42 protein-coding genes (1 of these 42 running past the window's edge) are annotated in these 53,843 nt (G+C 66.1%); 22 read left to right on the top strand and 20 right to left on the bottom strand.

Going from position 1 to position 53,843, the window contains the following annotated elements:
* The first annotated feature begins 346 nt into the window (after positions 1-346).
* The 4 genes from UNPF46_RS21975 to UNPF46_RS21960 all read left to right on the top strand — a co-directional run bounded on the left by UNPF46_RS21975 (position 347) and on the right by UNPF46_RS21960 (position 6,672).
* On the top strand, positions 347-1,378 hold the full coding sequence (locus UNPF46_RS21975; RefSeq protein WP_349628175.1) for an NAD(P)H-dependent flavin oxidoreductase: 1,032 nt from the start codon (positions 347-349) through the stop codon (positions 1,376-1,378).
* A 25-nt stretch (positions 1,379-1,403) separates the two neighbouring features.
* On the top strand, positions 1,404-2,372 hold the full coding sequence (locus tag UNPF46_RS21970) for a zinc-binding dehydrogenase (protein WP_142251398.1): 969 nt from the start codon (positions 1,404-1,406) through the stop codon (positions 2,370-2,372).
* A gap of 355 nt (positions 2,373-2,727) precedes the next feature.
* Positions 2,728-4,101 (top strand): cation-efflux pump, encoded by a 1,374-nt coding sequence (locus UNPF46_RS21965; protein ID WP_142251397.1) that lies wholly within the window; start codon positions 2,728-2,730, stop codon positions 4,099-4,101.
* Positions 4,102-4,341: 240 nt separating this feature from the next.
* Positions 4,342-6,672, top strand: a complete 2,331-nt coding sequence (locus tag UNPF46_RS21960) for a PAS domain-containing sensor histidine kinase (protein WP_100177311.1) — start codon at positions 4,342-4,344, stop codon at positions 6,670-6,672.
* A 3-nt stretch (positions 6,673-6,675) separates the two neighbouring features.
* On the opposite strand, the gene UNPF46_RS21955 is transcribed toward UNPF46_RS21960, so the two are convergent.
* Entirely contained in the window at positions 6,676-7,569 is an 894-nt protein-coding gene (locus tag UNPF46_RS21955; protein WP_100177312.1) for a LysR family transcriptional regulator, read from the bottom strand.
* Positions 7,570-7,794: 225 nt separating this feature from the next.
* Here UNPF46_RS21955 and UNPF46_RS21950 point away from each other — a divergent pair, with 225 nt between their 5' ends.
* Genes UNPF46_RS21950 through UNPF46_RS21930 form a run of 5 tightly spaced genes read left to right on the top strand, consistent with a single transcriptional unit; the run spans position 7,795 to position 13,763 of the window.
* The gene (locus tag UNPF46_RS21950; protein WP_142251396.1) at positions 7,795-8,271 is read left to right on the top strand and encodes a formate dehydrogenase subunit gamma; all 477 of its coding nucleotides are present in this window, start codon (positions 7,795-7,797) and stop codon (positions 8,269-8,271) included.
* Positions 8,268-9,824, top strand: a complete 1,557-nt coding sequence (locus tag UNPF46_RS21945) for a formate dehydrogenase beta subunit (RefSeq protein ID WP_142251395.1) — start codon at positions 8,268-8,270, stop codon at positions 9,822-9,824. Before UNPF46_RS21950 ends, UNPF46_RS21945 begins: the two co-directional genes overlap by 4 nt.
* 10 nt (positions 9,825-9,834) lie before the next feature.
* Positions 9,835-12,708 (top strand): formate dehydrogenase subunit alpha, encoded by a 2,874-nt coding sequence (fdhF, locus tag UNPF46_RS21940; RefSeq protein WP_142251394.1) that lies wholly within the window; start codon positions 9,835-9,837, stop codon positions 12,706-12,708.
* Between the two features lie 4 nt (positions 12,709-12,712).
* A complete protein-coding gene (fdhD, locus tag UNPF46_RS21935) occupies positions 12,713-13,540 on the top strand; it encodes a formate dehydrogenase accessory sulfurtransferase FdhD (RefSeq protein WP_142251393.1) in 828 nt (275 codons plus the stop codon).
* Positions 13,530-13,763 (top strand): formate dehydrogenase subunit delta, encoded by a 234-nt coding sequence (locus UNPF46_RS21930; RefSeq protein ID WP_174718931.1) that lies wholly within the window; start codon positions 13,530-13,532, stop codon positions 13,761-13,763. Before fdhD ends, UNPF46_RS21930 begins: the two co-directional genes overlap by 11 nt.
* Here the strand turns inward: UNPF46_RS21930 and UNPF46_RS21925 are convergent.
* The 14 genes from UNPF46_RS21925 to UNPF46_RS37620 all read right to left on the bottom strand — a co-directional run bounded on the left by UNPF46_RS21925 (position 13,738) and on the right by UNPF46_RS37620 (position 31,111).
* A complete protein-coding gene (locus UNPF46_RS21925) occupies positions 13,738-16,707 on the bottom strand; it encodes a bifunctional [glutamine synthetase] adenylyltransferase/[glutamine synthetase]-adenylyl-L-tyrosine phosphorylase (protein WP_142251392.1) in 2,970 nt (989 codons plus the stop codon). The two genes, UNPF46_RS21930 and UNPF46_RS21925, sit on opposite strands and share 26 nt — an antisense overlap.
* Positions 16,704-18,164: a sensor histidine kinase gene (locus UNPF46_RS21920; RefSeq protein ID WP_142251391.1), complete on the bottom strand. Its 1,461-nt coding sequence runs from the start codon at positions 18,162-18,164 to the stop codon at positions 16,704-16,706. Before UNPF46_RS21920 ends, UNPF46_RS21925 begins: the two co-directional genes overlap by 4 nt.
* Entirely contained in the window at positions 18,148-18,828 is a 681-nt protein-coding gene (locus tag UNPF46_RS21915; RefSeq protein ID WP_100181168.1) for a response regulator transcription factor, read from the bottom strand. The genes UNPF46_RS21920 and UNPF46_RS21915 overlap by 17 nt, the downstream gene beginning before the upstream one ends.
* A gap of 272 nt (positions 18,829-19,100) precedes the next feature.
* Entirely contained in the window at positions 19,101-20,678 is a 1,578-nt protein-coding gene (locus tag UNPF46_RS21910; protein WP_142251390.1) for a Do family serine endopeptidase, read from the bottom strand.
* A gap of 222 nt (positions 20,679-20,900) precedes the next feature.
* Positions 20,901-22,244 carry a methyl-accepting chemotaxis protein gene (locus UNPF46_RS21905; protein ID WP_142251389.1) on the bottom strand — a complete coding sequence of 448 codons (1,344 nt, stop codon included), beginning with the start codon at positions 22,242-22,244 and terminating at the stop codon, positions 20,901-20,903.
* A gap of 128 nt (positions 22,245-22,372) precedes the next feature.
* Positions 22,373-22,855, bottom strand: a complete 483-nt coding sequence (locus UNPF46_RS21900) for a cytochrome c-type biogenesis protein (protein WP_142251388.1) — start codon at positions 22,853-22,855, stop codon at positions 22,373-22,375.
* 4 nt (positions 22,856-22,859) lie between these two features.
* Positions 22,860-24,842 (bottom strand): heme lyase CcmF/NrfE family subunit, encoded by a 1,983-nt coding sequence (locus UNPF46_RS21895; RefSeq protein ID WP_142251387.1) that lies wholly within the window; start codon positions 24,840-24,842, stop codon positions 22,860-22,862.
* Positions 24,839-25,384, bottom strand: a complete 546-nt coding sequence (gene ccmE, locus UNPF46_RS21890) for a cytochrome c maturation protein CcmE (RefSeq protein ID WP_100181169.1) — start codon at positions 25,382-25,384, stop codon at positions 24,839-24,841. The genes UNPF46_RS21895 and ccmE overlap by 4 nt, the downstream gene beginning before the upstream one ends.
* Before the next feature lie 37 nt (positions 25,385-25,421).
* Entirely contained in the window at positions 25,422-26,525 is a 1,104-nt protein-coding gene (gene ccmI / locus UNPF46_RS21885; protein ID WP_142251386.1) for a c-type cytochrome biogenesis protein CcmI, read from the bottom strand.
* 131 nt (positions 26,526-26,656) lie between these two features.
* Positions 26,657-26,926, bottom strand: coding sequence for a hypothetical protein (locus UNPF46_RS21880; protein WP_100177324.1), 270 nt, complete (start codon positions 26,924-26,926; stop codon positions 26,657-26,659).
* Positions 26,927-27,025: 99 nt separating this feature from the next.
* Complete coding sequence (locus UNPF46_RS21875; protein WP_100177325.1) at positions 27,026-28,426, bottom strand: hypothetical protein; 1,401 nt, start codon at positions 28,424-28,426, stop codon at positions 27,026-27,028.
* 161 nt (positions 28,427-28,587) lie between these two features.
* Positions 28,588-29,964: an ATP-binding protein gene (locus tag UNPF46_RS21870; RefSeq protein WP_100177326.1), complete on the bottom strand. Its 1,377-nt coding sequence runs from the start codon at positions 29,962-29,964 to the stop codon at positions 28,588-28,590.
* A gap of 94 nt (positions 29,965-30,058) precedes the next feature.
* Complete coding sequence (locus UNPF46_RS21865) at positions 30,059-30,724, bottom strand: response regulator transcription factor (RefSeq protein ID WP_018315821.1); 666 nt, start codon at positions 30,722-30,724, stop codon at positions 30,059-30,061.
* Between the two features lie 231 nt (positions 30,725-30,955).
* Positions 30,956-31,111: a hypothetical protein gene (locus UNPF46_RS37620; RefSeq protein WP_174718932.1), complete on the bottom strand. Its 156-nt coding sequence runs from the start codon at positions 31,109-31,111 to the stop codon at positions 30,956-30,958.
* 246 nt (positions 31,112-31,357) lie between these two features.
* On the opposite strand from UNPF46_RS37620, the gene ku reads away from it, so the two are divergent.
* The 7 genes from ku (at position 31,358) to UNPF46_RS21825 (ending at position 40,598) form a co-directional block, all read left to right on the top strand.
* Positions 31,358-32,335 carry a non-homologous end joining protein Ku gene (gene ku / locus UNPF46_RS21860; RefSeq protein WP_100177327.1) on the top strand — a complete coding sequence of 326 codons (978 nt, stop codon included), beginning with the start codon at positions 31,358-31,360 and terminating at the stop codon, positions 32,333-32,335.
* A gap of 57 nt (positions 32,336-32,392) precedes the next feature.
* Positions 32,393-32,629, top strand: a complete 237-nt coding sequence (locus tag UNPF46_RS21855; protein WP_100177328.1) for a hypothetical protein — start codon at positions 32,393-32,395, stop codon at positions 32,627-32,629.
* A gap of 171 nt (positions 32,630-32,800) precedes the next feature.
* Positions 32,801-32,983, top strand: coding sequence for a hypothetical protein (locus tag UNPF46_RS21850; RefSeq protein ID WP_100177329.1), 183 nt, complete (start codon positions 32,801-32,803; stop codon positions 32,981-32,983).
* 187 nt (positions 32,984-33,170) lie between these two features.
* Complete coding sequence (locus UNPF46_RS21845) at positions 33,171-33,335, top strand: Flp family type IVb pilin (RefSeq protein WP_097662975.1); 165 nt, start codon at positions 33,171-33,173, stop codon at positions 33,333-33,335.
* A 165-nt stretch (positions 33,336-33,500) separates the two neighbouring features.
* Complete coding sequence (locus tag UNPF46_RS21840; RefSeq protein WP_142251385.1) at positions 33,501-35,042, top strand: thymidine phosphorylase family protein; 1,542 nt, start codon at positions 33,501-33,503, stop codon at positions 35,040-35,042.
* 88 nt (positions 35,043-35,130) lie between these two features.
* Complete coding sequence (locus UNPF46_RS21835; protein ID WP_142251384.1) at positions 35,131-36,726, top strand: MBL fold metallo-hydrolase; 1,596 nt, start codon at positions 35,131-35,133, stop codon at positions 36,724-36,726.
* A gap of 1,118 nt (positions 36,727-37,844) precedes the next feature.
* Positions 37,845-40,598, top strand: a complete 2,754-nt coding sequence (locus UNPF46_RS21825) for a beta strand repeat-containing protein (protein WP_142251383.1) — start codon at positions 37,845-37,847, stop codon at positions 40,596-40,598.
* A gap of 753 nt (positions 40,599-41,351) precedes the next feature.
* On the opposite strand, the gene UNPF46_RS21815 is transcribed toward UNPF46_RS21825, so the two are convergent.
* The 5 genes from UNPF46_RS21815 to UNPF46_RS21795 form a co-directional block, all read right to left on the bottom strand.
* A complete protein-coding gene (locus UNPF46_RS21815) occupies positions 41,352-42,023 on the bottom strand; it encodes a type 1 glutamine amidotransferase domain-containing protein (protein WP_142251381.1) in 672 nt (223 codons plus the stop codon).
* A 59-nt stretch (positions 42,024-42,082) separates the two neighbouring features.
* A complete protein-coding gene (locus tag UNPF46_RS21810) occupies positions 42,083-42,718 on the bottom strand; it encodes a hypothetical protein (RefSeq protein ID WP_246668712.1) in 636 nt (211 codons plus the stop codon).
* A gap of 6 nt (positions 42,719-42,724) precedes the next feature.
* Positions 42,725-44,980, bottom strand: coding sequence for a xanthine dehydrogenase family protein molybdopterin-binding subunit (locus tag UNPF46_RS21805; RefSeq protein WP_142251380.1), 2,256 nt, complete (start codon positions 44,978-44,980; stop codon positions 42,725-42,727).
* Position 44,981: 1 nt separating this feature from the next.
* On the bottom strand, positions 44,982-45,446 hold the full coding sequence (locus UNPF46_RS21800) for a (2Fe-2S)-binding protein (protein ID WP_142251379.1): 465 nt from the start codon (positions 45,444-45,446) through the stop codon (positions 44,982-44,984).
* Between the two features lie 82 nt (positions 45,447-45,528).
* Complete coding sequence (locus tag UNPF46_RS21795) at positions 45,529-46,464, bottom strand: helix-turn-helix domain-containing protein (protein WP_100181209.1); 936 nt, start codon at positions 46,462-46,464, stop codon at positions 45,529-45,531.
* A gap of 339 nt (positions 46,465-46,803) precedes the next feature.
* Here UNPF46_RS21795 and UNPF46_RS21790 point away from each other — a divergent pair, with 339 nt between their 5' ends.
* The 6 genes from UNPF46_RS21790 to UNPF46_RS21765 form a co-directional block, all read left to right on the top strand.
* Entirely contained in the window at positions 46,804-47,559 is a 756-nt protein-coding gene (locus UNPF46_RS21790) for an alpha/beta fold hydrolase (protein ID WP_181770047.1), read from the top strand.
* 38 nt (positions 47,560-47,597) lie between these two features.
* Positions 47,598-48,608, top strand: a complete 1,011-nt coding sequence (locus UNPF46_RS21785; protein WP_142251378.1) for an aldo/keto reductase — start codon at positions 47,598-47,600, stop codon at positions 48,606-48,608.
* A gap of 95 nt (positions 48,609-48,703) precedes the next feature.
* Positions 48,704-49,555 (top strand): VOC family protein, encoded by an 852-nt coding sequence (locus UNPF46_RS21780; RefSeq protein ID WP_142251377.1) that lies wholly within the window; start codon positions 48,704-48,706, stop codon positions 49,553-49,555.
* 77 nt (positions 49,556-49,632) lie between these two features.
* Positions 49,633-50,055, top strand: a complete 423-nt coding sequence (locus UNPF46_RS21775; protein ID WP_246668711.1) for a putative quinol monooxygenase — start codon at positions 49,633-49,635, stop codon at positions 50,053-50,055.
* Between the two features lie 142 nt (positions 50,056-50,197).
* Positions 50,198-53,128 carry an ATP-binding protein gene (locus UNPF46_RS21770; RefSeq protein WP_142251375.1) on the top strand — a complete coding sequence of 977 codons (2,931 nt, stop codon included), beginning with the start codon at positions 50,198-50,200 and terminating at the stop codon, positions 53,126-53,128.
* A 76-nt stretch (positions 53,129-53,204) separates the two neighbouring features.
* Positions 53,205-53,843: the 5' end (the start) of a thiamine pyrophosphate-requiring protein gene (locus UNPF46_RS21765; RefSeq protein WP_283811679.1), read on the top strand. The gene runs 1,032 nt beyond the window's last position; 639 of the gene's 1,671 nt are visible here — the first part of the coding sequence; the start codon lies at positions 53,205-53,207; its stop codon lies off the right edge, out of view.

Raw genomic sequence — 53,843 nt, 5'->3', positions numbered from 1 at the left:
GAGGAGAGCACGAAGGACACCGTTAAAACCATTCGCGCAGGGAAGGCCGGGCGACCGGCAACACCTGTGGTCCACCCCGTGTGCATCTTTTCGCGCACGGATCGCGGGTGCCGCCGGCGCCCGGCCTTCCCTGCGCCCTTGTCCCGATAAGGGCGCCGCACCAAGCAAAGCTCGGGCGAAACATGCCGCGAGAGCGAGAAGCTGTGTCCGCGATGGAAATGCGACTGGAAACGCAAATTATCCGCCCTGCGGAATCCCCTCGCCGCCCGCATGACACCCCGCCTCCACCGCACGCCGGCGCAATAGACATTTGCCACCCCCGGCGGCATCCTGCTGCCATCAACTGATAACAGAGCGCCGCAACAGCCGGGGGAAACACATCATGCTGCAGACACGGTTCACAAAACTCGTCGGCGTCGAGCACCCGATCGTCCAGGGCGGCATGCAATGGGTCGGGCGCGCCGAGCTGGTTGCCGCCGTCGCCAATGCCGGCGCGCTCGGCTTCATCACGGCGCTGACGCAGCCGACGCCGGAGGACCTGACCCGCGAGATCGCGCGCTGCCGCGACCTCACCGACAAGCCGTTCGGCGTCAACCTCACCATCCTGCCCGCGATCAAGCCGCCGCCTTACGCCGAGTATCGCGCCGCCATCATCGAGGCCGGCATCAAGGTGGTCGAGACCGCCGGCAACAAGCCGCAGGAGCATGTCGACGAGTTCAAGAAGCACGGCGTCAAGGTCGTGCACAAATGCACCAGCGTGCGCCACGCGCTCTCGGCCGAGCGCATGGGCGTCGACGCCATCTCGATCGACGGATTCGAATGCGCCGGCCACCCCGGCGAGGACGACACGCCCGGCCTGATCCTGATTCCGGCCGCCGCCAACAAGGTCAAGATTCCCATGATCGCCTCGGGCGGCTTCGCCGACGCCCGCGGCCTCGTCGCCGCCCTGGCGCTGGGGGCCGAGGGCATCAACATGGGCACGCGCTTCATGGCGACCAAGGAAAGCCCGATCCACCAGCTCATCAAGGAGAAGATCGTCGCCAATGACGAGCGCGAGACCGAGCTGATCTTCCGCACCATGCGCAACACCTCGCGCGTCGCCAGGAACGAGATCTCGACCAGGGTCGTCGCCATGGAGAAGGAAGGCGCCAAGTTCGACGACATCCGCGAGCTCGTCGCGGGCGCCCGCGGCAAGATGGTGTACGCGACCGGCAATTCCGACGAGGGCATCTGGTCGGCCGGCCAAGTCCAGGGCCTGATCCAGGACATCCCGACCTGCGGCGAGCTGATCTCGCGCATCGTGCGTGAGGCGGAAGCCATCATCCGCAGCCGGCTCGAAGGCATGATCGTTCAACCGAGCGTGCAAGCTGCCGAGTAATCACTGCAAGAAGCGAGAGCAATTCATGAAGGCTTACGTCTACGGTCCTGAGGGCGCTCGGATTTCCGACGTCGCTCAACCAAAACCCAGGGGCACGCAGGTCCTCGTCAAGGTGCGCGCCTGCGGCCTCAACCGCGCCGACACCGGCATGCGCAAGGGCCACGCGCACGGAGCGGCCGGCGGCGTCGGCACCGTGCTCGGCATGGAATGGGCCGGCGAGGTCGCCGAGCTCGGACCGGATGCGAAGGGCGTCAAGATCGGCGACCGCATCATGGGCTCGGGCGGCGCGGCGTTTGCCGAATACACGCTGGCCGATCATGGCCGGCTGTTCCACGCGCCCTCGAACATGAATTTCGAGGAGGCGGCCACCCTGCCCGTCGCACTCGCGACCATGCACAATGCCGTCGTCACCGTCGGCGGCCTCCAGCCCGGCCAGAGCGTGCTGATCCAGGGCGCGAGCTCCGGCGTCGGCCTGATGGCGATGCAGATCGCCAAGCTGAAGGGCGCCAGGCTCGTGATCGGCTCCTCCACCGATGCCTACAGGCGCGGCCGGCTCAAGGAGTACGGCGCCGATCTCGCGGTCGACAGCTCCGATCCCAAATGGGTCGACCAGGTGCTGGCGGCGACGAACGGCGAAGGCGTCGACCTCATCGTCGACCAGGTCTCCGGCAAGGTCGCCAGCCAGAACCTCGCCGCAACGAAGGTCCTGGGCCGCATCGTCAATGTCGGCCGGCTCGGCGGCACCCATGCCGACTTCAACTTCGATCTGCACGCGGCGCGCCGCATCGACTATGTCGGCGTCACCTTCCGCACCCGCACCATCGAGGAGGTCCGCGAGATCTTCGCCGAGGTCCGCAAGGACATCTGGGGCGCGGTGGAATCGCGAAAGCTGCAGCTGCCGATCGACAAGGTCTTTGCATTCGACGACATCGACCAGGCGTTCGCGCACATGGAAGCGAACAAGCACCTCGGCAAGATCGTGGTGACGCTGTAAGGCGCCGCTCTATCGGTCGTCATGGCCGGGCTTGACCCGGCCATCCACGCCTTAGGTCTCGTAGGGTGAGCAAAGCGAAGCGTGCCCACGATCTTTATCCATCACGAAAGATTCGTGGGCACGGCGCTATCGCGCCTTTGCCCACTCTGCGAGACCACGCTTGTGGCAGGGAGCGTGAGGAATAACCGTCATTCCGGGGCGATGCGAAGCATCGAACCCGGAAGCTCGAGATTCCGGGTTCGCCTTCGGCGCCCCGGAATGACTGGTCGAAGAAGCCCCCGCTCCTGCAACTCACTCGCGACTACGGCTGTGGATCATCGCTTGATGTCCTGCGCCGGGCTGCTAAATCCCCGCCATGAGCACCCAGCACAATAAGACATCGGTCGCGGCCATCTCGATCTTCGCCAGCGGCGGCATGGCGGCGGCCAAATTCGCGGTCGGCATCGCGATCGGCTCGCTCGCGCTGATCTCCGAGGCCTTGCACTCCTCGATCGATCTCGTCGCCACCATCATCACCTGGGCGGTGGTGCGGGTGTCGGACAAGCCGGCGGACGACGAGCACCATTACGGCCACGGCAAGCTGGAGAGCATCTCGGCGCTCGGCGTCACCGCCCTGCTCTACGTGCTCGCCGGCGGCATTTTGGTCGAGTCCTACAGCCGGCTGAGCGAGGGAACCCCGCCGCCGACCATCTCGGCCGTGCCCTTCGTCGTGCTGGTGATCGACATCGTCGTCAATCTCTGGCGCGCGCGCGCCCTGCACCGCGCCGCGCGCGCGACGCGGAGCCAGGCGCTGGCGGCCGACGCGCTGCATTTCGCCTCCGACGTGATGGGCTCGTTCGCCGTGATCGTCGGCTTGATCCTCGCCGCCCTCGGCTTCTGGTGGGGCGATGCCGCGGCGGCTGCCGCGGTCGCGGTGATGATCGCAGCTCTCGGCCTGCGCATGGCCGGCTCGACCGTGCAGACGCTGGTCGACCGCGCCCCGGAGGGCGCGCAGGAGAAGGCCACGGCCGCGATCCGCAGCGTGCCCGGGGTGATCGACGTCGAACGCCTGCGCGTGCGCATGGTCGGAGCGACCACGTTCATCGACACCATCGCAAAGGTGCCGCGAACCTATCCGATCGACCGGGTCGAGGAGATCAAGCGCAAGGCGCATGCCGCCGTCGACAAGGCGTTTGGCGATGCCGATCTGACCTTCACCCCGGTACCCGTCGCGCGCGACAACGAGACCGTCCGCGACCGCATCATGGTGATCGCACACAATTCGGGCCTCGCCGTCCACCACGTCACGGTGCATGACCTCGGCAGCAAGCTGATCGTCAGCATCGACCTCGAGGTCGACGGCGGAATGCAGCTCGACGCCGCGCACGACATCGCCAACACGCTGGAGCGCAACATCCAGGAGGAGTTCGGCGAGGACGTCGAGGTCGACGTCCATATCGAGCCATTGGAACCGGAACTTCCGTTCGGGGTCGATGCCACGCCGGACCGGGTGCGGACCATCGCCACCGCGCTGGCGGAATATGCCGCGGGCGGCGAGATCCACGACATCCATAATGTCCGCGTCCGCAACACCGATGCCGGCGAGATCGTCAACTTCCACTGCCGCGCGACCCCATCGATGAGCGTGATCAAGGTGCACGAGCATGTCGACGCGATCGAGCGCGCGCTGCGGCACGCATTCCCGAGCGTGAAGCGCGTGATCAGCCACGCCGAACCGCCGCGCGCGTGACGGAGCAGAAGCGACGAAGAATGTGCGAGGAGTCACACGTTCTCGTTTCGGACTCCTCCTGCCCGTGAGTTTGCGGACGCACACTGCGCAAACTGCGCGTTGGATAAGAATAATTTCGCGTTAACGATTCATTGACTCTCGACACCCCGCGAAAACTGGATTCAAATCGCTGTGATTCGGAAGCGATGTGGGGCTGCTTCCGGACTTCAGTTGCAAGCTGGTTTTCAGGGGGCCGAAGGCATGTCGCGTGCAGACGCCGCGAACGCGTGCGTCCAATCCGATTCGATCAAAGGATTGGCGCAATCGATCGCGAAACCTGCCTATCATCGGCTCTTGATCGCAGAGCCGGCGCTTCGTCGCGCCGTGCCGACGCTCATCATCGCGTTCCTGATCACGATCTGCCTCGGCGCGTTCGTGCAGGTCGTCGATCAGACGCGCCAGAAGCGGCTGGTGATCCGCCACGACATCTCCGCGCTCGCCGATCTGCTCGCCGAACGCGTCGACCGCCTCACCACCTCACGGCAGGAACGGCTCAAGAACATCGAGCGCCTGCCGGCGCTGCTGCCCGACCTGATCCCGTCCTGGGGAACGGCCTCGGGCCGCCACGTCATCGTCACCTCGGCCGGCATCGACCGCAGGGTCCTCGCCCGCATCCCCGTCGACAGCGATCCCTCGGGCAATGACCGCCTGCTCGACGCCATCACGACGGCGCAACTGCTCGCGGCGCCGACGCGCGACGGCAACATCTCCGACATGACGCTGCCGAACGGCAACGCCGCGATGGCGACCTCACGGCAGATCAAGTCGCTGCCGGGCTTCGTCACCGTGATCCAGGAGCGCAACGAGCCGATCTGGGGCTCCGACGCCGCGCTCTCCGTGACGCTGTCGGCAACGACAGGCTTCGTCGTCCTGATCCTCGGCTTCGCCTTCCACTGGCAGTCCACCCGCGCCCGCGAGGGCGACCTCATCAACGACGCCGTGCGCGGCCGGATCGACACCGCGCTCAACCGCGGCCGCTGCGGTCTCTGGGACTGGGACCTGTCGCGCGGCCGGATCTTCTGGTCGCAATCGATGTTCTCGATGCTCGGTCTCGACGGCCGCAACGAGCTCCTCACCTTCGGCGAGGTCAACGCGCTGGTGAAGTCAGACGACATCGACCTGTTCGCGATCGCCGATCAGCTCATCTCCGAGAAGATCGACCACATCGACCGGACCTTCCGCATGCAGCATGTCGACGGCCACTGGATCTGGCTCCGCGTCCGCTGCGAAAAGACCCGCGGGGCGACCGATTCCAGCGTGCATCTGATCGGCATCGCCGTCGACATCACCGAGCAGAAGAGCCTCGCCGAGCGCACCGTCGAAGCCGACCTGCGCCTGCGCGACGCGATCGAAACCATTCCGGAAGCCTTCGTGCTGTGGGATGCGAGCGACCGCCTCGTGCTCTGCAACTCGCACTTCCAGCGCCTGCACAAGCTGCCCGACAGCGCAGTCATCCCCGGCACCTCCTACGAGACCGTGCTCGAGGTCGGCCGCATGCCGGAGGTGCGCACCCGTCACAACGAGACTGCGAGCGTCGGACCCGGCGCGCGCACCTTCGAGGCGCAGCTCGACGACGGCAACTGGCTGCACATCAGCGAGCGCCGCACCAAGGACGGCGGCTACGTCTCGGTCGGCACCGACATCACCCGCATCAAGGAGCACGAGCAGAAGCTGGTCGACAACGATCTGCGCCTGCGCGCCACCGTCATCGACCTGAAGCGGTCGCAGGCCGCGCTGGAGCGCCAGGCGGTCGAGCTCGCCGATCTCGCCGAGAAATATCAGCGCGAGAAGACCCGCGCCGAGGAAGCCAACCAGACCAAGTCGAAATTCCTCGCCAATATGAGCCACGAGCTGCGCACGCCGCTCAACGCCATCATCGGCTTCTCCGAGATCATGGGCTCAGGCATGTTCGGCGAGCTCGGCAGCGAGAAGTACCAGGAATATTGCCAGGACATCCTGACCAGCGGCCACTATCTGCTCGAGGTCATCAACGACATCCTCGACATGTCCAAGATCGAGGCCGGCCGCATGAAGCTCGACATGGAACAGCTCGACCTGTCGCGAACGCTGGCGGAATCCCTGCGCGTCGTCACCGGCCGGGCTCAGGACAAGCACATCACGCTCGATGCCGACATCGCAAAGTCCATCTCCGTCGTCGCCGACCGCCGCGCCGCCAAGCAGATCATCGTCAACCTGCTGTCCAACGCCGTGAAGTTCACGCCCGACGGCGGACGCGTCGTGGTGCGCAGCCGGCAGCTCGACGACAGGATCGTGCTGATGATCGCCGACACCGGCATAGGCATCGCGCCGCATTCGCTGGCGCGGCTCGGCCGTCCGTTCGAGCAGGTCGAGAGCCAGCTCACCAAGACCTATCACGGCTCGGGCCTGGGCCTTGCCATCGCCCGCTCGCTGGCGCAGCTCCACGGCGGCTCGATGCGGCTGCGCTCCAAGCTCGAGGTCGGCACCGTCGTCCGCGTGACCCTGCCGCGCGACGCGATCAAGGCCACGCCCGGAGTCTCGGCCGCGGCATGATCCCTACAGCTGCAGCGTCGGCGCGACTTCGCGCGCGACGTTGACCAGCGCCGCGATCAGCGGCGTCATCGGATCGCGCTGCGGGATCACCATGCCGATGCTGTAATTGACATCGGGATCGGTGATCGGGATCGAGCGGACGGTGTCCGAGAGGCCGAGCGTCTCGGCAAGCTTGGCCGGCATCACGCTCGCCCAGCGCCCCGTCTTCACATGCGTGAACAGCACGAGCAGCGAGTTCGAGGTCAATGTCGGCGTCGCCTCCGCGCCGACCGAGCGCAGCGCGCGGTCGATGATGCGACGGTTCTGCATGTCGGGCGTCAGCAGGCATAGCGGCACCTGCCCGACCTCCTCCCACGTCACCGTCTCGCGGTCGCCGAACATCGCATCCGGCGCGGTCAGGAGACGATAGCTCTCGTTGTAGAGCGGAATGGTGCGCACCTTGCCGATCGGCTCGTTCTCGATATAGGTCAGCCCCGCATCGACCTCGAGATTTTCCAGAAGCCCCAGCACCTCGGACGAGGTGGTGGACTGGATGCGGAAGCGCACGTCGGGATGCCGGGCGCGGAACGGCGTCGTCAGCGCGGCCACCATGCCGAGCACGGTCGGGATCGCCGCAATGCGGATCTCGCCGGAGAGCTGATGCTTCAGCCCGTTGATCTCGTCACGCATCGCGCGGGCATCGCCGACGATCCGCCGCGCCCAGTCCAGTGCCCGCTCCCCTTCGGGGGTAAAACCCTGGAAACGGGACCCGCGCTGAACCAGCATCACGCCGAGAATTTCCTCGAGCTGCTTGAGCCCGGTCGACATCGTCGGCTGCGTCACGCCACAGACTTCCGCCGCGCGTCCGAAATGCCGTTCCTTCGCCAGCGCCAGCAATAGTTCAAGCTTGTCGATCAACCGGTCGTCCCCTCGAATTCTCGCCTGGCATGCAAGCTAGCATGCCGGGCCTGCACCAACACGCAAAAACCGAGCAGCCGATCCAACTTTCATTGCCAATCCATATCGATCCATTGCGGTTGCAAATCGATCGGAATCCGCAATCGCAGCACGGGACAGCTTTATTGATCTTCGAATGATTCCAACTAGTTTGCGCCGAGGGAACGCTCAGGTTGAGAACGAAGAATGACAGCGGCTTTTGAGCCTTGGAACGAGACGCGCGGCGCCGAGATCATCGCCGAACACGCCAACCAGGAGGGCGCGACGCTGGTCATCCTGCACGCGATCCAGGAGGCGTTCGGCTACGTGCCGGAGGCGGCCATTCCCATGGTGGCGCAGGCGCTCAATCTGTCGCGCGCCGAGGTGCATGGCGTCTTCACATTCTACCATGATTTCCGCCACAAGCCGGCCGGCCGCCATGTGCTGAAACTGTGCCGCGCCGAGGCCTGCCAGGCCGCGGGCGGCGATGCGCTGGCGGCGCGTGCAGAAGCAAAGCTCGGCGTGTCGCTCGGCAGCACCACGCCCGATGATCGCGTCACGCTGGAGCCGATCTACTGCCTCGGCCTGTGTGCGACCGCACCGTCCGCAATGCTCGACGGTCGCCTGATCGGCCGGCTCGACCAGAGGCGCCTCGATGCGCTGGTTGCGGAGGCACAGCGATGAGCCTGCGTCTGTTCGTCTCACGTGATGCCGGCGCGATCGCCGTCGGTGCCGACGAAGTTGCTCTGGCGCTGGTGCAGGCAGCAGCCACGCGCGGCGTGGCGATCGAGATCGTCAGGACCGGCTCGCGCGGCATGTACTGGCTGGAGCCGCTGGTCGAGGTGGCGACGCCGCAGGGCCGCATCGCCTTCGGTCCGGTGACCGAAGCCGATGTCCCGTCCCTGCTCGATTCGCTCCAAAACAACACACCGCATCTGCTGCGGCTGGGGGCGACCGACGAGATTCCCTGGCTGAAGCGCCAGACCCGTCTCACCTTCGCCCGCTGCGGCGTGATTGATCCGCGCTCGCTCGACGACTACCGCGCTCATGGCGGCTACAAGGGGTTTGAGCGCGCAGTCTCGCTCGGACCTGACGCGATCCTCAAAGAAGTCACGGCGTCCGGCCTGCGCGGCCGCGGCGGCGCGGGCTTTCCGACCGGCATCAAGTGGAAGACCGTCGCGCAGGCCAAGGCCGACCGCAAGTTCATCGTCTGCAACGCCGACGAGGGCGACAGCGGCACCTTCGCCGACCGCATGATCATGGAAGGCGACCCCTTCCTGGTGATCGAAGGCATGACCATCGCCGGAATCACCGTCGGCGCGACCAAGGGCTACATCTATACCCGCAGCGAATATCCACATGCCATCGAGGCGATGAACGCCGCCATCCTGGCGGCGAGACGCGGCGGCTATCTCGGAAGCCAGATCGGCGGCTCGAGCTACAGCTTCGATCTCGAGGTGCGCGTCGGCGCCGGCGCCTATGTCTGCGGCGAGGAGACCTCGCTGCTGGAGAGCCTCGAAGGCCGCCGCGGCGTCGTGCGTGCAAAACCGCCGCTGCCGGCGCATCATGGTCTGTTCGGCAAGCCCACCGTCATCAACAACGTGCTGTCGTTCGCGGCCGCCCCCTTCATCCTCGCCGAGGGCGCCAAGGCCTATGCCGATTTCGGCATGGGCCGCTCGCGCGGCACGATGCCGATCCAACTCGCCGGCAACATCCGCCATGGCGGGCTGTTCGAGACGGCCTTCGGCGTGACGCTCGGCGAGCTCGTCGACGACATCGGCGGCGGCACGTTCACCGGCCGCCCCGTTCGCGCCGTTCAGGTCGGCGGGCCGCTCGGTGCCTATTTCCCCCGCGCCCTGTTCGACACGCCGTTCGACTATGAGGCCTTCGCCGCGCGCGACGGCCTGATCGGTCATGGCGGCATCGTCGTGTTCGACGATAGCGTCGACATGCGCAAGCAGGCGCGCTTCGCGATGGAGTTCTGCGCGATCGAATCCTGCGGCAAGTGCACGCCGTGCCGCATCGGCTCGACCCGCGGCGTCGAGACCATCGAGAAGATCATCAACGGCGAGCGCGTCCATGAGAACATCGCGCTCGTCGAAGACCTCTGCAACACCATGAAATTCGGCTCGCTCTGTGCACTCGGCGGCTTCACGCCCTACCCGGTGCTCAGCGCATTGAAGCACTTCCGGGAGGATTTCGTCCCGGCCCCGAGCACGCTTCAGGCCGCGGAATAGGAGAACGACGATGTCTCTGATCGAAGAAATCGACTACGGCACGCCGCGCTCGAAATCGGAGACGATGGTGACGCTGACCATCGACGGCAATGAGGTCACCGTGCCCGAGGGCACCTCGATCATGCGCGCCGCGATGGACGCGGGCCACCAGATCCCGAAGCTCTGCGCAACCGACATGGTCGACGCGTTCGGCTCCTGCCGTCTCTGCCTCGTCGAGATCGAGGGCCGCGCCGGCACGCCGGCGTCCTGCACCACCCCCGTGATGCCCGGTCTCGTCGTGCATACCCAGAGCGAGCGGCTGAAGAAGCTGCGCAAGGGCGTGATGGAGCTCTACATCTCCGACCACCCGCTCGACTGCCTCACCTGCGGCGCCAACGGCGATTGCGAATTGCAGGACATGGCCGGCGCCGTGGGCCTGCGCGACGTGCGCTACGGCTATGAGGGCGAGAACCACGTCTTCGCCAAGAGCCACGGCTGCGACAACGACCACTGGATGCCGAAGGACGAGTCCAACCCGTACTTCACCTACGATCCCTCCAAATGCATCGTCTGCTCGCGCTGCGTCCGCGCCTGCGAGGAGGTACAAGGTACTTTCGCGCTGACCATCGCCGGCCGCGGCTTCGACAGCCGCGTCTCGCCCGGCATGAGCGAGAGCTTCCTCGGCTCGGAATGCGTCTCCTGCGGCGCCTGCGTGCAGGCCTGCCCGACCGCGACGCTGACCGAAAAATCCGTGATCGAGATCGGCCAGCCCGAGCATTCGGTCGTCACCACCTGCGCCTATTGCGGCGTCGGCTGCGCCTTCAAGGCCGAGATGCGCGGCGAGGAAGTCGTGCGCATGGTGCCGTACAAGGACGGCAAGGCCAATCGCGGCCATTCCTGCGTCAAGGGCCGCTTCGCCTGGGGTTACACCAACCACAAGGAACGCATTCTCAAGCCGATGATCCGCGATCGGATCGAGGATCCCTGGAAGGAAGTGTCCTGGGATGAGGCGTTCTCGTTTGCCGCCGCGAAGATGCGCGGCATCCAGAAAAAATACGGCCGCGACGCCATCGGCGGCATCACCTCCTCGCGCTGCACCAACGAGGAAACCTATCTGGTGCAAAAGCTGATCCGCGCCGGCTTCGGCAACAACAACGTCGACACCTGCGCCCGCGTCTGCCATTCCCCGACCGGCTACGGCCTTGCCACCACCTTCGGCACCTCCGCAGGCACGCAGGATTTCGACTCGGTCGAGGACACCGATGTCGTCGTGATCATCGGCGCCAATCCGGCTTCGGCCCACCCCGTGTTCGCCTCCCGCCTGAAGAAGCGGCTGCGTCAGGGCGCCAAGCTGATCGTGATCGATCCGCGCCGCACCGAAATGGTGGAGTCGCCGCACGTCAGGGCGCTCCACCTGCCCCTGATGCCCGGCACCAACGTCGCTGTCATGACGGCGATCGCGCATGTCATCGTCACCGAGGGCCTCGTCAACGAAACCTTCGTGCGCGAGCGCTGCGACTGGACCGAGTTCGAGGAATGGGCGGCCTTCGTCGCCCAGCCGAACAACAGCCCGGAAGCCACCGCCATCCTCACCGGCGTCGATCCGAAGGATCTGCGCGAGGCGGCCCGCACCTATGCCACCGGCGGCAACGGCGCGATCTATTACGGCCTGGGCGTCACCGAGCACAGCCAGGGCTCGACCACCGTGATCGCGATCGCAAACCTTGCGATGGCGACAGGCAACATCGGCCGTCCCGGCGTCGGCGTGAACCCGCTGCGCGGGCAGAACAACGTGCAGGGCTCCTGCGACATGGGCTCGTTTCCGCACGAGCTGCCCGGCTATCGCCACATCTCCGGCGATGCCGTGCGCGACCAGTTCGAGGCGCTCTGGAACGTCAAGCTCAATCCCGAGCCAGGCCTGCGCATTCCCAACATGTTCGACGCCGCGGTCGAAGGCACGTTCATGGGCATCTACGTGCAGGGCGAGGACATCCTGCAGTCCGATCCCAACACCAGCCACGTGGTGGCGGCGCTGTCGGCAATGGAATGCGTCATCGTCCACGACCTCTTCCTGAACGAGACCGCGAACTACGCCCACGTCTTCCTGCCCGGCTCGAGCTTCCTCGAGAAGGACGGCACCTTCACCAACGCCGAGCGCCGCATCCAGCGCGTGCGCAAGGTGATGACGCCGAAGAACGGCATGGCCGACTGGGAGGTCACCATCGGCCTCGCCAAGGCGATGGGCTTCGAGATGAACTACAGCCACCCCTCCGAGATCATGGACGAGATCGCGGCGCTGACGCCGACCTTCGCCGGCGTCTCCTATGCCAAGCTCGACGAGCTCGGCTCGGTGCAGTGGCCCTGCAACGACAAGGCGCCCGAAGGCACGCCGGTGATGCATATCGACGGCTTCGTCCGCGGCAAGGGCAAGTTCGTCGTCACCGAATATGTCGCGACCGACGAGCGCACCGGCCCCCGCTATCCGCTGCTGCTCACCACGGGACGCATCCTCAGCCAGTACAATGTCGGCGCGCAGACGCGGCGCACCGAGAACGTGGTCTGGCATGCCGAGGATCGTCTCGAGATCCATCCGCACGATGCCGAGCAGCGCGGCGTGCGCGACGGCGACTGGGTGCGGCTGAAGAGCCGCGCCGGCGAAACCACGCTGCGCGCGGAGATCACCGATCGCGTGGCGCCCGGCGTCGTCTACACCACCTTCCACCATCCGGACACGCAGGCCAACGTCATCACGACCGACTATTCGGACTGGGCGACCAACTGCCCCGAATACAAGGTCACGGCGGTGCAGGTCTCGCCCTCGAACGGCCCGTCCGACTGGCAGAAGGCCTATGACGCGCAGGCGCGGCAATCCCGCCGCATCGTGCCGGCCGAGGCCGCGGAGTAACGGCATGCACGTGCCCGTCCAGGCCATCGACCGCGAGATCTGGCGCGACGGCGCCGCGTCCGAAGGCGTGCGCCTGATCCCGGAGGAGACGCCGCTGGCGCTGACCTATAATGGCGGCACCTACGCCGTCATGATGGGGACGCCGCAGAACCTGGAGGATTTTGCCGTCGGCTTCAGCCTGGACGAAGGCATCATCAAGTCGGTCGACGACATCAAGTCGCTCGACATCGTTCGCCTCGACGACGGCATCGAGCTCAGGATGTGGCTCGCACCGGAAGATGCGGCGCTCATCAGCGAGCGCCGTCGCCACGTCGCAGGTCCCACCGGCTGCGGCATCTGCGGCATCGAGTCCATTGCCGAGGCGGTGCGACCCGCGGCGGTCGTGCCGCAGGGGCAGACCTTCACGCCCGAACAGATCATGACGGCGATGCAGGCGATCGCGCCGCTGCAATCGATCAACCTGCAGACCCGCTCCGTTCACGCCGCAGCGTTCTGGTCCCCATCAGGCAACATCGTCGCGTTGCGCGAGGATGTCGGCCGCCACAACGCGCTCGACAAGCTCGCCGGCGCCCTGGCACGCAGCCGCGCGGATGCGAGCTGCGGCATGGTGCTGCTGACCAGTCGCGTTTCGGTCGAGATGGTGCAGAAGACGGCAGCAATCGGCGCGCCGGTGATGATCGCGGTGTCCGCGCCCACTGCGCTCGCGGTCCGCACCGCGGAAGCCGCCGGCATCACGCTGGTCGCCATTGCCCGCCAGGACGGGTTCGAAGTGTTTTCGCATGGTGACCGGGTCGTCGCCCGCCATGCCACGGAGGTTGCCGATGTCGCCTGACCGCCTGATCTACATGGCCAACCAGATCGGCAAGTTCTTCCAGAGCCAGGGCCACGGCAAGGCCGTGCCGGGGATTGCCGAGCACATCAAGAAGTTCTGGGATCCCCGGATGAAACGCGCGATCTTCGCGCATCTCGACGCCGGCGGGGCGGGCCTCGCGCCCGACGTCCGCGAGGCGCTCACCGCGCTGAAGCAAACTACGACGCTTCCAGCAGCGCCCTGAACACCCGCCGCACCTCGCCCTGCGTCTCCTTCACCCGCGCCTCGAGCGACGAGAAGTCCGGCGCATCGCCGGCGCGCGCCATCACGCGCTGCAGATCCGTGCCGGCGGTTTCCGGCTTGAAACGATCGCTGACGCACAGCCGCAGGATCTGCGTCAGATCGTGATAGAGCCGGGCTGCGGCACGCAGGATCTCGGTCTCCGATTGCGGCAGCACGCCGAGCCTGCACGCATTGTCGAGCACCTGCATGGTGCCGACGTCGAGGATCTCGGGCATCTCGTGCGCGTGCACGAGCTGGAGATATTGCGCGATGAAGTCGATATCGACCATGCCGCCGGCGGCGTATTTGAGATCCCAGCAATCGCCCTCGCCCTTCTCCTGGGCGATCGCGCGCCGCATATCGGCAACGTCATTGGCGGTGATGTCGCGATCGCGGCGGCGGGTCAGGACATCGCGAATGACGTGCTCGATCCGTTCCCGGAATTCGGGCGAGCCGGACACCACGCGCGCACGCGTCAGCGCCATGTGCTCCCAGGTCCAGGCCTCGTTGGCCTGGTAGTCCGCGAATGAGACCAGGCTCGAAGCGACGGGACCGGCGCGGCCCGAGGGACGCAGCCGCATGTCGATCTCGTAGAGCACGCCGTAATTGGTGCGCGTCGTGAACGCGCTGATCAGACGCTGGGTCAGGCGGGCAAAATAATGCGCGCCCTGCAGCGATTTCGGCCCGTCGGAGTCCGGATGGTCGGCGTCGAAATCGTAGAGCAGGATGAGGTCGAGATCGGACGAGGCCGTCATCTCGCGGCTGCCGAGCCGGCCCATCGCGATGATCGCGGTCTCCTGCCCCTTGATCCTTCCGTGCTGGGCGGCGAAGCGGTCGGCGACGAGGCCATGCACGGTGTGGACGATGCCTTCGGCGACATCGGCGAAGGCGGTGCTCGCCTGCTGCGCGGAGACGGTGCCGGAGAGGATCCGCGTGCCGATCAGAAACAGGCTCTCCTGCCCGAACAGACGCAGGCGGTCGAGGAATTCTTCATATGAGCCCGCGTCCTGCACGGTCGCAGCCAGCCGTCCCGACAATTCCTGCCTGTCCGGCATGGCGCCGAAGAAGCGCGGATCGATCAGGCCGTCCATCAGCTGCGGCTGCCGCGCCAGCATCTCGCCCAACCGCGGCGCCGCGCCCAGCACCAGCGCCACCAGCGCGACAAGATCGCGGTTCTGGCCGAGCAGCGTGAACAGCCGGCCGCCGCGCTGCAAGGCCCCGAGGAACTGATCGAACGCCACGACGGCGCGATCCGGCTCCTCGGCATGGGCAAGCCCGTCGATCAGGGCCGGCACGAATTCGATGAAGGCGTTACGCGTCGCCTCATTGCGGAACACGCGATAGTCGCCGGTGACCCAGTCGCGCACGGTCTGCGCCACCGCGGCAGGCTTCTTGAAACCGAGCGTTGCGAGGTGCTGGAGCAGCCGCGGATCGTCGGGACCGGCACCATAGTCGAGCGTGGGCAGCTTGGCGGTGCCGGTCGGATCGTCGCCCTCGAACAGCTTCTCGTAGTGGCCCTGCACGATCTTGAGCTGTCGCAGCAGATCGCCCGCAAAAGCTTCGCGATCCGGATAGCCGAAGAAGCGGGCAAAGCGCTCGACGGCGTCCTTGTCTTCGGGCAGCGCATGGGTCTGCTCGTCGGCGATCATCTGGAGGCGATGCTCGACCCGGCGCAGGAATTCGTACGCAATGGTCAGCTCGTCGCGCGCGGCAACGGTGATCCAGTTGCTGGACGCCAGAATGTCGAGCGCCCTGAGCGTCGGCCGCACCCGCAATTCCGGATGACGGCCGCCGGCGATCAATTGCTGGGTCTGGGCAAAAAACTCGATCTCGCGGATGCCGCCGCGGCCGACCTTGACGTTGTGCCCCTCCACCGCGACCTCGCTCTGGCCGCGATAGGTCTGCATCTGCCGCTTCATGTCGTGGACGTCGGCGAGCGCGGCGAAGTCGAGATGCTTGCGCCAGACGAAGGGCGCGATCTCGGCCAGCAGCGCCTCGCCCGCCTTGGCATCGCCGGCACAGGCGCGCGCCTTGATCATCGCGGCGCGCTCCCAGGTGCGCCCTTCCCGCTCGTAATAGTTCAGCGCGGCGTCCCTGGAGATCGCCACCTGCGTCGAGGACGGATCGGGCCGCAGGCGCAGATCGACGCGGAACACATAGCCGTCATAGGTGCGCTGCTGGAGGATCCGCGCCATCCCCTGCGTGACCCGGACGAAGAATGGCTGCGGCTCGATATCGGGCGCCAGCGTCGTCGCATCGGGATCGAAGAACACGATGAGATCGACGTCGCTGGAATAGTTCAGCTCGCCCGCACCCATCTTGCCCATGGCGAGCACGATCAGGCCGCAGCCCTCTTCGGGCGCCTCGGGATTGGGCGGCAAAATCTTGCCACGTGCGGCTTCCTGCCGCAGCAGGTATTGGAGCGCCGCCTGCACCGAGGACACCGCGACGTCGGTCAGCGCCGCCGTCACCCGCATCACCGGCCAGACCCCGCCGATGTCGCACAAGGCGGTCAGCAGCGCGGCCTCGGCTTTCATGCGGCGTAGCAGCCGCATCACCTCGGCCTCATCAGCCGCCGCGAGCACTGCGCCTCTGGCGTCCGCGATGAGGGCCGCCAGATGCGCATCCGGGTCGCATTCGAGCAGCCGGACCAGACGCAACGCATCGGCGCGCACCAGATCGAACAGATAAGGCGAGAATTCCGCGATACCGGCCAGGACATCCCGCGCGAAAGGATGGACCAGCAGCGCCTCGAGACGGGCCGATTGGGCCGGCTCGAGCTCGCTCAGCCAGCTTTCCAGACGTCGTTCGTCGGTTGTGGAAGCGGCAATATGGGGAGCTTCCGCGAAGCGCGCGGCCAGCCTCTCACCATGCTTGTCCGCGTTTCCCGGCGCGGAGTGGTTCATGCCACCTTCTGTGGCACATCCGGTATTGGCGGAGCAACCCTGTCGCCGGCACGGAGGCGCGCGGGGAGCACCAGCGTGGCGACGAGGCCCGGCTGAGCGTCGCCCAGCCGCAATTCGCCGCCATGCAATGTCGCAACCGCCGAAGCGAGGCTGAGGCCAAGGCCCGAGCCCGGCTGCGTGCGGCTCGCTTCCAGGCGAACGAATCGCTCGACCGCATGCTCGCGGTCGGCCTCGGGTATGCCGGGACCGCGATCGGTGACGCTGAGCAGCACCTGGTCGCCCTCGCGCCTGGCCTCGATCAAGATCGGCCGCGCGTCCATGCTGACCACGGTTCCCCCGGTCTGTGTGACAGGCTTGCCGTATTTGATCGCATTCTCGACCAGATTGGCGAGCGCCTGGCTGATCAGTTCGCGGTTGGCGTGGACCGGCGTCGGATCGGCCTTGACCTTCAAGGTCATGCCGTCGTCCTCGGCCAGCGGCTCATAGAGCTCGTGGATGCCATTGGCCACATCGGCGGCGTCGAAATCATCCATGTTGCCGCGCGCCTGCCCGGACTCGGCACGCGCGATCATCAGAAGCGCGTTGAAGGTGCGGATCAAACCGTCTGATTCCTCGATGGTCCGCTCCAGCGCCGCCCGGTAGTCGGCCTCGCAGCCCGATTTTGCCAACGCTTCCTCGGCGCGGTTGCGCAGCCGTGTCAGCGGGGTCTTGAGATCGTGAGCGATGTTGTCGGAGACCTCCTTCAGCCCCGCCATCAGCGCCTCGATCCGCTCCAGCATGGCGTTGAGGTTTTCCGCGAGGCGGTCGAGCTCGTCGCCGCTGCGCCCGACCGGCAGGCGTTCGCTGAGATCGCCGGTCATGATGCGATGCGCCGTGCCGCTCATCGCATCGATGCGCCTGAGCACCCTGCGCGCCACGAAGATGCCGCCGCCGAGACCGAGCACGACGACGATGAGGACAGACCATTGCGCGGCCTTGGCGACGATGCCGAACAGACGCCGGCGTTCGGCAAGGTCGCGGCCGATCAGGAGACGGAAGCCGTTCTCGAGTTCGGTGACGCGCACCAGCGCGCGATGGTCGCGATCGTCGGCATCCTCGATGCGGCGATAGGCGGTCTCGGACCAGCCGCGCGTCGCCATCACGCCGGGCGCGAGCGAGCCGACATTGCCGGCGATCGCCTGCCCGGTCGGCGTGGTCACGAGATAGAGGTTGGCACCGGGCCGCAACGCGCGGTACTCGATCGCGAGCACCAGGCCGCGCAAGCCGCGCCTGTCGTAGAGATCGGAGATCTCCGAGGTCTCGGCATTGACCGTCTGCGTGATTTCCTCGGTGATCAGCCGCCGCGTATTCCAGGCGAAATAGGCCAGCAGCGAGGCCGCGAACATCGCGAACAGCAGCAGATAGACCAGCGTCAGCCGGAATGCCGTGGTGCGGACGAGTTTACCGAATGCCGTCACGGATCATGTACCCCGCGCCGCGGATCGTGTGCAGCAGCGGCCGCTCGAATCCCTTGTCGATCTTGGAGCGCAGCCGCGAGATGTGCACGTCGATCACGTTGGTCTGCGGATCGAAATGATAGTCCCAGACGTTCTCCAGCAGCATGGTGCGCGTCACCACCTGGCCGGCATGCTTCATGAGATATTCGAGCAGGCGGAATTCGCGCGGCTGCAGCGTCAGCTCGTCCTTGCCGCGGGCGACGCGATGGGAGAGCCGGTCGAGCTCGAGATCGCCGACGCGGTACAGCGTGTCCTCGGCGGGACCGCCGCGGCGGCGCGACAGCACCTCGACCCGGGCCAGCAGCTCGGCGAAGGAATAGGGCTTCGGCAGATAGTCGTCGCCGCCGGCGCGCAGGCCCTTGATGCGGTCGTCGACCTGGCCGAGCGCGGAGAGAATCAGCACCGGCGTGGTGTTGCCCTTGTCGCGCAGCATCCCGATCAGCGACAGGCCGTCGCGCTTGGGCAGCATGCGGTCCACCACCAGCACGTCGTAATCGCCGCTCTCGGCCATGGCGAGGCCCTCCTCGCCGTCGGCGGCGTGGTCGGCGATGTGTCCGACTTCGCGGAACGCCTTCACGAGGTAGTCGGCGGATTCGCGGTCGTCTTCGATGATGAGGAGGCGCATCGTGCGTTCGGCGGCGGTCAAGGAGGTCAACCTTCTCTAAACATGGCGCGAGCGGCTATCGCATGCAAGCCGAGTGGGAGACGCCGGCATGGAGAAAAAGGCGGGCGGTGAAGCTGGGGGGACCTCACCGCCCTAGGCCTTCCGACGGAGGGGGGCGTAATTCCACCGGAAGGTAGACGGGGGAAGCGAACGTTACGCTGCTTCCCCGAAGGGCGCCGGCGGCGGGGGCGACTGATGCCGGCGACACCCTTCATCTCAAGGCTTCCCGAGGCTTACCCCTTGGCGAGGGGCACCGCGACGAAGCGCGACTGGCCGCCGCTCTTCACGCGCATCAGGACGCTGTTCTTGTTGTCGGTCCGCGCCGTGTTGATGGCCTCGCGCACGTCGCCGGCGGTCGCCACGCTCTTGCCGCCGACTTCGAGAATCACGTCGCCTTCCTTGAAGCCGCGTTCGGCCGCGGCGCTCTTCGGATCGACCTCGGTGACCACGACGCCTTCCTTGCCGGCGCCGGCCACGGAGTTTGCGGGCGCAACCGTCATGCCGAGCTTGGGCACGTCGGTGCCCTTGCTCGCACCCTTGCCGCTGTCATTGTCGTTGTCGGCCTTGGCCTCGACCGTGTTCGGCAACTGGCCGAGCGTCATGTTCACGACCTTGTCCTGGCCCTTGTGCAGCACGTTGAGCTTGACGGTCGCGCCGGGCGCCATGCCGCCGATGGTGCGGGCAAGCTCGCGGGCGTCCTTGACGGTCTCGCCGTTGACCGCGGTGATGACGTCGCCGGATTCGATGCCGGCCTTGGCGGCCGGACCGTTGGCCTGCGGCTCCGCGACCAGCGCGCCCTCGGCCTTCTTCATGCCGAGGCTGTCCGCGATGTCGGAGGTGACGGGCTGAATTTGCACGCCGATCCAGCCGCGGCTGACCGAGCCCTTGTCCTTGAGCTGGGCGACCACGCTCTTCACCGTGCTCGCGGGAATCGAGAACGCGATGCCGACGCTGCCGCCGGAGGGCGAGTAGATCGCGGTGTTGACGCCCATCACCTCGCCATTGGTGTCGAAGGCCGGACCGCCGGAATTGCCCTTGTTCACGGGCGCGTCGATCTGGATGAAATCGTCATAGGGACCGTTGCCGATGTCGCGGCCGCTCGCCGAGACGATGCCCGCGGTCACCGTGCCGCCGAGGCCGAAGGGGTTGCCGACCGCGAGCACCCAGTCGCCGATCCGCGGCTTGGCGTCAGCGAGCTTGGCGAACGGGAAGTTCGAGCTGCCCTCGACCTTGATCAGGGCAAGGTCGGTGCGCTGGTCGGTGCCGATCACCTTGGCGGTGTAGGTCTTGCCGTCGTCGGTGGTGACCTCGACCTTGTCGGCACCGTCGACCACGTGGTTGTTGGTCACGGCAAAGCCGTCGGCCGAGATGAAGAAGCCGGAGCCCTGGCCCTGCACCACGCGGCCGCGGCCGCCCTTCATGCCCGGGAAGCCATCCGGACCGCCGAAGCGGCGGAAGAAGCGCTCCATCGGCGAGCCCGGCTGGAACGGCGAGGAGGAATCGTCGCCGTCGTCGTTGCTCGCGGTCTTCTCCTTGATGTTGACCTTCACCGAGATCACCGAGGGCTTCACGCGCTCGACGATATCGGCGAAGCCGATGGGACGTTCGACCTTGCGGACCTCGTTGTTGACCTGCGCATGCGCCGGGCTGGAGAACAGATCTGCCGGCGAAGTGGACGGGCTGAAGCCGTAGACGGCCGCGCCGAGACCGGCGACCACCGAGGCCATCAGCGCGAACCTGCGCGCGGAGAACACCGACCGGCGCGGCTGCCGGTAGGACGGAAGGTTCGAGAGGTCGATACGGTCGGACATGCAGAAATCTCCAGGGCCTTGAAATCCATTTGGTGCCGGATGCCAGCACCTTGCCGACCTGAAGATGGGGGCTCCCGCCTTACCGCGCGCTGGCGGCGGGGTTAAACTTTTGTAATGAAGGGAGGGTCTGGGATGCGGCCGTTCGGCGCAGGCTGAAAATTGCGCTCTCACAGCAACTTAAGCAGGTTCCCGTGACGGCGCGTCAGGCGTGCTTTGACGCGCTCAGCTGGCCCTGACGCTGACGATGAACTCGTCGACTTCGCGCTTCAAGGTTTCGGCCTGCTGCGACAGGTCGACCGCGGAATCCCTGGCCTCGGTGGCCATGCGGCCGGTCTCCGCGGAGGTCGAGGTGATCTGGGTGATGTGGTTGGAGACGTCGAGGGTGCCGTGCGCGGCGTCCTGGGCGCTCCGCGAGATCTCCTGCGTGGCGTTGCGCTGCTGGGCGGTGTCGACCTCGATGCCGGACATGATCGAGGAGATCTCCGACAGCGTCTTTGAGATGCCGTCGATCGCGCCGCGGGTCTCCGCGGTGATGCCCTGGATGCTGGCGACATGGGAGGTGATCTCCTCCGTCGCCTTGCTGGTCTGATGCGCCAGATTCTTCACCTCGGAGGCGACCACGGCAAACCCCTTGCCGGCCTCCCCTGCCCGTGCCGCCTCGATGGTGGCATTCAGCGCCAGGAGATTGGTCTGCGATGCGATCGCCTGCACGAGCTGGACGACCTCGCCGATCTTGTCGGCGGCATCCGACAGCGTGTGGATGGTGTCGCGGCTCTTCTCGGCTTGCGACGCCGCGCCCTCGGCGCGCTGGGTCGCGTCCGTGACGCGGCGGCTGATCGTGACGATCGAGTTCGTCATCTCCTCGGCCGAGCCCGCGACCGTCTGCACGCTGGCGCTGGCCTGGTTCGCAGCGCTCGCGACCGCATTGGCCTTGGTGCTGGTGTCGTTGGCCGTCCGCGACAGCGTCTCGGCGTTGCTCTTCAGATGCACGGCCGACGACGCCACGCTGTCGACGACGCTGGCGACGAGATCGTTGAAGCTCTTGATCCGGTCGTCCAGGAATTTCGATCGCTCGGCCTGGTGCTGCGCTTCGTGCAGCTGCTGCTCGGTGAGGTGGCGCCGCTCGATGCCGTTGGTCTTGAAGACCTCCAGCGCACCGGCCAGCAGGCCGATCTCGTTGGTGCGGCCGAGTCCGGGAACGGGTGTCTCGAACTTCTGGTCGGCGACCTCGCGCATGGCATGCACGATCGCCGCCAGCGGGCTGAGGATGCCGTTGCGCACGGCGAACCAGGTGGTGAGGCAGATTGCGGAGGCGACGACGGCGATCCCGCCGCAGGCGGCCAGGAACCAGGAGAACGCGGCCTGCGCCTGCTGATAGGTCTGCATGGCGTGATCGCGCGCAGGACCGCTCAGCGCGGCAAAGTCCGACGACAGGCTGGTGATCTCGTTATTCAGATAGAGCACCGCAATGAAGCCGGTGCCGCCGCCGATGCCCAGCAGAAACAATAGTGCAGCGACGACGGCACCAACCAGGAAGCGGATCGTCAGATTGCTGTTCGCGAACATCAGAGGGACTCAGAGTCTGGAATCGAAGCTCGCGACAAGCTTCCAGACAAAGGTCAAAATACCATGAACCACGCGGCAGCGGGCCGGCGGGCTACGTAAGACTACGTAACCAGGACGACATCGCGTCGCTACGTCGATTTGGCCTCGTCCGACATCAGGGCCGCAAGCTTCGCCTGTTCGTCGGGCGTGAGCGGAGGTGCTGGTACATCGACACCGCTGCGGGCGCGGCGCCGGATTTGCAGCCACAGCGCCACGCCGCCTCCGATCAGCAGCAGCGGCCCGAGCAGCCACAGCAGCACGGTCTGCCGCTCGAAGCGCGGCTTGAGCAGCACGAACTCGCCATAGCGCGCGACCAGGAAGTCGAGCACCTGCGAATTGCTGTCGCCGGCGCCGATGCGCTCGCGCACCAGCAGCCGCAGGTCGCGCGCCAGCGGCGCATCGGAATCGTCGATCGACTGGTTCTGGCAGACCATGCAGCGCAGCTCGCGCGACAGCTCGCGCGCACGGGCTTCCTTGGCGGGATCTGCCATGATCTCGTCGGGCTGCACCGCGTGAGCCGCGGGCACGGCCAGCAGCATCAGAGCGATGAACGCGACCATCATCCGGAGCATCGGATCACTCCGCCGGCTGGAAGCGCTGCTTGGCCCGCGCCGGCTTCGGCGCGCCAACCCGCAGGCGCCGGTCGGACAGCGACAGCACGCCGCCGAACGCCATCAGCACCGGTCCCCACCAGATCATGAGCACCATCGGCTTGTAGTAGATGCGCACGGCAATGGCGCCCTCGGCCGTGGCATCGCCGAGCGAAATGTAGAGCTGGCTCGCGCCGCGCGTCAGCAGCGCGGCCTCGGTGGTCGACGAGCCGCGGGTGGTGAAGCTGCGCTTGGAGGGCGTCATGACGCTAAGGGGCTGGCCGTCGCGGCTGACGTTGAACTGGGCGATCATCTCGCGGTAGTTCGGGCCCTGACGCTGCAGCAACCCGTCGAGCTTGACGTCGAAGCCGGCGATCTCTGCGACGTCGTTCTGCTTCATCGTCGCGATATATTCGCTGTTCCAGGTGGTCTCGCACACGATCCCGATCAGCGCCACGCCGAGGCCGGCATGCGCGAACGCCGTGCCCCAGGCCGAGCGCGGCAGCCCGCGGGCCCGGTGCAGCACCGTCGCGAACGGCAGCCGTACGAGACCGGTGCGTTCGACGATGTCGGTCACGGCGCCGGCGATGACGAAGACGCCAAGCCCGATCGCAAGCGGCGCCAGCGCGCTGCCGCCGCGCGCCCAGCCCCAGACGATGGCGACGGCCACGAGCCCGGCGACGCCGGCAGCGAGCAGGCGCTGCGTCACGCCGAGCAGATCGCCGCGCTTCCACGCCAGCATCGGCCCGAACGGAACGGCAAGCAGCAACATGGCAAACAGCGGCGCGAAGGTGAGGTTGTAGAACGGCGCACCGACCGACATCTTGAAGTCGGCGAGCATCTCCATCGCAAGCGGATACAGCGTGCCGAACAGCACGACCGCGCAGGCGACCGTGAGCAGCAGATTGTTCAGGACCAGCGCGCCCTCGCGCGAGATCGGCGCGAACAGGCCGCCCTGCTTCAACGACGTGGCGCGGCCCGCGAACAGCGCCAGGCTGCCGCCGATGAACAGGCAGAGGATCAGCAGGATGAACACGCCGCGGGTCGGATCGGTGGCGAAGGCGTGCACGGAAGTGATGACGCCCGAACGCACCAGGAAGGTTCCGAGCAGCGACAGCGAGAAGGTCAGGATCGACAGCAGGATGGTCCAGACCTTCAGCGCGTTGCGCTTCTCCATGACCAGCGCCGAATGGAGCAGCGCGGTGCCGGAGAGCCACGGCATCAGCGAGGCGTTCTCGACCGGATCCCAGAACCACCAGCCGCCCCAGCCGAGCTCGTAATAGGCCCAGTACGAGCCCATTGCGATGCCGAGCGTCAGGAAGATCCAGGCGACCAGCGTCCACGGCCGCACCCAGCGCGCCCAGGCAGCGTCGATCCGTCCCTCCATCAGCGCCGCGATGGCGAAGGAGAACGAGATCGAGAAGCCGACATAGCCGAGATAGAGCATCGGCGGATGCACGGCGAGACCGATGTCCTGCAGCACCGGATTGAGATCGCGTCCCTCGATCGGCGGATTGGCGATGCGCAGGAACGGATTCGAGGTCACGAGGATGAAGAGGTAGAAGGCGCTGGCGACCCAGGCCTGGACCGCGAGCACGTGCGCGCGCAGCGACAGCGGCAGATTGTTGCCGAACGCCGCGACCAGCCCGCCGAACAAGGCGAGGATCGACACCCACAACAGCATCGAGCCTTCATGGTTTCCCCACACGCCCGTGATCTTGTAGAGCAACGGCTTCATCGAGTGGGAGTTCTCATAGACGTTGGCGACGGAGAAGTCCGAGTTCACGTGCAGCATCACGAGAGCTACGAACGAGGCGCCGACGAACAGGAGCTGGGCCAGCGCCGTGGAGCGCGCCACGTTCATCAGCGCGGCGTCGTTCAGGCGCGCGCCGATCAGCGGCACGATCGACTGGATTAGTGCGAGTCCGAGCGCCAGCACCAGCGCGTAATGTCCGGATTCTGCGATCACCGCACTGCTCCCTGCGGATTGCCCTGCGCGGTCGTCGCGGCGGGCTTGCCCGCGTCGGACGTCTTGCCGCTGTTGGAAGACTTGCCGCTGTCAGCAGGCTTGCCGCCGTAGTCGTCCTTCCAGTGCCCCTGCTTCTTCAGGGCATCGGCGACGTCCTTGGGCATGTAGGTCTCGTCGTGCTTGGCAAGCACGGTATCGGCCTTGAACACGCCATTGGCGTCGAGCGCGCCTTCGGCGACGACGCCCTGCCCCTCGCGGAACAGGTCGGGCAGGATGCCCTTGTAGGCCACCGGCAGCTTGGCGTTGCCGTCGGCAACCTCGAAGGTCACCGCGAGATTGTCGCCGCGCTGGAGCGAGCCGGGCTGCACCAGCCCACCGAGGCGAAACCGCTTGCCGGGCTCGACATGCTTCTCGGCGACCATGGTCGGGGTGGAGAAGAACACGATGGAGTCGCGAAGGGCGTTGAGCACCAGCGCGGCGGCGAGCGCGAGCACGGCGAGTGAGCCGCCAATGATGGTCATACGTCGCTGCTTGCGCGTCATGGCGTATCCGTTCTCCGCTTCTCTCGTTCCGGCATCGTCATCCGCCGAGCCCGAGAGTCTTGAGGCCATCGTTGAGCTGGCGAAGCCGCTCGGCATCGCTGGCAACGGCCTGCCGGGCATCGGCCGACGCCCCGACCGCCTTTTCGCGATCGCCCATCACGAGATAGGCGCGCACCAGGCGCAGCCATCCATCGACGTCCTCGCCGTTCTGCTTCAACCGGGTGGCCAGACGTTCGACCATGCCGCGCACCATCGCGTTGCGATCGCCCTCGGCCATGTCCCTGGAAGCGGCGATCGTCTCGTCGGACAGCGCCGGCATCGTCCCACCGGCAACACGCACCAGCGAGGACTGCACCAGGGCACGCCACGGCGCATCCGCGGGCGCCTTCGCAAGCAGCGTGCGCCAGATATTGGCGGCATCGTCCTTGCGGCCGTCCTGTTCGGCGGCGAGGCCCAGGAAGTAGTTGGCCTTGGGATCGTCGGCGTCCAGCGCGTGTGCGCGCTCGAATTCGGTCTTGGCCTCGGCGGTCACCACACCGCCGGCGGCGGCCGAGATCGCTTCGCCGAGATCGGACCGACGCTCCGCGCTCTCGCCATTATAGGCGAGCGAGTTGCGATAGGCGCGCACCGCCTCGTCGAAACGGCCGAGCCGCTCCAGCACCGGCGCAAGCACGTTCCAGCCGCGCCCGTCGGTCGGATTCTTCTCCAGATGCTGCTGGACCTGCTCGACGAGATTCTCGAGCGACTGCGCCTTGCCCGGCGCGCGCTCCCGTTGTGCCAGCGGAAAGTCCTGAAGCTTGGGCGAGCCGAGCGGCATGTAGACACCGGCCGCAACGAGCGGCAGGCCCGCGAGTGCCAGCACGGCCGCGGCGCGGCGCCATTTGAGATTCGACTGCGGTGCCACCGCGGGCTCGCTGGCGGCCGCGGCAAGCAGCCTGCGGCTGATCTCGACGCGCGCGGCCTCCGCGTCCGGCGCGGGGATCAGGCCCGCGGCGAGATCACGCTCGATCTCGGCCAGCTGGTCCTTGTAAACCGCAACCTCGCTGCCCTGGTCTTGCGCGCGCGCTCTACGGCCAAGCGGCAAGAGCACGGCGAAAATCGCCGCGACCGTCATCAGCGCGAACACGAACCATAGCGTCATCTGGCAAGCTTCCGGCAGCGCGCAAACCGCGCCCATAGGTGCCTTTACACCACGGCCGGACGATGCGGCAATTGACAATTGTCAATTCGGCGCGACCGCATGCAGTCGCGAAACGGTGGAAATCCAACGGCTTAGCCGATCTCGAAATCCACACTTTGCGCGGCGTCCTCGCCGTGGCCGTTGAAGGCCTTCAGGAAGTATGTTCCCGGCGCGACCGCATCCGGCAATCTGATGCGCAGCGCACCGACCGGAACCGGCGACGCAACCCTCGTGATTGTCTCGGACACCTGTCGACCGCTTGCCTTCTCGACCAGCACCACTTTGGCGCCGACCATCAGTCTTTGATACTTGGCAACGATGACGCGGTTCTCAATTTCAATGGAGCTGATAACGGGTTTCATGCGCCCACAAATGGAAGTTCCCCGGACTTGCACGGGACCGTACGGTGCGCGACCTACACCGTCAACCTCAAATTGTGATCACGAAAATATGCGCTCGGATCAGCTTGCCCGCGACGATTTGCGCTCGCCGGTAGCTGCGTTCTCCGCGGCCCGGCTCATCAGCGAGGCATAGTCATCACCGAACAGCACCTGGCAGAAGCGAATCGCGGCCTGCACCTGCTGCTGCCTGTAGGTGCGGACCTTGTGATCGGCGGCGCGCAGAGATTGCACCAGCTGCTCGGTCGAGCGTTCGACATATTGCTGCAGGTCGGAATAGGTGCGCAGCGTCACCTCGTTGATCGCAAGCTCGCTCGCATAGTTGCGGCAGGTCGCGACGAAATCGATCAGCGCCGCCGTTTCCTCGACCTCGGTGCCGTCGATCCGCGCGCCCGGCGGAATGTCCTTCTCGGGACGCTGGCGCAGGATGCGGCGGACGCGGCCGGGAACGCTGTCGATCTCGGATTGCAGCGCATTGGAGATGTCGGCCCGGATCGAGGTCAGCTGCTTGCCCCAGGCGGAATCGTTGCGCAGGTCGAGCTCGGTGCGCAGGCCCCGGACGCCGTCGTGCAACGTCTTGAGATTGCCGGCAACGTTGTCGAAATGGCCGCGCTTGATGTCCATGCGCAAGGCGGCGGCGACGCAGGACAGATCATGCAGCGCCATCGTGACCGCGACACCATAGGGCGTCGCTGCGACGCGGATCTCGTCGTCGGAGGCAGCAATCTTGATGGCGAGGCGAATGATCTGCCACGGCGCGGTCATCCGCTGCGCCACGATCGACAGCGCGAAGGGCAGCATCTGCGGGGTCTGCAGCACCGGAATGTTGAGCGCGGAGGTCACCGAGGCGATCTGGGAATCGCCGAAAGCGCGCAAGGTGCGCGGCAGCTTCTCGATCAGGCTGGCAATGGCTTCCCGGACCTGCAGCACCGCTCCGATCGAATAGAGGTCTTCGATCACGTTGGGCGGGCCGACCCGGGCCAGCGCGCGCGACTTGTCGCCGCCGCCGGGACCCGTCAGCTCGAAAATGGCATCGGCAGCCACCGCCTGGAGCTTCTGCGCCAGGGCCTCGACCTGCCCGGCGCTGTCGGCCGGCATGCGCGCCAGCGCGGCCTCGAATTCATTGACCTTGTCCGGCGCGCCGTCGCGGCCGAGCCATTGCCAGATCGGCTGCAACGAGGAGCGGCGGATCTGGCCGACCCGTGTCGGGACGCCCGCTTCGACCAGGAACGGTTCCAGCACCTGGAACAACAGCCGCGACAGATCGTCCGTGCGTGGCGGTGGGGCCTCATCGGCCTCGCTCTTGCGGACGATCTTGCGCAGCTGCTCGAGCACCAGGGTCGCCACGGCCGTGTCCTGGCCGCGCTCGAGCGCACGCTCGAACTCCCGCATCAGCAGCGCCTGCGACTGCGGCGGGAGCTGCGCGAGATATTCCCTCAGCCGCTCGATCGATGTCTGGCTCATGCGCCCGGGTAATGCACGGTAAAATGGCGGACATGGGATGTGTCCGGTGCGATCATAGGAGGGGCCCACTTAAGAAGCCGTTTAGCAAGTGGGACCGAATCCCTTCACTTGGCTTGGACCGGGGCCCCAGCGAGGACAAAAAGCCAAGTTTTGGCAATGCGTTACACTCCCGGAAGGACCAGCTCGGCGCGCAAGCCGCCGGTCGGCGCGCCGCCAAGCGAGAGGCTGCCGCCATAGAGCGCGGCGAGATCGGTCACGATCGACAGCCCCAGCCCCGAGCCGGGCTTGGACTCGTCGAGCCGCTGGCCGCGCCGGGAGACCTGGGCACGCTCGGCTTCCGACAGGCCGCGGCCGTCGTCATCGACGATGATCCGTAGGCGCGGGCCGCCCCCCGCCTGGTGCGGCGTCTCCACCAGGACCTCGATGAAGACGCGCGAGGCCGCCCATTTGCAGGCATTGTCGACGAGATTGCCGACCATCTCCTCGAGATCCTGGCGCTCGCCGCGGAATTTTGCCGACGGATCGGCCTTGGCCTCGACCACGATGCCGCGATCGCGATGGATTTTCTCCATGGTCCGCCGCAGCGCCTCGATGGCGGGCGCCACCTCCGTCACGGTCGCGACGATCGAGACACGCGCCGCGATGCGGGCGCGCTCCAGGTGATGGGCGAGCTGGTCGCGCATCACATCCGCCTGCTCCATCACCTTGGCCGCGAACGGCTCGGCGGCATGGCTGCCGGCCTCGTTGACGATGACCGAGAGCGGCGTCTTGATCGCATGGGCGAGATTGCCGACATGGGTGCGCGCGCGCTCGACGATCTCGCGATTGGCATCGATCAGCGCGTTGGTCTCGCGCGCCAGGGGCGCGATCTCGACCGGGAATTCGCCCTCCAGCCGCTCCGCTCGCCCCGAGCGGATATCGGCAATCGATTCCGAGATGCGCTTGAGCGGCGCGAGACCGAAGCGGACCTGGAATACGGTCGTGAGCAGCAGGACGATGCCGAGCGCGGTGAAGGTGCCGCCGAGATAATAGTCGAAGCTGCGGGTCTCGTCGAAGATCTCGGTGTCGTCGCCGGCGACGCTGACGAGAAATTTGCCGTCGGCGCCGAGATCGACGGGACGCTCGACCATGCGCAGGTTCTGCCCCTCGGGCCCGTCGACATAAGCGAGCCGGATGCCGGCGGCGGTGAGCTCGGTGCCCTGCTCCTCCAGCTTCGGCAGCTTCTTGTCCCAGAGCGATCGCGAGGAGCGCACTTCCGGCTTCTCGGTGTCGGTCCGCGTGATCTGCCAGTACCAGCCCGACAGCGGCAGCTCGAACAGCGGCTCGCCCAGCGACTGGAACTGGCGGTCCGGCGGCTCGTCGGGGGTGGCGACCTCGGCGATGAGGGTCCGGAGATAGAGATTGAGCCGGCGGTCGAAGGCGCGCTCGGTGGCGTTCTTGTAGACCGACGACAGCACCACGCCGGTGATGGCCAGGATCACCACGAGCCAGGCGGTCGCCGACAGGAATAGCCGGTTGGCAAGTGAGCTAGCGGCCATCGGAACGATCCCGGAAGGCGCAGGACGGCAGGGCGTCAGAGGTCATGACCGGACCAAGGCCCCTGTCGGGCGGCCCGTCAAGCCCCGGGACGCCTCAAGCGGCCGGCGGGGTCAGGAGATAGCCGAGGCCACGGACGGTCTGGATGATGTCGACGTCGAGCTTCTTGCGGATGCGGCCGACGAACACCTCGATGGTGTTGGAGTCGCGATCGAAGTCCTGGTCGTAGAGGTGCTCGACCAGCTCGGTGCGCGACACCACGCGCCCGGAATGGTGCATGAGGTAGGCCAGAAGCCGATATTCGTGCGAGGTCATCTTGACCGGATTGCCGGAGACACTGACCCGGCCGGTCCGGGTGTCGAGCGTGACGGGACCGCAGCTGAGCTCGCTCTGGGCATGGCCGGTCGAACGGCGCAGCAGCGCACGGATGCGCGCCAGCACCTCCTCGAGGTGGAACGGCTTTGCGACATAGTCGTCGGCGCCGGCGTCGAAGCCCTGGACCTTGTCGCTCCAGCGGTCGCGCGCGGTGAGGATCAGGACCGGCATGGTGCGGCCGTTGCGGCGCCAGGCCTCCAGCACCGAGATGCCGTCCTTCTTCGGCAGGCCGATGTCGAGCACGACGGCATCATACGGCTCGTTGTCGCCGAGATAATGCCCCTCCTCTCCATCGAAGGCACGATCGACGACGTAGCCGGCGTCGGTCAGCGCCTTGGTGAGCTGGCGATTGAGATCGGGGTCGTCCTCAACAACGAGCAGGCGCACGCTTCTCTCCAGAAATTGGCCGCATCAACACTGCACCAGATGAGCAATTCCGGCGTGAACTGAATATGAACGCCGGGAACCCGGCCGCGTTACTTTTTGGTCATATACGACGTGTTCGCGGCGAACGCGACTGCGCCCGCCCTGCAACCGGACGAGCCGGAGCAGGACGGGCGCAATGTGGCCGCGTCAAGCGGCGCCTCGGAAGGTCCGCCCTTCCCGTGAATTCGGCCGTCAGGTCCGAAAGAACACGAACCAGATGACGGCGAGGATCAGGATCGCAAGCCCGGTCGAGATGGCGAGCAGTGCGGCAACGGACGGCCCGGGTTCGCCCTGGCGCGCCTCGGTTGCAGTTTCGACGATCTGATGCTGCTCTCGCGTGGTTGCCATGATGTCCTCAATCTCTGCGTGTCGCCTCCGATGACCGCGACCTCTCGCAGCCGTGTGTCCGGAGCCAACGCTCGATCCGATGTGATGTTCCGGCTCTTGCCAGCTCTTGGCCGGCCGATCGGGCCGCAACCGAGGGACGGGCGACCAGTTAACGCAGTTGGCGGATTCAACGACCGGCCTTGCTATGATTCGTTGTTCCCCGATGGTATTCTGCGACGTTGTCCTCTGTTGCGTTTGGAGTAGCCCATGGCCCCCCGCGCCAATTGGAAGGGTTTTCTGCGTTTGTCGCTCGTGACCTGTCCGGTCGCGCTCTATCCGGCCACTTCGGATACCGAGAAGGTCTCCTTCAACCAGATCAACCGCAAGACCGGGCACCGGATCAAGTACCTCAAGGTCGATGCCGAGACCGGTGACGAGGTCACCTCCGAGGACATCGTCAAGGGCTACAAGGTCGACACCGACACCTATATCGAGGTCACCAAGGACGAGCTCGACGACATCGCGCTGGACTCCACGCACACGATCGAGATCGACGAGTTCGTGCCGAAAGCCGACATCGACAACCGCTATCTGATCCGCCCCTATTATCTCGTGCCGGACGGCAAGGTCGGCCACGACGCCTATGCGGTGATCCGCGAGACCATCCGCAGCATGGACAAGGTCGCGATCGGCCGCGTGGTGCTGACCAACCGCGAGCACATCATCGCGCTCGAGCCGCTCGATAGCGGGCTGATGGGCACGCTGCTGCGCTACCCTTACGAGGTGCGCAGCGAGAAGGAGTATTTCGACGACATCCAGGACGTGAAGCTCACCAGGGACATGCTCGACCTCGCCAGGCACATCGTCGAGAAGAAGTCCGGTGCGTTCGAGCCCGAGCTGTTCGAGGACCATTACGAGACCGCGCTGATCGATCTCATCAACAAGAAGCGCGCTGGGACGCCGATCGCGGCCAAGACGACGCCGAAGAGCGGCGGCAACGTCATCAATCTGATGGATGCGCTGAAGAAGAGCATCGCCAACGAGAAGGACACCGCGCCCGCGGCGAAGGTTGTCAAGGAGACCAAGGCCAGGAAGCCGAAGAAGCGCGTCGAGGGCCAGCGCGAGATGCTGCTGCCGATATCGGGCAAGGGCGGCAAGGACGCCGCGGCGAAGGCCGCGACCGCGCCCAGGAAGGCCGCCGACAAGCCGGCGCGCGCGCCGGCGCGGACGAAGAAGGCCGGCTAGCGGCACGCACGCGCGATCGCACCGTGACGTCTCCCCGCGCCCGTCAGTCGGCCTGACATGCCCTGGTCCGCGGCATTCGACGATCCGATTTCCTTGCGTGGCGGACGCCGGTTGCAGACGCTGCAGCAGGCGGCCGATCACATCATGCAGCTGCCCGAGGACGTGCAGCACGCCGGCCACTGGCAGACCGCGATCGAGACCCTGATCAACGCGGCGGAGCAAGGCGGCGGCTGGACGATGTTCGCCCGCATCGCGATGCTGCGGGCGCTGAACGCGGACAGGAATCGCAAATGAGCCCGCCCGCCGGATCCATAGCCTCAACAATCCGTTAAACCGCGCAGCCATCTTCGGCGGCCGCCCGGCATGGGCGAGGCACCGCGTAATCCTACGGAAGACAAAATTAACCGTTGATTGCCTTCGCGCCGACCAAGGTCCCGCCCTCGATTGGACCAGGGTTGCCACGCCATGCAGAAGCAGGACGCCAGGAAGAACTATATCGGCCTCGTCAGCGACACGACCGAGGACGAACGCCTCACCGACGGCGCCGTGCAGTGGCAGCCGCGCGTGATGAGCTATCTGGCCAGCCGCCTCGCCGCCGTGCTGAGGCGCCCCGGCAAGGCCGCACCCGGCGGCTCGGCCGGGTCCTGAAAAAGACCCCGTCAAATCCGGCCAAATTGAGTGACGAAACCTTAAGTCAACGAATGGCAGCATATAACGCCAGAGGTCGGGGCTAGCGCGCCAGTGCTTTGACGCGCCCCGGCGAAGACTTCGTGAATCGATTTCTGCATTTCGCAAACGGCGCCGCATACATTGGACGGACGAACGGGAGTTGACGATGGCATTGCTCAGGTCCTTTCTTGCCGACGAACAAGCAGCCACCGCTATCGAGTATTGCCTGATCGCGGCCGGCATCGCGCTCGCGATCGTCACCGTCGTGAACAGCACGGGCGGCGCCCTGCTCAACAACAAGTTCAACTCGATCGACGCCGCCACGAAGTAACCGCCCGGCCCGGCGGCATGCGGCCATCCGGCGCCGGCAACATCGCCAAGACACACTGGCAAGACACACCGGCAAGCAGGTCTCGCCGGCCATGATCTGGGTCAACAGCACCGCGACCGCGACGTCTAAGCATGGAGACCGAGTTTCCTCTCTGCCGGTCCGTCCATGTCTCCAGAGCTTCCGCACTCCCAACTGAAAATCCGCCGCGTCCGGCTCGATACCGGACGCGAGAACGTCGTCGTCCTCTCCAGGCAATCCAAGGCGCTGCGTGCCGAGATCTTCCGCGGCTTCAGCCGCGTCGAGCTTCGCCAGGGCGACAAGGTCCTGCTGGCGACGCTGCTGATCACGGACGACGACACGCTGGTCGCCCCGGACGAGATCGGCCTCTCTGAACCCGCATTCCACCGCTTCGCGCAAGGCGCGGGCACGCATGTGACGGTCAGGCCCGCCTCGCCGCCGGAGAGCCTTGAAGCGGTGCGCGCGAAGATCCACGGGCGAACCCTGAGCCAGGCCGAGATCGGCGCGATCATCAACGACCTCGCGCATTATCGCTACTCGGACATGGAGATCGCCGCCTTCCTGATCGGCTCGGCAAGCTTCATCACCAGCGACGAGCTGCTCGCCCTCACCGGGGCGATGGCCCAGGCGGGCACGCAGCTGGTGTGGCCGACCCCCGTCGTCGTCGACAAGCATTGCATCGGAGGCATTCCCGGCAACCGCACCTCGATGGTGGTGGTGCCGATCGTCGCCGCGCATGGCCTGCCGATCCCCAAGACCTCCTCGCGCGCCATCACCTCGCCTGCGGGCACTGCCGACACGATGGAAGTGCTGGCGCGGGTGAATGTCGGCGTCGAGGAGATGAAGGCAATCGTCTCGGCCTGCAACGGCTGCCTGATCTGGGGCGGGCACGTCAACCTGTCGCCGGCCGACGACGTCCTGATCTCGGTCGAACGTCCGCTGAGCCTCGATACCCGCGAGCAGATGGTCGCCTCCATCATGTCCAAGAAGATCGCGGCAGGCTCGACGCATCTGTTGATCGACATTCCGGTCGGGCCGACCGCGAAGGTCAGCAGCGGCGTCGAGGCGATGCGGCTGCGAAAGCTGTTCGAATTCGTCGGCGACCGCTTTGGCCGCTCGGTCGAGGTGATCATGACCGACGGAAGCCAGCCGATCGGCAACGGCATCGGGCCGGTGCTCGAGGCCAATGACGTCATGGCCGTGCTCGGCAACGACAAGGATGCTCCGCGCGATCTGCGCGAGAAATCGCTGCGGCTCGCCGCTCACCTCCTGGAATATGATCCGAAGCTGCGCGGCGGCGCCGGCTACGCCCGGGCGCGCGAATTGCTCGACAGCGGCGCGGCGCTGAAGCAGATGCAGAAGATCATCGATGCCCAGGGCCCGTCGACCTGCAGCAATGAGCTCGGACCGCTCAGCTTCGACGTCAAGGCGGCGCATGACGGCATCGTGTCCGCGATCGACTGCCTGCGTCTGAACCGCCTCGCCCGCACCGCCGGCGCGCCGCTCGACAAGGGCGCAGGCATCCGCCTGTTCAAGAAGATCGGCGACCGCGTCGAGCAGGGCGAGCCGCTCTATCGGGTCTACACCTTCGACCGTCCCGAACACGATCTGGCGGCCGATGCCGCCACCGGGGAGAGCGGCTACGTCGTCAACGGTCACGAGGCCCCCCAGGGCAAGTCAGCGTCGTGAGCACGATCGCGCTCCAGACACTGGCCGACGAGAGTCTCGCAGCCGCGTTGCGATCCGAACTGACCACCCATCTTCCGGAGACGACGCCATGAGCATCACCGTCCGATTTTGCGGCGCCGCCCGCACCGTGACCGGGTCGAGCTATCTGTTCCAGACCGCAACGGGCCGCTTCCTGGTCGATTGCGGCCTGTTCCAGGGCCAGAAGACGCTGAAGGAGCTCAACTACGGCGCCTTTCCGTTCCGCCCCGCCGATATCGACGCCGTGCTGCTGACGCACGCCCATATCGACCACAGCGGCCTGTTGCCGAAGCTGGTGCGCGCTGGCTTCGAGGGGCCGATCCTGGCGACGCGCGGCACGATCGATCTGTGCTCCTACATGCTGCCCGACGCCGGCAGCATCCAGGAATCGGAAGTCACCCAGCTCAACCGACGCAACGCCTCGCGCGGGCGCAAGGAGGTTCAGCCGATCTACACGCAGTCCGATGCGATCGCGTCGCTGCAATCGTTTCGCGCGGTCGATTATGAAAGCTGGACCGACGTCATCCCCGGCGTCCGCGCGCGCTACTGGAACGCCGGCCATCTGCTCGGCTCGGCCTCGATCGAGCTCGAGATCGCCGAACAGGGCGCGGCACGGCCGATGCGCGTGCTGCTCTCCGGCGACGTCGGGCCGGAGGCCAAGCTGCTGCAGCCCGATCCCGAGGCGCCGACCGATTTCGACTACGTCATCTCGGAATCGACCTATGGCGATCGCGTGCGCGAGGCCACGACCCCTGCCCTTCGCCGCCAGCATCTCGCGGCCGAGGTGCGCGAGGCAGCAAGCGCCGGCGGCGCGCTGCTGATGCCCGCCTTCGCGGTCGAGCGCACCCAGGAGCTGATCGTCGATCTCGTCGATTTGATGGAGCACGGCGAGATACCGACCGCACCGATCTTCCTCGACTCTCCGCTCGCGATCCGCGCCACCGAAGTGTTCCGCCGCCATACCGAGAGCCTCGACCCGTCGGTCGATGCCGCGCGCCTGCTCAACTCGCCGCATCTCAAATTCACGGAGACCGCGGACGAGAGCAAGGCGATCATGCGCCTGTCCGGATTCCATATCATCATCGCCGCGAGCGGCATGTGCGATGCCGGCCGCATCCGCCATCATCTGAAGCGCTGGCTGTGGAACGAGCGCGCGACCGTGCTGCTCGCCGGCTTCCAGGCCAACGGCACGCTCGGCCGCTTCCTCCAGGACGGGGCCAAGGCCGTGCGGATCCAGGGCGAGGAGATCAAGGTCGCGGCCCGCATCCGCATGATCGACGAATATTCGGGCCATGCGGACGGCGCCGGCATGGCCGGCTGGATCGCGGCGCGCCGGCCCATCTCGCGCGGGCTGTTCCTGGTCCACGGCGAGGAAGGCGCGATTGCGGGCCTCGCCGCACGCGTCGCCGGGCGTATCATTCCGGCGGCCAGGATCTACCAGCCGATGCTGGACGACATCTACGAGCTCGCTGCGCCCGAACCGCGCGTGCGCGATGTCGATCATCGCCGCCGCCTCGCGCCGGAGGCCGTCACCCGTCTCGACTGGCACAACGAGATGTCCGAGCTCATGCTCGACATCAACGACAGGATCGGCGCCGCCGCCGACGACCGCGCCCGCGGCGTCATCGTCCGGCGGCTGCGCCGGGCGCTGGAGGAGAAGGCGTAGCGGGGGGCCAATCGCTGCGCGCGCAATGACGGCGCCTGAGACGCGCCTCTCTCGTGTCCCGGACGCGCTGCAGCGTTCTTACGCTGCTGCGCAGAGCCGGGACCCAGCAGGCTGCACGTTCCGCTCACGCATGGGCCCCGGCTCTGCAGCGCACCACGCCGCACCGGACGATGCTTCGCATCGCCGGGGCGCGCTGCGCTGCGTCCGGGGCACGAGACTGTTGTTGAGCGATGGACGTGATTGCTTATTCTCGCGGCTTGTTTTGCCCGAGCTTTGCATTGGTCTTGCACCCTCTGAAAGCAAGGGCGCAGGGAAGGCCGGGCGCCGGCTGGCACCCGAAGTCCCGCGTGCGAAAGAAGCGCGCACGGGGTGGACGACAGGTGTTGCCGGTCGCCCGGCCTTCCCTGCGCGATGGTTTTCACGGTGTCCTTCGTGCTCTCCCCGGGGAGCGATGCACTATTGCCCCCGTCGCCTTGCGGATTTCGGATGCGGTGCCGGTTGGCCGCCACATCCCCGCAGGACTTGACGCACAGACCCCGGGCGTCAGGACCACACGACTTCTCCGTCCGCGCACATCCTCGCTGGGTTCTCCACGGCTGGCGTGCGCTCACCGTCGAGGCCATTCGAAGACGCTGTCGACGCCGTGTCGTATCGCGCCCGTCGCTGCTCACGGTCTCCCGCCCTGCAACCACATTGCGCGCCGACGCCGTCGCGGCCACCGCATCCCGGCCCGCGTCTCGTGACGATCGCGAAACGCCCCTTGTGGCGGGCGGGATGCGTCGGCTTGTACGGCAAAACCGAACTTCTGTAAATTCGAATATTTTTGCCTGGAGCTATCGACCCAGCGCTGGCGTGTTTTGCCTGTCGGGCGACACAACGGATGGTAGGTGGCATCGGCCGAGCCGCGGCGAACACGGGGGCGTGAACGACCGTCCTGCCGCGTCCTCCCCAGAATCAAGCGGTTCTCAAGGAAAACAGGAGCCTGTCCGAAGACTTCAGCGAAGCCGGAACCGGCATCCCGGCCTACAGACGAGACCGTCTGCCGTTCGCCCGGCATCGCGAAAGCGTCACGGTACCGCCGCACGGCCTATTTCGATCACGCAGAGCGAGAAGCGCATATGGCTGTCACAGCGAATTTTTCCGCCGGAATTCTCACCGTTTTTGGCAACGCCCACAACAACACGGTCACACTGGGCCGAAGCGCGGCCGGGACGATCATCGTCAACCATGGCGCGGTCGCGGTCAAAGGCGGCCCCGCCACGGTCGCCAATACCAAATTGATCCAGGCCTTCGGCCTCGACGGCAATGACGTCATCACCATCGACGAAAGCAACGGCGCGATGCCCGCCGCCAACCTGTTCGGCGGTGCCGGCAACGATACGCTGACCGGCGGATCCGGCGGCGACATGCTGTTCGGCCAGTCCGGCAACGACACGCTGTTCGGCAAGGGCGGCAACGACCTGCTGTTTGGCGGCTCCGGCAACGACGTTCTGGTCGGCGGCGATGGTAACGACCAGATGTTCGGCGAAGCCGGCAACGACCGCATGATCTGGAACCCCGGTGACGACAGCGACCTGATGGAAGGCGGCGAAGGCATCGACACCGCGGAGGTGAATGGCGGCAACGGCAGCGAGACCTTTGCCATCACGGCCAACGGCACGCGCGTGCGCTTCGACCGGGTCGACCCGGCGCCATTCTCGCTGGACATCGGCACCACCGAGAACCTCGTCGTTCATGCCGGAGGCGGCGACGACGTCATCACCGCAACGGGCAATCTCGCCGCGCTCATCAGTCTGACCCTCGACGGCGGCGCCGGCAACGACACCATCCTCGGCGGCAACGGCGCGGACCTTCTGCTCGGCGGCGACGGCAACGACTTCGTCGACGGCAATCAGGGCAACGACACCGCATTGCTCGGCGCCGGCAACGATACCTTCCAGTGGGACCCTGGCGACGGCAGCGACAGGGTCGACGGACAGGCCGGAATCGACACATTGCTGTTCAACGGCTCGAACATCAGCGAGGACATCACCCTCTCCGCGGCCAATGGCGGCCATGCGCTGCTCACCCGCAATGTCGCCAACATCACGATGGACCTCGATGGCATTGAAACTGTCACGATCAATGCCCAGGGCGGCAGCGACAACATCGTCGTCAACAACCTGGCTGGCACCGACGTCAGGCAGGTCAATATCGATCTCGGGTCGAACGGCGCCGGCGACGGCGCTTCCGACACTGTGACGCTGCTCGGCACCAACGGCAGCAATGCGATCGAGATATCCGGCACGGGCACGTCGGTGGCGGTCACGGGACTGCCGGCTTCCGTGGCCATCACCAATGCAGAAGGCGCCAACGATGCGCTTCTCGTCGAGAGCCTCGGCGGCAACGACACGATCGCGGCGGCCGCGCTTGCCGCAGGGATCGTGCACCTGACCATCGATGGCGGCGCCGGCAATGACACGATCACCGGCAGCGCCGGCAACGACACGTTGATCGGCGGCGACGGCAATGATGTCGTCGTTGGCGGCCGCGGCAACGACGTCGCGCTGCTCGGCGCCGGCACTGACGTCTTTCAATGGAATCCCGGCGACGGCAGCGACACCGTCGAGGGCGGCGATGGCGTCGACACGCTGCGATTCTTCGGCGCGAACATTGCGGAAAACATGTCCGTCGTGGCGAACGGCGATCGCGCCCTGCTGACGCGCGACGTCGCCAACATCACGATGGACCTGCACGGGGTCGAGCATGTCGATCTCCATGCGCTGGGCGGCTCCGACCATATCACCGTGGGCGATCTGAGCGGGACCGAATTGACGCAGGTGAACATCGACCTCGGCGGCTCGACCGGAACGCCCGACGGCGCCGTCGATACGGTCTCAGTCGATGCCACCCAGGGCGCCGATACGTTCGGCGTCAGCGGCAATGCCGGCGGCGTGACGGTGTTCGGCCTGCATGCGGCCACCCACCTGACTTCCATGGACGGGACCGATCAGCTGACGCTCAACGGCCTTTCCGGCGACGACGTCATCGACGCCAGCGGCCTTGCTGCCGGCGTGCTGCAACTGACGGTCAACGGCGGCATCGGCAACGACACCATCCGCGGCAGCCAGGGCGACGACCTCATCAACGGCGGCGACGGCAACGACGTCGCGCTGATGGGGGCGGGCAACGACACGTTCGTCTGGAATCCCGGTGACGACAACGACACGGTCGAGGGCCAGGCCGGCAGCGACACGCTGCTGTTCAACGGCGCCAACATCGCCGAAAACATCAGCATCTTTGCCAACGGCTCTCGCGCTGAGCTGACGCGCGACGTCGCGAACATCACGATGGACACGCACGGCGTCGAGACGATCGCGTTCAATGCCCGCGGCGGCGCCGACAAGATCACCGTCGGCGACATGACCGGCACCGACGTCACGCAGGTGAAGATCGACCTCGGCGCAAACCCCGGCAACCCCGGCGGCGACGGCGCGGTCGACAACATCGTGATCAACGGCACCGGCGGCGACGACGTCATCACGCTGTCGCTCAACAGCAACGGCGCGCTGGTGATCGACGGCCTCGCCAGCCGGGTCGTGATCGAGAATTTCGACTTCAACGACACCATCACCATCAACGGCCTCGGCGGCGACGACGTGATCGAGGCCTCGGGCGTCGGCCCGGGCGGGCCTCATCTCGTCTTCGACGGCGGTGCCGGCGACGACGTGTTGATCGGCAGCGCCGGGAACGACACGCTGCTCGGCGGACTTGGCGATGACGTGCTGATCGGCGGTGGCGGCCTCGACGTGCTGGATGGTGGGCCCGGAGACAACGTCGTGATCCAGTCGTTGCTCGCGCATGCAAGCTTCCATTCGGGCACGCTGGTCTGAGCCGGCGAGGCGCGCTTCGCCCGGCGCCGGCCCGCTGACCTGCGGGTAACGCAATCGAATACAGCCCGGACGGCGCAGCGCGCTGTCCGGGCCATGACGCTTTGACGGCCATACTGGTCCTGATACTCTGTCCGCGTCGTGGTTCGGCGGGGCCATGCCATCCATCGTTGAACCCGAGCTGCCGAAGGAATGCGGATGAGAAGCGTGACGCTCCTGGCTCTCGGCCTCATGTTTGCCCTCGCATGGTCGCATGACAGCGCGAGAAGCCAGACTTCGAACGCCCCGCCGGTTTCGCTTGCTCCGCCCGATGCATCGCCGCCGCGCCCGGGTGCCACCAAGCCCGCACGGGTGACGACAAACAGAGCTCCGCCAGCGACGTCCCGCAGAGAGACCTCGGTGCCCACGATAGGCGGGTCTCAGGCGATACCGAATCCCGCCGCCGACTATGACGGCTTCAGCGTCGGCAGCGTCGATGACAATGACGCCCCGCACCAGGCGGCGCCGCCAATGAGGTCACGCGCCGCAAAGGACGCCAGGTCCGATCCGGATGCAGATGTCCTCGAGCGGGAAGATGGGGCGTTGAAGCGAAAGCTGATGATCTGCCAGAACTGCAAATAGGACGTTTGTTGGCCGGCCAGCCCAACTGCGGCTCTGGCAGCTCGCAAGCTCGTGGCCCGGATCGCGCGCAGCGACGTCCGGGCAGCGGGTCCGGCCGATCAATGGCACCCGCTCCCCAAGTTTCAGATTTTCGCGTCAGCGGTCCTTGAGGGCGGATAGCAACTCTTTTCCCAGCGGTCCGGCCGAAGCGGGGTTCTGCCCCGTGATGAGCCGGCCGTCGACGACGACGTGAGGCTGCCAATTGGCTGCCGACGAATACTCGGCGCCCTCTGCCCTCAACGCGTCCTCGAGCTCGTAAGGCACGTCGTCGCGGGCGTAATCGTATTCTTCCTTCTTCGAGAAGGACGTGAGCTTCTTGCCGCGCACGAACGGCGTGCCGTCACCGAGGTTGACGCCCAGCAGCGCGCACGGCCCGTGACACACAGCGGCGACGAGCTTGCCGGTGGTCCAGGCGCGCACGACGGCACTCTGGACCGTTGCATTGCGCTGGATGTCCACCATGGGCCCGAGACCGCCGGGCACCAGGATGGCGTCGTAGTCAGCAGCGTCCACCTCGGACAATCTGCGACTGTGATTCAGGCGACGAAAGGCCTTGCTCGCGAGAAAATCCTTCTGGGTGGGATCCTTCTCGTCATACGCATCGTACGGCGTCCATCCCCCAGCCGGCGATGCAAACTCGACCGCGACTCCGGCCTTGTCGAGCACGTCGAAAGGATGGGCGACCTCGGCGAAAAAGAAGCCGGTCTTGCGACTGTGCGGACCAATCACCGCTGCGTTGGTGACGATGAAGAGGACATGTTGGGTCACGGTTTCTTCCTTTCGATGAGGCCATGTGGCATCGCGACGGCGCGGCGCGGGAGAACGCATCAGTTCGGACAGGGCTGGCCGGCGGCGCCCCACATCGCCATGTCCTTGACGTGATCCTCGAAGCTGCCCGGCGGCGTCGAGCGGCCTGCGCCGGGGGCCCACCCCCTCGGGATGAAGCCGTTCAACGAGGCATCGTGACGCAAATGCTCGACGAGACCGGCGGCGTCGCGACCGCCGTTACGCTTGGGATCCTTCAGCTGCGCGCAGATCTCGGTGCCGCTCTTGCCGAACCAGATGAAAGCCACCGGCGCGAGCTGCCAGTCGATGCCGGCGCGCGGCGGCGCCGGCGCAGGCTCGTTCGCCTGGGTGGAGGTCATGTGACAGGTCGAGCACGGGATCGCCTCTGCGCCGATGCGGCTCTCGCCGCCATGGATGTTCATGCCGTGCACGCGGGGCTTGGTTTCGCCTGCCGGCGTCCAGATCGGAATGGCCTTGGCATCGACGTGGCAATTGGCACACCGCGGATGCGTCACCACGGCTTCGATCCGCTTCCAGGCCTCCAGCCCCTCGGCGCGGCTGACGCTTCCCGCGGGCAGCAGGTCCTTGGCGGCCTCGTCCTTGGCTGCGACGATCCCCGTGAGGACCGCAATCGACGAAGCGGCGAGGACGATCGCAATCAGAGATCTCGTCATCATGCGTCCTCACACGAAATCGATGAACTTGTTGAATGGCATCTCGCGAATGCGCTTTCCGGTCGCGGCGAAGATCGCGTTGGCAAGCGCGGGCGCTGCCGGCGGAACGGGCGGCTCTCCGACGCCCCTCACCTTGGGATCGTTCTCGAGCCCGCGAACTTCGATCACCGGACATTGGTAGATGCGCATGGCCTCGTGGTGGTTGTAGTTGGTCTGCTGAACCGCGCCCTTCGCGTAAGTGAGTTCGCAGTTGATGGCGTGGCCGAGGCCCCAGACGATCCCGCCCTGCACCTGGTTCTCGAAATTGACGGGGTCGATCACCTTGCCGACGTCGACCGCGGCCCAGACCCTGTCGATCCTGATGCCCCGGTCGGTCTTTGTGACCTCGACGACTTCGGCAACCGGCGTGCCGAAGGACTCGACGAAGGCAACGCCCCGGCCTCGGCCGTTGCCGAGCGGTCCCTTCCAGTCCGACATCTCCGCGACTGTCTCCAGCAGCTTGCGGTAGTGTGGCACGGCGCACATCTCGATCCGCGCCTTCATCGGATCGAGTCCCGCCGCATGGATCAATTCGTCGATGAAGCTCTCGGTGAAGAAGCCACCCGTCGAGGCGCCGACCGACCGCCATGTGGTGCTCGGCGACAATCCTTGCGCCTCGTAGGTCGTAGCCCGGAAATTGGGGATATCGTAGTAGACGTTCCAGAGGCCGGCCGCCAATTGCGGGTCGGGATCCTTCGAGGGGGCGCCCGAACGTTCGAGCAGCCCCTTGAACGGCGCCGTCGAAGCAAGCTGCAGATCGGCCGCGACGATCTTGCCCTTGTCGATGCTGCCGCTGTACCGGGCGAGCGCGATCTGCCGCGGAATGTCCTGGAGAAAATCCTCCTCGCGCGAGAACACCAGCTTGATCGGCGTGCCCTTCATCTGGTTGGCGATCTCGGCGAGAACACGGACGTTCTCGTATTCGAGACGGTGGCCGAAACTTCCGCCGGTCCACTGATTGTGGAAGGTGACCTGTTCCGGCTTGAGGCCGATCGCGGTCGCCGCGACGTATTGAACGAATTGGGGACTCTGGTGGCCGACCCAGATTTCCATGCCCTTGTCGGTGACGAGGCCGATACCGTTGAGCGGCTCGAGCGGCTGATGGGCGACGTAGGGCGCGCGATACTCCGCCTCGATGCGCGTGCCCGTCTTCAACCCGGCTTCGACATCGCCGATCTTGCGCCATTCCTTGCCCAGGAACTCCGGCTTGAACGAGGATTGCAGCACCTTCCAATGGTCGGCCTGGTCGGCGGGGTACACTGACGGCGCCCACTCGCATCTGATCGCATCGGCGGCCCTCATCGCGTACCAGCTGTTGGTGGCGATCACGGCAACGCCATTGTTGATTTCGAGGATCTTCTTCACCCCCGGCATCGATTGCGCCTTGCCCGCGTCGTAGGATTTCATCGGCTGCCCCTTGTTGGGGTTCAGCTTGACGGAGGCGTACAGCATACCCTCCATCTTCATGTCGATGCCGAACTTCAACTCGCCCAGAACCTTGGCGCGCACATCAAGGCGCATCATCGGCTTGCCGATCAAGCGCCAGGTGGCGGGATCGCGCGTCTGCGCGTCGAGCACCGGGGGAATCTTCGCGGCGTCCGCCGCGAGCTCGACATAGGGAATCTTCTCGCCGTTGGGCAGGATCACGTGCCCGGATCGGGTGCGGAGGTCGGCCACCGCGACGCCCGAACGTTTGGCGGCGGCGGCCTTCAACGTCTCACGCGCGACGGCCCCGGCCTTGCGCAACTTCTCATAGGTGTCGGGGATCGTGCTCGAGCCACCCGTCATCTGCAGGCCGGACTTTCGGAGACTTTCGAGCGCCGCGGCGCGGCCCGCTTCGGCCGCGGGGCTCTGATCCGAGGCGAGGAACGGCGCCAGCTCTTCCTTGAAGCCGGTGTTGAAATAGGCGGGACTGGGGCCTGCGAAGCGAACTTCGAACTGGCCGGGATCGAGGTCCATCTCCTCGGCGATCATGATCGGCTGCACCGAGCCGACGCCCTGACCGATGTCGGCGTGCTGGGCGATCAGCGTGATCTTGTCCGGGCTGATCTCGACCCAGGGATTGAAGGTCACGGAATTCGGCCCGAGGCCGGCCGTCAGAGGATTGTCGCCGGCGGTCGGCGCGGCCGCCGCAGCACCGCTGTAGGCGCCGAAGGCGATTCCGCCGGCCATCGCGGCGGAGCCGAAGACAAAGGCGCGGCGCGAGAGGTCCTGGATATGGCCCATGTCACTTCTCCGCCATTTTCTTGGCTGCCGCCGCATGGATCGCCGCGCGGATGCGCGGATAGGTGCCGCAGCGACAGAGATTTCCCGACATCACCTGATTGATCTGCTCGTCCGTCGGTTTGGATATCTTTGTGAGCAGCGAGATGGCCTGCATGATCTGGCCGGTCTGGCAGTAGCCACATTGCGGGACCTGATGCTCGATCCAGGCCTGGACCACCGGGTGCTGCTCCTTCTTGTCGATGCCTTCCAGCGTGACGATCGACTTGCCGGCGACCTCGCCGATATGCGCCTGACAGGACCGCACCGCCTTGCCGTCGATGTGGACGGTGCAGGCGCCGCATTGCGCGACCCCGCAGCCGTATTTGGCACTGGTGATGCCGAGCTCGTCGCGCAGCACCCAGAGCAGAGGCATCTCGGGAACGACGTCGACGCTGCGATTGATCCCGTCCACCGTGAGCTCGATCATGTCGATATGTCTCCTGACGGATCTGGTCGGCACATCAGCACTGCCTGATCGAGGCCGAGCCGTATTCCCGATTCCTGCGGAATCATGCGCAATCCCTGCGGAATGCCGCATCGGAACGATCGCTCTGCAGCTCGGCCTCCCCGCAGCACAATTCGCGATACTGCCCCGGCGTGAGACTTGCGGCCTTGCGGAACACGCGGGTGAAATTGGCCTGCGAGCCGAAACCGAACGCCAGCGCGATCTCGACCAAGGACAAGCGGTCGCGCGCGAGTTCCTGCCGCGCCGCCTGGACACGGCGATCGGTCACGTAACGGTGCGGTGACAATCCGGTCGCTTCGCGAAACAGCCGGGAGAAATGATAGGGGCTGAGGCAAGCCTGGGCTGCGAGATCCTCGAGCCTGATATCGCTGGCAAGAGAAGTCTCGATATAGTCCAGCACGCGCTGCAGGCGCCTCGGATCGAGCGACGGCGCTTTATCGGGCGCGCGCCAGCGGTCGATCGTGTAATTCCCCAGAAGATGCGCGGCGAGCGCGACCTGGATTCCCTCCACGAACAGCGCGTCGGTCGGCTGGCGCGGACGATGCAGCAGGTCGCGAAGCGGCGAGCAGATGTGGAAGAGCACCTGGTCCGACAGACCATGGGCGTAGGCGATCTCCACCTTTGCCGGATCGATGTCGAAGTCCGCAAGCGCGCTCTGGTTCAGCAGCGCAGGCGGAAGATAGAGATGAAGGCATTCCATCCGGTCCGACAACTCGAGATGGCTCTCTTGCGTCCCCACGGGGACGAGGTAGCTCATGCCCGGCCGGGCGAAGCTCTTCTGCACTTCGCCGTTGCCGATCCGGCACACCATGCCGCCGCCCGACAGCACCACGACGATTTCCGTACAGATCGGAACGGGCGTCGCCTGCCGCCCGGCCTCGAATTTGCGATGCTCGATGCTCAGCCCCGGCCAGTCGCTGGTCGCAGCGAGCTTCTCGCTGTTCTTGTACTTCTGATCTCCATGCGTCACGAGCGCCATCACGACCTCCGCTTCGTTGCGGCGAATCCCGGCCCCGTATCGCGAACGCGCGATCATTCCATCCGGTGGTGAGTTGCAGCCCCGGCCGCTGCCACGCCGATGCGAACTTTCTCACAAGCGGCGATTGTGAAGTCCAGACCCGGCGCGGTTAAAAGAGGTAAAAGGCAGACAACGCAAAGGCTTGGACAACGCGCTCGATTGCGTTGAAGAGCCGATCCCGCCGCGGATGAGCAAGATGCGTCCGTCATCGCGCATGAATCGGAAATACCGCAGTGTGCGCCTGCGCTAGTGAAAGGCTCGTCAACGGCAATGTCGCCGTATCGAAGATCGGAGCCTGTTATGAAGACGCTCATCACTATGCTTGCCGCAATGTCGATCGCGACGGCCGCCCCCGCGGTCGCAGCCGAGAAGACCGTCTCCATTGTCCTTGTCCACGGCGCCTTCGTCGACGGATCGGGCTGGAAGGACACCTACGACATTCTGTCGAAGGCCGGCTATGAGGTGCTCGTCGTCCAGCAGCCGACGATCTCGCTGCGTGACGACGTCGCGGAGACCGAGCGTGTGATCGCCAAGGCGCGGCATCCGGTGATTCTCGTCGGGCACTCCTATGGTGGAATGGTCATCACCGAAGCCGGCGACAACCCGAAGGTTCGCAGCCTCGTCTATCTCGCCGCATATGCGCCCGAGGCCGGGGAGTCGGTCAGCACGCTGTCGGAAATACCCGTGCCGGCCGGCGAGCACGCGGGTCCGCTGGTCAAGGAGGGCAATTATCTCTTCGTCGACCACGATAAATTCCCGACCGCGTTCGCCGCCGGCGTCGATGCCGCAACGGCCCGCTTCATGGCTTCGGCGCAATTGCCGTTTGGATTGCAGGCGGTGCAGACCAAGGTCGAGCGCGTGGCCTGGAAGACGAAGCCGACCCATTACATGGTGACGATGGAGGATCACATTATCCCTCCGAGCTTACTGCGCTCCATGGCCAAGCGATCTGGCGCGAAGGTGACGGAAATCAAGAGCAGCCACGCGGTGATGCTGGCGCATCCGCGCGAGGTCGCTGCCTTCATCAGAAGCGCAGACACCTCCGCAACCGACTGAGATCGGTCCCACGGCCGTCACACGCAAGGATTCGCAACATGGCCCTCAAGACTATTCTGCCGGGCAAGCTTGGCTTCGGCGCCGCGCCGCTCGGCAACATGTTCCGCGACATCCCGGAGCAGGAAGCGCTCGCGACCGTGAATGCGGCCTGGGACGACGGCATCCGCTACTTCGACACCGCGCCGTTCTACGGCGCGGGCCTCGCCGAGATCCGCTTGGGCGCGGCACTCGCCGGCCGGCCGCGCAACGACTACGTGGTCAGCACCAAGGTCGGCCGCCTGATCCTGGACGAGATCGAGGATGTCGGCGCACGCGACCTCGGCGAGAAGGGCGGCGTCTTCAAATACGGCCGTCCGAACAGGATCGTGAACGATTACTCCGCCGATGCCACGCTGCGTTCGATCGAGGACAGCCTGAAGCGGCTCGGCACCTCCCACATCGACATCGCCTTCGTGCATGACGTCGCGCAGGATTTTTACGGCGACGAGTGGCTGTCGGTGTTCGAAAGCGCGCGCAAGGGCGCGTTCAGGGCGCTCGACCGGCTGCGCGACGAGGGCGTGATCAAGGCATGGGGACTCGGGGTCAACCGTGTCGAACCGATCGAGCTGCTGCTCGCGCTCGAAGAGCCGCGCCCCGACGGCTTCCTGCTCGCGGGCCGCTACACGCTGCTCGACCACGCAAGGGCGCTTCAGCGAGTGATGCCGATGGTGGCCGAGCACGAGCTCGCGATCGTCGTCGGCGGCCCCTACAGTTCGGGCGCGCTGGTCGGCGGCCCGAACTTCGAATATGCCCCGGCGCCTGCGGAGATCCTCAGCAAGGTGGCACGGATCAAGGCCATCGCGGACGGCTACGGCATCAGCATGAAGGCGGCAGGCCTGCAGTTCGCGCTCGCCAGCCCCGTGGTCGCGGCCGTCATTCCCGGTGCGAGCCGCCCGGGCCGCATCGCCGAGGATCGCGCAGCGCTCGAGGAAGCCATTCCCGCCGATTTCTGGCGTGAGCTCCGTTCGGAGGGGCTCGTCAACGCCGCAGCACCGCTTCCCGCCGCCTGAGGTGTCGCGAGCGCAGCAGATTGATCCCGGTCGGGCACCGCTCCCGCCGGCAGGACAACGCACGCAAGATCCACCGAACCAACAAGGAGAGCGACATGACAGATGAAGCCGACAACGCCACCGATATGGGCCGCCGCACCCTGCTCCAGACCGCCGGCGCGGCGGTCGTCACGGGCCTCGTCGTCGGCACGGCAGAAGACGCGCAGGCCGCGACGCAGGGCGCCAACGGCATGTCGCCGGCCGACCGCAACGAGGCGCCGCTCGGCGCACGGCTCCAGGGCGTCCAGCATTTCGGGCTGACAGTCCAGAACATGGAGCGGGCCTATCAGTTCTATACGGAAGTGCTCGGCGGCGCCGAGGTGTTCCGTCACGGCGACTTCCAGGGCGACGAGGTGCAAAACACGCTGCTGGCCGACCAGGAAATCGAGGCGAATGCACGCGGGGTCAATCCGCGGACGATCGGCGTTCCCGACCTCAGAAGCGGAGCGCAGAGGCTCGATGTCCGCTTCATCCAGTTCGACAACATGGTGCTCGAACTGCTGCAATATCGTGAATCCGATCAGCCGATGGGCAGTGCAAAGAGCTTTGCCGAGCCGGTGGAGCACATGAGCCCGGCCTTTCCGCGCATGATGCACATCTGCTTCTACGTTCGCGACGACGTCGACTTCAACAAGTTCATTGCCGACCTCGAAGCCGAATCCGCACGCCGCGGCATGACGCAGGTGAGAGCGAACCGCATCATCCGCGTCATGACGGAGGCGGAGCGCAAGGCCGCGCCCCGCAACGCCAACACCAACCGGGTGACCGCGGAACCTTCCAACGGCTGGGAGCTGATCTATTGCAAGGGGCCGGAAGGCGAGCAGCTCGAATTCGTCAAGGCGCTCGGCCCCGTCAAGCAGCGCTTCAGCGAGGCCCTCGCAAAGCGACAGCAGACAATCGTGCGCTGATCCCTCAAATGCCGGGCGGCCGGCGGGCGCCGGTTGCCCGGCGAAGCGCTCACGATCTCGATGTGAAGGACTTCGTCATGAAAACTCTGCTCCGCAACTCGCTTGGCGTCCTGCTGTTCGCCGCCTCGACGGCCATGACGGCGGCAGCGGTCGTCGCCCAGGAAGCCCCGCGCGTGCGCTATCAGGAGATTCCCGAAGGCGCCTATTCGGTGGTGGCCCAGGTGCGCGCCAAGGCCGGGAAGGAAGACGCATTGCGTGCGGCCACGCTTCCCCTGATCGACCTCGTTCGCGGCGATCCCAAGAACCTGGTCTATTTTCTCCAGGAAGACCGCGCCAAGCCCGGTCATTTCATCTTCTACGAGGTCTTCGCCAGCCAGGCTGATTTCGACGCGCATAACGCCATGCCTTATGTGAAGGACTGGTTCGCCAAGCTTCCGGAACTTGCCGATGGCGGTGTCGAAGTGATGCGCATGACGGTTCTTGGCGTGCCCAAGAAATAGCCAGCCCCACGAGCGATCTTGTCGCAGCCATTCTGCCGGCAAGTGCGGGCAGCAATCGTGCGAATTCAGAACCGCTCACTTCAACAGGTTTACAGCGCATGATAATTTGCGGACGATCTGTTCGATCGATTGGCAATGAGCAATGCAGGCTGGCACCGAGACACGGCAACGGGGCACACGCCGACAGGAACTCACATACTGCTTCGGGCCATTTCGATTGGTTCCCCGCCGCCAACTGCTCCTTTTCGACGGGCGCCCCGTCAAATTGGGCGGGCGCGCATTCGAGCTCCTGCAGCTGCTGGTGCAGCGCCGCGGCGAACTGGTCAGCAAGACTGAGCTGATGGCGGCGGCCTGGCCGGGCACCTTCCTTCACGACAGCAATCTCAAGGTCAACATGTGGAGCTTGCGGCGTTCGCTGGGCGATACCCAGATCGAGCCCGTCTACATCGCGACCGTGGCGCGCCGCGGCTACAAGTTCATCGCAGAGGTGCAGACCAGCATCGGCGAGATCGAGGACGATCTCCCGCACGCCGGACCGGCTCCCTTGTCCAGGCCGCCCTCGTTGCGCGGCATCGTCGGCCGTCAAGCGGAAATCGTCGAAATCGCCGATCTGTTGGCCGACAACAGGCACGTGACCCTGGCCGGCACAGGAGGAATCGGCAAGACGACGGTTGCCGTTGCGGTCGCCCGGGCGTTTGCGCCACGGTGCCGCGACGGCGTCTGCTTCGTCGATCTCGCCACGATTTCCGATCCGACGTTGTTCGGCGCGGCGCTGGTGACGGCACTGGGCATCAGAGGCAATACGGACAATGGTCTTGCGGTGGCCCTCGATTATCTGAGGCCGCGGCAGATGCTGCTCATTCTCGACAATTGCGAGCATGTGCTGCCCGCCGCCACGATCTTCGCCGGCAGGTTCCTGAGTGACACATCGCCGTCCAGGCTGCTGGCGACGAGCCGGGAACCGCTCGGCACCGCCACCGAGCATGTCGTGCGGCTTGGCTCGCTGCCCTCACCCAAGCCCGGCCTCGCCCTCACCGTCGATCAGGCCGTCAGGTTTCCGGCAGTGCAGCTGTTCGTACGCCGCGCCGCCGAATGGTCGGACTACCGGTTCGTCGACGATGATTGCGAGGCCGTCGCCGCGATCTGCCACGCGCTCGGCGGCCTTCCGCTGGCCATTGAACTGGCGGCAGCCCAGATCGGCAGATTCAATCCTCGCGAACTGGTCGCGATGCTCGATCAGGAGCTGGGCTTTCGCGCCCCGAGCGCCGAGGGCACGCCGCCGCGCCATGAGACCCTGATGGCGACGATCGACTGGAGCTTCCGGCTCCTGTCGCAGAAGGAGGCCAGGCTGTTCGGCCTGCTGTCGGTGTTCAGCGACGCCTTTGCCGCCGAGGATGCGGTCTTCGTCGCGGAAGCGGCAGGGCTCACGCCGATCGACGTCGTCACCGGCCTCGGCAGTCTCGTCGCCAAATCGCTCCTGAGCGCGCAGGCCCGCGGAGCGCACCTTCGCTACCGGCTGCTCGACAGTACACGCCGCTATGCGGCCGAGCGCCGCCAGGCCGATCCGGCCTGCAGCCAGGCGCTGCGCCGCCATGCGGAGCGTGTGCTTGCGCTGTTCGAACAGTCCGAGGAGGAGTGGAACTGGCGCGAGCCGGCCGACTGGACACAGCGCTACCTTGGACGCATCGCGGATTTACGCGCAGCTCTTTCATGGGCCGTCGGCGAGGCAGGCGATCCCGTCCTCGGAATCAGGCTGACGGTTGCAGCGATCACCTTGTGGTCGGAAACCTTCATCCTGTCGGAAGCGCAAGCGCGGTTGGAGGACGCGCTCGCCTTGGCCAAGACCGTCGCGTGCGACGATCTGTCGAAGGCAAAGCTTGCCTGTGCCCTTGGATGGAGCCTGTTCTACGCCCGCAAGATGTCGAATGAGAACGAGATTGCTTGGCTCGATGCGATCGGCTTTGCAAGGCGCGCCGGCAACGTCGAGTACCGGCAGCGCACGCTGGTGGGCTTTGCCTTTTACCTGCTGCAGATCGGTCAGGTCCCGCGCGCCATAACCCATCTCGAGGAGGCCACCGCGCTGGCTGACCGGGACCCCGACCTGACGGCAACGTCCGAAGCCGATCGTGCGCTGGCCTGGGCCCACGCCTTCGCAGGTGAGTTGAGCAAGAGCCGCCCGGTGCTGGATCGTCTCGCGGCAACCTATTCGCTGGCGGCAGGCCGTTCGCGCAAGGATGCGAATGAGGTCTACCGGTTCATCACCGTCCGCTTCAACCTGCCCTTCGTGGCGTGGATGCAAGGGCAGCCCGACTACGCGGCGAGGCTGGCCCGCGACGCCGTCGATGCCGCGGACCGCAGCGGCCATTGGGTGTCGCAATCGAACGCACTCGGGCTTGCCGCACTTCCCGTCGCGCTCGAAACCGGAAATCTTGACGCGCTCGAGAACTTCACCGAACGGCTGCGACGCAACCTGGAACGTGAACGCATCTCGCGCTGGGTTCCGGTCGAGCGCTACTTCTCCGCCTGCCTTCGCGACCTGCGCGGCGATCCGCGCGCGGTGGAGGATATTCGCGCCGCGATCGACGAACTGATCGAATGCCGCTTCCTGATGCGGATCGGCAGCTATCTCGCGGTCCTGGCCCGCGCCTATCTGCGGCAGGGGCGGATCGCGGAGGCGCGCGAAGCCATCGCGCGGGCGATCGACCATCAGGAACGCCAGGGCGAGCGCTGGTGCCGCCCGGAACTACAGCGGATCGACGCAGCGGTCCTTCTTCACGCCGGCGAGCCGCTGCGGGCCGAAAAGCGGTTGCAGCAGGCGCTCGCCGAAGCCCGCACCATCGGCGCGATGACCTTCGCCTTGCGCATCTCCACCGACCTCGCCGCACACTGGATGGCGACCGACCGCAGGCCCAGGGCCGTTCGGCTGCTCGCTCCGATTTACGACGAGTTCGCCGAGGGCTTCGAGACGCCGGATCTGGTTGCCGCATCGCGCCTGTTGCAGCGCATGCGGCCGGCGCAGGGCGACTGCGGCCATTTCCGCTCGGCGGCGCCGGTGCACGCTCGCGGTGCATAGCAGGCCTACCGCCGCGCTCATCGCGCGCGCTTTACGCTTCCCGGGATTCCTGATCCTCTCTCCCCCAACCGGCCGGATCAACCGGCCAAGCCTCAGAGGGGAGAGAGACGCCATGAAGCTCGGCACCGCCATTGCGGAAATCATGCGACGCGAGGGGATCGAGATCCTTTGCGGCTATCCCGTCAACCATCTGATCGAGCACGCGGCCAAGGCCGAGATCCGCCCGGTGATGGTGCGGCAGGAGCGCGTCGGCATCCACATGGCGGATGCGATCTCTCGGGTGACGTCGGGACGCTCGATCGGCGCGTTCTGCATGCAGCATGGGCCCGGCGCGGAGAACGCGATGGGCGGCGTCGCGCAATGCTTCGGCGAATCCGTTCCCGTCCTGGTGCTGCCGATGGGCTACCAGCGCCGGCTGGCGCATATCGAGCCGAACTTCAATTCCAGCGAGGCGATGAAGCCGTTCGCGAAATCCTCCGAGCCGATCATCCTCGCGGCTGAAGTCGCCAACATCTTCCGCCGCGCCTTCACAAAACTGAAGAACGGCCGCGGCGGGCCTGTGATCGTCGAAATTCCCTCCGACATGTGGAACGAGGAGGTGCCGGAGCCGCTGAACTACACGCCGGTGCTGCGCACGCGTTATGGCGCCGACCCTGTTCACGTGAAGGAAGCAGCCAGCCTGCTCGTCAACTCCAAGCGTGCGGTGATCTATGCC

This window comes from Bradyrhizobium sp. UNPF46 (assembly GCF_006658625.1).
In the GTDB taxonomy this organism is placed as follows: domain Bacteria; phylum Pseudomonadota; class Alphaproteobacteria; order Rhizobiales; family Xanthobacteraceae; genus Bradyrhizobium; species Bradyrhizobium nitroreducens.
This window is presented reverse-complemented; position numbering and strand designations above follow the sequence as displayed.

What these genes read in the sequence shown, in the direction of transcription:
- UNPF46_RS21795 (WP_100181209.1), bottom strand. Translation starts at nt 46,464, where the DNA reads ATGGCGCTCGTGACGCATGGAGATCAGAAGTACAAGAACAGCGAGAAG.
- fdhD (WP_142251393.1), top strand. Translation starts at nt 12,713, where the DNA reads ATGCACGTGCCCGTCCAGGCCATCGACCGCGAGATCTGGCGCGACGGC.
- UNPF46_RS21875 (WP_100177325.1), bottom strand. Translation starts at nt 28,426, where the DNA reads ATGAGCCAGACATCGATCGAGCGGCTGAGGGAATATCTCGCGCAGCTC.
- UNPF46_RS21800 (WP_142251379.1), bottom strand. Translation starts at nt 45,446, where the DNA reads ATGATCGAGCTCACGGTGGACGGGATCAATCGCAGCGTCGACGTCGTT.
- UNPF46_RS21770 (WP_142251375.1), top strand. Translation starts at nt 50,198, where the DNA reads ATGCAGGCTGGCACCGAGACACGGCAACGGGGCACACGCCGACAGGAA.
- UNPF46_RS21775 (WP_246668711.1), top strand. Translation starts at nt 49,633, where the DNA reads ATGAAAACTCTGCTCCGCAACTCGCTTGGCGTCCTGCTGTTCGCCGCC.
- ccmI (WP_142251386.1), bottom strand. Translation starts at nt 26,525, where the DNA reads ATGACGCTATGGTTCGTGTTCGCGCTGATGACGGTCGCGGCGATTTTC.
- UNPF46_RS21870 (WP_100177326.1), bottom strand. Translation starts at nt 29,964, where the DNA reads ATGGCCGCTAGCTCACTTGCCAACCGGCTATTCCTGTCGGCGACCGCC.
- UNPF46_RS21785 (WP_142251378.1), top strand. Translation starts at nt 47,598, where the DNA reads ATGGCCCTCAAGACTATTCTGCCGGGCAAGCTTGGCTTCGGCGCCGCG.
- UNPF46_RS21925 (WP_142251392.1), bottom strand. Translation starts at nt 16,707, where the DNA reads ATGAACCACTCCGCGCCGGGAAACGCGGACAAGCATGGTGAGAGGCTG.
- UNPF46_RS21970 (WP_142251398.1), top strand. Translation starts at nt 1,404, where the DNA reads ATGAAGGCTTACGTCTACGGTCCTGAGGGCGCTCGGATTTCCGACGTC.
- UNPF46_RS21805 (WP_142251380.1), bottom strand. Translation starts at nt 44,980, where the DNA reads ATGGGCCATATCCAGGACCTCTCGCGCCGCGCCTTTGTCTTCGGCTCC.
- UNPF46_RS21790 (WP_181770047.1), top strand. Translation starts at nt 46,804, where the DNA reads ATGAAGACGCTCATCACTATGCTTGCCGCAATGTCGATCGCGACGGCC.
- UNPF46_RS21845 (WP_097662975.1), top strand. Translation starts at nt 33,171, where the DNA reads ATGGCATTGCTCAGGTCCTTTCTTGCCGACGAACAAGCAGCCACCGCT.
- UNPF46_RS21825 (WP_142251383.1), top strand. Translation starts at nt 37,845, where the DNA reads ATGGCTGTCACAGCGAATTTTTCCGCCGGAATTCTCACCGTTTTTGGC.
- UNPF46_RS37620 (WP_174718932.1), bottom strand. Translation starts at nt 31,111, where the DNA reads ATGGCAACCACGCGAGAGCAGCATCAGATCGTCGAAACTGCAACCGAG.
- UNPF46_RS21835 (WP_142251384.1), top strand. Translation starts at nt 35,131, where the DNA reads ATGAGCATCACCGTCCGATTTTGCGGCGCCGCCCGCACCGTGACCGGG.
- UNPF46_RS21855 (WP_100177328.1), top strand. Translation starts at nt 32,393, where the DNA reads ATGCCCTGGTCCGCGGCATTCGACGATCCGATTTCCTTGCGTGGCGGA.
- UNPF46_RS21915 (WP_100181168.1), bottom strand. Translation starts at nt 18,828, where the DNA reads ATGCGCCTCCTCATCATCGAAGACGACCGCGAATCCGCCGACTACCTC.
- UNPF46_RS21810 (WP_246668712.1), bottom strand. Translation starts at nt 42,718, where the DNA reads ATGATGACGAGATCTCTGATTGCGATCGTCCTCGCCGCTTCGTCGATT.
- UNPF46_RS21960 (WP_100177311.1), top strand. Translation starts at nt 4,342, where the DNA reads ATGTCGCGTGCAGACGCCGCGAACGCGTGCGTCCAATCCGATTCGATC.
- UNPF46_RS21950 (WP_142251396.1), top strand. Translation starts at nt 7,795, where the DNA reads ATGACAGCGGCTTTTGAGCCTTGGAACGAGACGCGCGGCGCCGAGATC.
- UNPF46_RS21945 (WP_142251395.1), top strand. Translation starts at nt 8,268, where the DNA reads ATGAGCCTGCGTCTGTTCGTCTCACGTGATGCCGGCGCGATCGCCGTC.
- UNPF46_RS21840 (WP_142251385.1), top strand. Translation starts at nt 33,501, where the DNA reads ATGTCTCCAGAGCTTCCGCACTCCCAACTGAAAATCCGCCGCGTCCGG.
- UNPF46_RS21930 (WP_174718931.1), top strand. Translation starts at nt 13,530, where the DNA reads ATGTCGCCTGACCGCCTGATCTACATGGCCAACCAGATCGGCAAGTTC.
- UNPF46_RS21780 (WP_142251377.1), top strand. Translation starts at nt 48,704, where the DNA reads ATGACAGATGAAGCCGACAACGCCACCGATATGGGCCGCCGCACCCTG.
- UNPF46_RS21850 (WP_100177329.1), top strand. Translation starts at nt 32,801, where the DNA reads ATGCAGAAGCAGGACGCCAGGAAGAACTATATCGGCCTCGTCAGCGAC.
- UNPF46_RS21880 (WP_100177324.1), bottom strand. Translation starts at nt 26,926, where the DNA reads ATGAAACCCGTTATCAGCTCCATTGAAATTGAGAACCGCGTCATCGTT.
- UNPF46_RS21910 (WP_142251390.1), bottom strand. Translation starts at nt 20,678, where the DNA reads ATGTCCGACCGTATCGACCTCTCGAACCTTCCGTCCTACCGGCAGCCG.
- UNPF46_RS21905 (WP_142251389.1), bottom strand. Translation starts at nt 22,244, where the DNA reads ATGTTCGCGAACAGCAATCTGACGATCCGCTTCCTGGTTGGTGCCGTC.
- ccmE (WP_100181169.1), bottom strand. Translation starts at nt 25,384, where the DNA reads ATGACGCGCAAGCAGCGACGTATGACCATCATTGGCGGCTCACTCGCC.
- UNPF46_RS21900 (WP_142251388.1), bottom strand. Translation starts at nt 22,855, where the DNA reads ATGCTCCGGATGATGGTCGCGTTCATCGCTCTGATGCTGCTGGCCGTG.
- UNPF46_RS21965 (WP_142251397.1), top strand. Translation starts at nt 2,728, where the DNA reads ATGAGCACCCAGCACAATAAGACATCGGTCGCGGCCATCTCGATCTTC.
- ku (WP_100177327.1), top strand. Translation starts at nt 31,358, where the DNA reads ATGGCCCCCCGCGCCAATTGGAAGGGTTTTCTGCGTTTGTCGCTCGTG.
- fdhF (WP_142251394.1), top strand. Translation starts at nt 9,835, where the DNA reads ATGTCTCTGATCGAAGAAATCGACTACGGCACGCCGCGCTCGAAATCG.